This window comes from Dietzia sp. CH92 (assembly GCF_032248695.1).
Lineage (GTDB): Bacteria > Actinomycetota > Actinomycetes > Mycobacteriales > Mycobacteriaceae > Dietzia.
In genome coordinates this window covers 626985-684655 of the sequence record NZ_JAVHXC010000001.1, presented here as the reverse complement: position 1 = coordinate 684655, position 57671 = coordinate 626985, and the positions used below count along the sequence as shown (strand labels likewise).

The following is a 57671-nucleotide window of genomic DNA, read 5'->3' as shown; positions in this document are numbered from 1 at the left end:
CCTCGAGGACCGTCACCTCGACGCGCTGCCCGTGGCGGGCGAGGGCGTCGCGGGTGGCGGAGGTGAGTCGGTCGGCGAGCATCCGCGTGCTGGAGGGCACGGAGGTGCCGGCGGCGACGACGACGAGGTTGAGCGGCCGCTCGCCGGGGATGGTGTGGTCGGTCAGGTGCTCGGAGGTCACTTGGACTCCTTTCCGGCCGGCGCCTCGGCGAGGCGGGCCTGGGTGCGACGGCTGCGGGCGAGCGACTCCTGCTGTGCCCGCTGCCCGCCCTCGGCGGTGAGGCCCGTCCAGTTGTCGCCGGTGCCGAAGCGGTAGGCGTCGGAGTAGGCGGGCTCGCCGGCTGCGGCCAGCTCGGCGTCACGGGCGGCGACCCGCGCGGCGTGGGTCGGCCCGTCCGGCACGTGGGCCGGGCGCAGCGCGTCGAGCTCGCGGCGCAGGACCGGGACGATCTCGGTGCCGAGGATCTCGATCTGCTCGAGGACCGTCGTGCGCGGCAGGCCTGCGTGGTCGATGAGGAACAGCTGGCGCTGGTAGTCGCCCACGTGCTCCCGCATCGTCATGTAGCGGTCGATGACCTGCTGCGGCGATCCCACCGTGAGCGGGGTCTGGGCGGTGAAGTCCTCGAGCGAGGGGCCGTGGCCGTAGACGGGCGCGTTGTCGAAGTAGGGGCGGAACTCGTTCACCGCGTCCTGGCTGTTCTTGCGGGCGAAGAACTGCCCGCCGAGTCCGACGATCGCCTGGTCCGCGGAGCCGTGGCCGTAGTGCTCGTAGCGGCGGCGGTACAGCTCGACCATCTGCTTGGTGTGGTGGATGGGCCAGAAGATGTTGTTGTGGAAGAACCCGTCGCCGTAGAAGGCGGCCTGCTCGGCGATCTGCGGCGAGCGGATCGAGCCGTGCCAGACGAACGGGGCCACGCCGTCGAGCGGCCGCGGGGTGGAGGTGAACTGCTGGAGGGGCGTGCGGAACTTGCCCTCCCAGTCCACGACGTCCTCGTGCCACAGGCGGTGCAGGAGTTCGTAGTTCTCGATCGCCAGCGGCAGGCCCTGGCGGATGTCCTGGCCGAACCACGGGTAGACCGGGCCGGTGTTGCCCCGGCCCATGGTCAGGTCCACGCGGCCGCCGGACAGGTGCTGCAGCATGGCGTAGTCCTCGGCGATCTTCACCGGGTCGTTGGTCGTGATGAGCGTGGTGGCCGTGGAGAGGATGATCTCGTTCGTGCGGCCCGCCACGTAGCCCAGCGTCGTGGTGGGGGAGGACGTCACGAACGGCGGGTTGTGGTGCTCGCCCAGCGCGAAGACGTCCAGGCCCACCTGCTCGGCCAGGGTGGCGTACTCGACTATCGCCTCGAGCCGCTCGTGCTCGGTGGGTATGCGCCCGGTGGTGGGGTCCGGGGTGATGTCGGCGATGCTGAAGATTCCGAACTGCATGGTGATGCCTCTCTCGTGGTGGCCTGGCCCATCTCGTTTGTTGACATGGCCCATCCTACTTTGCTGATACGTCAAACAAAAGGGGGCCGGCCGGTATTCCCCTCACCCGGCGGTGGGCGAGAAGTTCCCCCGCGGAGGCTCGGCAGTCCGCGGGATTCCCCCGCGCACGCCCGACGACGCGGCTTGACCCGGGCCCGCCGCCTCCCGAGGAGGTTTCCCGCGTCAGCCGTCGCTTGTGTACGTTCCGCCGGGAGGCGTCCTGGGCGAATGCGGGCCGAAGTGACGGCTGGCGGAGGCGTGCCGCGCAGGCGCGAGCGCACGCCGGACCGGGGCGGCCGATTCCGGGGGCGGGCCGGCCGTCTGCTACTGTGTCTGCCATGTCGATCGCTCGCGCATATTGGCGCTTTATGTGGGCTCCGGGTGGAGCCCGCGCCGCGAGCGCACGCGTCCGCTAGACGGATCGTCGACACCCGGAGCCCAGAGGCGGTGACCACCATGGTCGCCGCCTCCCGCCTTTTCAGTAGCGGCGGATCCGGGTGCGACATGGGCACCTCGAAGGATCACGGCACCCGGGCCCGCCACCACCGCGACACCAGGAGCGACCGCCGTGACCATCACCGCCGAGAACCCCACCCAGACCGCCGACAGGCGCGTCCTGTCCTACTCGCCGCTGCCGACGCCGACCGAGATCCTCGGCGAGCTCCCGCTGGGGGAGGCCCGCGAGGCGCTGGTCGAGCGCAGCCGCTCAGAGGTCGCCGACGTCCTGGCCGGCCGCGACGACCGCCTGCTCGTGGTGGTGGGCCCCTGCTCGGTCCACGACACCGACGCCGCGCTGGACTACGCCGGGCGTCTGGCCGCGCTCGCCGAGGAGACGGCCGAGGACCTGCTCGTCGTGATGCGGGTGTACTTCGAGAAGCCCCGCACCACGGTCGGGTGGAAGGGTCTCATCAACGACCCCGCGCTCGACGGGAGCTACGACATCCCGCGCGGTCTGCGCACCGCCCGCAAGCTCCTGCTCGACGTGCTGGACCTGGGGCTGCCGGTGGGGACGGAGTTCCTCGAGCCGACCAGCCCGCAGTACATCGCCGACGCCGTCTCCTGGGGTGCGATCGGCGCCCGCACCACGGAGAGCCAGGTGCACCGTCAGCTCGTGTCGGGCCTGTCCATGCCGGTCGGCTTCAAGAACGGTACTGACGGCGAGGTGCAGGTGGCGGTCGACGGGTGCCGCTCCTCGGCGGCGCGTCACGTGTTCTTCGGCACCGACGCCGAGGGGCGCGCGGCCGTGGTCGAGACGGCGGGCAACACCGATTGCCACGTGATCCTGCGCGGCGGCACCCGCGGGCCGAACCACGACGCGGAGTCCGTCGCGGCGGCGGTCGCGGCCGTGGGCAAGGTCGGACTCCCGGGCCTGGTGATGGTGGACGCGAGCCACGCCAACTCGGGCAAGTCCCACGAGCGGCAGGCCGAGGTCGTGGCCGAGCTGTCCGAGCGGATCGGCGGGGGAGAGCAGGGCATCTCCGGACTGATGATCGAGAGCTTCATCGAGCCCGGCGCCCAGTCCGTCGACGCCGACGAGCTCGTCTACGGGCAGTCCGTCACCGACGCGTGCATGGGGTGGGAGACCACCGCGGACGGGCTGCGTGCCCTCGCCGCGGCGGTGCGCGCCGGCCGCCGGGACTGACCCCCGCCGGCCGCTGGGACTGACCCCCGCCGGCCGCCGGGACTGACCCCCGCGGGCCGGCGCGGCTGACCGCGCGGCGCGTCAGGGGCTCCACGGGGCGGGGGTGGCCGCGCGGTACTCTTTCCGGCGTGGCCACCTCCCCCTTGTACCGGTTCTACGAGTCCCGACTGCGGTCGTCGCTCGACGGGAAGAGGCTGCCGCGTCACGTGGCGGTGATGTGCGACGGCAATCGCCGCTGGGCCAAGGAGGCCGGCTTCACGGACGTCGCCCACGGGCACCGGGCCGGCGCGGTGAAGATCGCCGAGATGCTGGGGTGGTGCGACGAGCTCGGGATCGACGTGGCCACCATCTACCTGCTGTCCACCGAGAACCTCGGCCGCGACGCCGACGAACTGGGCGAGCTGCTGGAGATCATCGCCGACGTGGTGGACGAGATCACCCGGCCCGAGCGGAACTGGGAGGTCCGGATCGTCGGGCGCCTGGAGCTGCTGCCCGAGTGGCTGGCCCGGCGCCTGCGGCACGCGGCCCAGGCGAGCACCGGCCGCCCGGGGGTCAAGGTCAACGTCGCGGTGGGCTACGGCGGGCGACAGGAGATCGCCGACGCCGCCCGCGAGCTGGTGGCCCAGCTGATCGACGAGGGCAGGTCGGGCGCGGACCTCGTCGAGGGGATCACCGTCGAGGGGATCGGCGAGCACCTCTACACCTCGGGCCAGCCCGACCCCGATCTCGTCATCCGGACCTCCGGCGAGCAGCGGCTCTCCGGCTTCCTGCTGTGGCAGAGCGCCTACTCGGAGATCTGGTTCACGGAGGCCTACTGGCCCGCGTTCCGGCGCGTGGACTTCCTGCGTGCGCTGCGCGAGTACTCGGCCCGCAACCGGAGGTTCGGGCAGTGAGCACGCCGTCGGCATCCTCGGTGCCCGCCTCGTTCACGGTCCGCGCCGTCTGCGTGGTCGACCAACTGATCGACGTGCCGGGTCGGGTGGGGGTGAGCGCGATCGACAAGCGCCCCGTCGACGGCCCGGTCCAGGTGCGGGAGTACGGGCTGCACGGCGACGTCCAGGCCGACCGCAAGCACCACGGCGGCATCTGGAAGGCCGTGTACCTGCTCTCCGATTGCGATGTCGCGCAGTGGGAGTCCGAGTTCGGCGGCCCGATCCCGCCGGGCTTCTTCGGTGAGAACCTCCGCGTCACGGGTGTCGACACCTCGCGGCTGCAGATCGGGACGGTGCTGGAGGTGCCCGGCGACGGCGCGGCCGGTGGCGCGGCGGGCCTGCGCATGGAGATCACCACGCCGCGCGTGCCGTGCCAGACCTTCGCGCACCGGGTCGGGAAGCCGCGCTGGGTGCGGCGGTTCACCGAGGGCGGGCGGCCGGGCGCGTACGCGCGGGTCCTGACGCCGGGGCCGGTCGGGGCGGGCGACGAGATCCGGGTGGTCAGCGTGCCCTCGCACGGGGTCACCATCGCGAGGGTGCTGTCCGGGGTCGACGACGACGAGGTCGGGCGCCTGCTGTCCGAGTTCGAGCTCTCGGAACTCGCGCCGAGCCTGGTGCGGAAACTGGATCCGAGGACCGACGTCCGGCCCGTCGACGCCGACTGAGTCCGCGGTGGGTGTCACCGGGCGCCGACACCGGGGCGACGGTCAGGCCCCGGGCGTGAGGTGGTCCCAGACGTCCCCGGCGGTCGACCACAAGTCGCGCGCGGCCCGCTCGTCGACGTCGGGCAGCCGGAAGGCGCCGCCACCCCCGGCCGACGTGGCGACCAGCGTCACGAGCCCGGCGCGGCGCTGGAACGGGGTGCGCCGCACGTTCCAGCCCAGGATCCCGTCGCGGATGAGGACGTCGGTACGCCGCAGGAACGACCCCTTGCGCAGGACCACGAGCGTCGGGCCGACCGCGTGGCCGAGTCCCCGGTAGTTGTCGACGGCGGCCCACGCGGCGACCGCCCCACTGGTCGCGGCCACCGTGACGGGAACCCACCACAGCCACCGCCACACGAGGACGGGTGCGGCCGCGAGCGCGGTGAGTGCGGCCGTGGCGAGGAGGGCGCGGACGGCTCGTCGTCGTCGCGCCATCCGTGGGTGGGCCCGCAGCGCGGTGACACCGGGCGCCGACGCCCCACCGTGACCCGGCCCGGTCGGCGCCGATGGCCCGCCGTGACCGGACACGGCCGGGACCGCCTCGCCCAGCACCGCCTCGGCGACCCGCACGGGGACCCCGCGCGGTGAGCCCGGGACCAACGCCGGGCTCTGCGTGGACGCGCCCTCCTCGTCGGTGCCCGCGCCCACCCCCACGGCGATGACGTCCAGGCGCGCGGCGCCCACCGACCGCAGGCCCGGCGGCTCGTAGAGCGTCACCCCGCGGACCCGGCGGCCGTCGAAGGACGTGTGCCGCCCCACCACCAGCCCGCGGCGGAGCTCGAGCGAACCGTCGCGGTGCCGCTCCAACCGCATGCCCCACCAGGTCTCCACGAACACGGCCACCGCCGCCACCGCGCCCAGCGCGAGCGCGGCCACCACCACCCCCACCACGACGAGGGGCACCGGCAGCGAACCGATCCGGCCCCAGACCCACTCCAGCATGGCGGGCACCGCGTCGAACCAGTCCGCCACCTGAAACACCAGGCCGAACGCGACGAGCCCGGACACCGGCGTGACGACCCCGACCGGCGCGTAGCGCACCCACCTCGGGTCGAGCCGCGCGATCTCCTCGGTGTCCGCGGAGGCCCGCTCGGCCAACAGATCGCGACGGAGCCGCTCGGCCACACGGCGGTCCAGCGCCGACAGGGTCAGACGGGAGCCGTCGGTCTCACCGCTGGCGAGCCTGAGCGTGGCGATACCCAACCGGCGCTCGACGACATCGGCGGTGAGTTCGATGGTGCGCACACGCTGGGCGGAGAGGGTCGTGGTGGAGCTCGACAGGAAGCGCACGCGCTTCTCGATCCGGTGGGTGTCGACCCGGTAGTCGGTCACCGCGAGTCGGACCACCTCCGAGATCGCGGTGCCCGCCGCGCCGAGAACCGTGGCGAAGATCGTCCAGAACGCGACCCGGCCCGGGCCGACCCCGTTGAGGAGCAGACCGATCGCGACGGGTACCGCCACCGCGGCCAGTGCGCCGGCGGCCACGATGCTCGACGCGCCGATCGTGCGGCGGTCGAGGCGTTGCCATTCCGGTCGCGGCGCGGGCGGCAGGGGCCCGGGCGGCTCGGGCGTGGTCACGTGGCGTCCCGCTGGTCGTCCTCGGCGAGGAGGGTGAGGCGATCGACCATCTCCTCGGCCAGGTCGGCGTCGAGCGCGCTGATGCGCACCGCGCCCTTCGAGGAGGCCGTGGTCACCACGATCGTGGCCAGGCCGAACCGCCGCTGTAGCGGACCGCGGGTCCTGTCCACCGTCTGCACCCGCGACAGGGGAGCGGCCCGCCACTCCTCCCAGAACAACCCGCTACGGCTGTAGATGGCCACGTCCGTGGCCTCCCACCGGTGGATCGCCCACCGCACCCGCGGCACCCCGATCAGCGCGACCACCGTGAGCGCCGCCCACGCCACCGCGGCGAGGACCAGCCACGGTCCCAGGAACACCGCCGCGACGGCCAGCGCGATCAGCGGGCCGGCCATCCACAGCGCCACCTGCGCCGCCCACCACCGGCGACACCGCGGATCGACGTGCTCGCGGGGCGGCCGCAGGGCCAACTGCGTCTCGTACACGCCTTCACCCTAGATTCCCGACTCCCCGCCGGTCCCGGTATGGGACGCTGGCAGCATGGGACCCCTCCGGCGATACCGGGCGACCGGTGCAGACCTGCCCTTCGGAGATCCGCGCCGCGCACACGGCGTCGCCATGGAGGGGTACTTCCTCCGGATCACCGACCGCGAACGCGGGCGCGTCGCGATCGCCCTCATCGGGGTCAACCGCGGACCCGACGGCCACTGGGCGACGCTCGGCCTGGCCTCCGACGAGGTGATCATCCCCCTCGAGGCCGGTGGCGCGCGCCGACCCGGCGACGGGGACACCTCGTCGTCGTCGCCCTCGGGCCCGGTCTCCACGCTCCGCCTCGCCGCGGCGCCGCACGGCTGGGCCGACCCCGAGCGCATCGGCGCACGCTCCGGCGGGCGGTTCGAGTACCTGCCCGAGGGCATCCGCGTGGACATGGGGGACGGTGCCCGTCTGCACGTGGACATCGCCGATCCCGTGGAGTGGCCGCGCCGCGCCGTCGGCGGGTCGAGCATCTTCCAGTCGGTCCCCGCGCTCAACCAGTACTGGCACCCCTGGCTGCTCGGCGGGCGCGCCAGCGGCTGGGCCGAGCTCGACGGCCGCCGCTGGGACTTCGACGACGCCGAGGTGTACGGCGAGAAGAACTGGGGCGCCGAGGGCTTCCCCGACTCGTGGTGGTGGGGCCAGGCCCAGGCATTCTCCGAGCCCGACACCTGCGTCGCGTTCGCCGGCGGCCAGATCCACTCGGGGCCGCTGCGCACCGAGGTCACCGCCCTGGTGGTGCGGCTCCCCGGCGGGCGTGTGATCCGGCTCGGCAACCCCGTGGTCTCGCCCGTGCGCGCCGACGTCACCGACGAGAGCTGGGAGCTCGAGGGCCGCGGCTACGGCTGGGAGATCCGCGTCAGCGGGCGCTCCCCGCTCGACCGCGCGCACGTCCTGCCCGTGCCGCTGCCGTCGCAGGAGCGCAACTCCGCCGGGTCGATCGAGCACCTCACCGGCGAACTCGCGGTGGAGGTCAGACGGCGAGGTCGGCTGGTGTGGTCGGACCACAGCTGGCTCGCCGCGCTCGAACACGGTGGCCTGGTCCGGGCCGAAGCCGAATTGCGGCGCCGCGGTGTCCCCGAGGGGGAGACGGGCGCGCCGCCGGTGCAAGAAGGACGATAGTGAACAGGGTATCCGTGGGCTTACCGAGTTCCTGAGGATCGCCGGTCTGCCAGCGAACCGACTGGCGCCTGAGCGTGATCTGCCAGCCTCCGGGGCGTAGTTTCCCTGAGCCTTCCTCAAGCTCGCTGGCGCACTCTGCAATCGCCGTCGCGCCGATCGTTAGAGGCTACCCGCTGCTCTCCGTCGCTGCGCCCGGTGCGGACATCGACGTACCTTGCCGCCACGCGTAATCATCGAGGTTGTACTTATAGCGCGAGTTCAGGACGAGGACTCCCGTCCAACCGGTTGGGGGGAGCCGAGACTTGATCGATCAACTTTAGGTCCCATCTCGTCATTGGTGGTGCGATCAGCAAAAGACTCATTAGCCGTTGACAGTGTGTTGTGGCTCACATAGCGTCGCTGAAGAGAGTTCAATTCAGCCGAAAGGGAGCGGTATGGCGGACAGCAGCAACGAAGTGCGGGCCACCTCGGAGATGAAGCTCCACGACGACGTCACGGTCGACCAACTCAGATCCATCCTCGCTGAGGTGAGCGCCGGTTCTTCGGCGGAGGGCGAGCACATTCGCGGGCACAACTTCTATCTGGACGAGGGCGCCCGGATCCTCTTCGCGCACGAGCACTACGCGGACGCCGGGGCGATGGTGCGGCATCTGAAGGAGATGGACCACGAGACCATCGGCCGGCTCATGTCGATGGTCGACGTTCTGGATCTGCGGATATACGGGCCGATGAACGAGGAGCTCCACGGACTGCTCGAGGGCTTCGGGAGCGTACGGTCTTTCAAGTTCGTCAGTGGGTTCACTCACCTTGGAGGTGTTAAGTGACCACCGGCTATGACTACGAGAAGTTCTTCGGTCTCGACCCCGAGCAGCTCAAGTGCCCGCACACCGCCTTCGACGAGGTGCGTTCCGAGTGTCCGGTCTCCCGTAGTGACGCGCTGGGGTTTTGGGTGGTGGCCGACCACGAGCACGCCCAGGAGGTCTTCAAAGACGCCTCGGTGTTCTCCACCAAGAAGATGCTCGGCGAACAGGTGTCCGACGAGTGGCAGCGCCTGGTCGAGCTCGCGGCCCGGCGCCCGGGCGCCAAGGAGGAACTCGGTGACGACTACGGGACGAGCGACCGGAAGGTTCTGCTCTTTGCCGACCCGCCGGAGCACGGTCGGCACCGACGGCTCATCATGGGCGCGCTCACTCCGAAAGCGCTGACGTCGTGGGCGCCGCGGATCGAGGAGACGGCGGACATCTTCGTGGGCGGAATCGAACCCGGCGAGGAGGTCGAGTTCGTGGACGACTTCGCCAACAAGTACACGATGACCGTCATCGCTGACATCCTCGGATTCCCGCGGGATATGGTCCCGCAGATGCTCGACTGGACCGAGGGGTTCAATTCGATGGTCGGCAACCCCGACCAGACCGACGAGCAGATCGAGGCGCTTGTCGACACCAGGTACGGCTTCGATGCCTACTGCAACAAGCAGATCGACGACCGTGTGGCCAACCCGACCGAGGACCTCATCTCTCGGATCGTGAGGCTCAATTCCGCCAGCGAGACCCCGCTCGGTCGGGACGATCTCTACCAGGTGCTCCAGCTGACGATGGTCGGCGGGAGCGAGACCTCGGCCACCGCGCTGTCGAAGATGATCGAGTATCTCGGCCGTTATCCGGAGATGTGGGCGGAGCTGAAGGCAGACACCGCGCTGATCCCGCATTTCATGGAGGAGATGCTCCGTATGTTCTCGCCCGTGCAGGGCTCATTCCGCGGGGTCACCAAGGACGTCGAGCTCGGCGGTCACCAGCTCCGGGCTGGCGACATGCTGTGGGTGGGAATGGGCACAGCGAACCGCGACCCGAAGGTGTTCGAGGCCCCGGGCCGGATGGACCTCGGTCGTAGGGACCGGTCCGATCACGTCGCCTTCGGGGGCGGGCCACACGTCTGTCCCGGCACCTCTCTGACGCGAATGGAGCTGCGGATGGTGCTGGAGAAAGTTATCTCCCGCTTCTCCGGCGTGGAGTTGGTCGACGAGGATCCGGCCGCGAAGAAGAGCTTCAACTTCTACGGACCCGCTGCGCTGCCTGTTCGCTTCATCTCGTAGGGGACGGGTGGTCGAACCGCCTGCGCCCACAATTAGAAAGGAACCCGGTCATGGTCTCGATCGAGAATCAGCCTGTATATCTGTTCGCCCTCTATCGCTGGGCGGGAACTTCGCCCGAGGAATTCCGCGATCACTACCTGAGCAAGCACGCGGACATCGGCAAGTCGATTCCCGGTGTCGCGTGGTGGCATACCTTCCTCAATGACAACCCGATGACGAACTGGGGGATCCCCGAGGGGGCGCCTAAGCCCGACGCGTTCTCGATCATGGCGTTCGAGTCGGAGGAGGCGCTCAGGAAGGCGCCCGAGAGTGAGGGGTGGGCGGCCGCGAACGGCGACAACACCGGATTCGTCCAACACATCGACGTCTACGAGGTGTCGCGTGTTCAGCTCGTGTCGGAGGGGTCGGCAGACGACTGACAGCGCGTCTGCAATTTGACGGTCGGGCTCGGGGCATCCCCGGGCCCGACCGTCATGAGACTGCGGATCAAACCGGTTCGGCCGAGACGGCGAACGGGCTCGGATTCCGGGGGCTGCCATCAGGCACCTGTCAAACCCGTGGGGGTGGCGAAACGGACGCTAGCCCAGTTTCGTTGCCACGTCATAGTTTAGTGGCCCTACCTGCGGCGACATGATGGCCGGCCGGGAAGCGGTTCTGACCTGCAAGTTTGTTCGGAGTGCGAACAAACAAGGAAATCCAAGTTGTTTGTCAATATGGCTTGCGTCACCGTGTGACCGTGGTTACAGTTCGCCCTAAGTGAATTCAACTCGACCCAATGGAGGGGAAGAAGATGACCGAGGATCTTCGGCGCAGGAACTTGGATCTGGTGCGCGACTACACAGACGCGCTCAATAAGTGGGACATCGAAACGATGCACGATTTGTCCACCGAGGACATCGTCTTCGAGCTCCCGTTCCGCCCGCCGACATTCGAACGCGAGACCGTAGGTCGCGCGGCCTACATGGAGGTGCTCGGCCAGGCCCGAGACCACATGATCGAGGGCTCCGAGAATCTCCACGACATGTCGATGGACACGCTCGCGAACGACCCGAACGTCGTTATCGCCACCTACAAAAGCGACATGACGCTCCGTAGCGGCGTCCGCTACGCCAACGAGTACATCGCCCGCTTCGTTCTTCGTGACGGCAAGGTCGCGCGCTTCGTCGAGTACTACGACTCGATCATCCTCTTCCGCGCCCTCGGGGGATCGCTCGTCGAGGCCGACGAGTCGGAATTGCTGCCCGAGGGACTCAAGTCCTGACACCGGTCGTATCCGACCGGCCCCTCACTCGCCCCTCACACTCCAGGAGAAGCACCATGGGTAAGCAACTGCCCGATCCGAGCACCGTTGATGCGGACAACCCTCAGTGCCCGTTCGTCGACATGTGGTCCGACGAGTACAACGAGAACAACCTCGAGATCCTCAAGCATCTGCGAGAGAACCACGACCTCGCGTTCCACAAGCAGGGCAACACCGCCGTGCCCCTCGTGACCCGCTACAAGGACCTGTGGAAGATCCAGCGCGACTGGCGGACCTTCCAGTCCGGTCGCGCGGCCTCCCATCTCGCCGATCGCCGCTACGACGACCCCAACGACACCCCGGTGTTCATCCCCCTCGACACTGACCCTCCAGTCCACAGCGAGTGGCGCAGGATTATCGAGCCGTTGATGACCCTCAAGAAGATGGAGGCACACTCAGAGCTGATCGAGGGCATCGCCGACGACCTCCTCGCCAGCCTCCAAGGACGTACGAGCTTCAAGGTCATGGACGAGTTCGTCCGACCGATGCAGGCCCGCGCGATCTTCGCAGCGATCCTCGGCATCCCGGCGGACAGTGACCGGATCCTCCAGTTCTCGGAGTGGGCGCAGGACGCACTGATCGTCCCCGAGCGCGCGGTCGATGCGTTCGCAAGCCTCAGCGCAGCCCTCATGGAGATTCTCCGGGATCGCCGCGAGAACCCCCGGGGCGACGACGACATCGTCACCGTCCTGGCCACTTGCAGGCCCGGTGGGGAGGTCCCCGAGGACTCCGACCTCATCAAGATCATGATCGCTTTGACGCTCGGCGGTCTCGAGTCCACCGGCACCGTCCTCAGCGGGACCATCCACCACATGGCCACCCACCCGGATGACCTCAAGGAGTTGCAGGACGACCCGTCCCTCCTCGACGAGGCCATCGAGGAAGCCCTGCGTTTGTTCGTCAACGTCACACTCATGCAACGGACCGTCACCACCGAGACGACCCTCAACGGTTACGACCTCAAGCCCGGCGACAAGATCTGGAACCTGCCGGGTTCGGCGAATCGTGACGAGTCGGTTTTCGCGAACGCGGACTCCTGGGACGTGCACAGGGAGAACAAGCGCCACGTCTCATTCGGTGCCGGCATCCATCGCTGTCTCGGATCCAACCTCGCCCGCATCTTCTTGCGAGTGGCGTTCACGGCGGTGCTCACCCGGATGCCGGGAATCGCCCTCGCTCCCGACCAGACGATCAAGACTCACTCGATGCCAACCCGCGGTCTCACCGAGTTTGTGGTCACCGTCGATGAGATCACCCCTGCCGCGGCCGTCCGCTGAGTTCGGACGACGCACACCCGAGAGGACGCACCATGAAGGTCAAGATCGATCACGAGTTCTGTGTCGGCCACGCTCGTTGTTACACGCTGGAGCCCGGCCACATCGCCGAGGACGACCGGGGACGCGGCGTGGTTCGCGAGGATGCGCCGGAAATGTCGGCCGAGACCGCACGACGGTTGGTGCGGGCGTGCCCGGAATCAGCCATCTCCATCGTGCGGGAATCCTGAGGTAGCAATGACCATGGTTCAGGAACCCGCGCGTACGGACATTGTCGACCTGGGGGAGAAAGCGATCGGTGACCGGGCGATTAGTGCGATCGTGGACCGCCGGCGGGAGATCGCCGAGGGCATCGTCGAGCTAGTGTTCCGCGCCGCTGACGACGGTGACCTGCCGCGGTGGGAGCCGGGCGCCCATGTGGACATCGTTCTAGACGACGGGGAGATCAGGCAGTACTCACTGTGCGGGGATCCGGCTGACCGCACGACTTTCACGGTCGCGGTCCTCCTGGAGAAAGAGGGCAGGGGAGGGTCGCGCCGCATCCACGAGGAACTCCGGGCTGGCACGTCGGTCGAACTGCGGGGGCCGCGGAACCACTTCCCGCTTCACGAGTCGCAGCGGTACTTGTTCATCGCCGGAGGGATCGGCGTGACCCCGCTGATCCCGATGATGCGTGCGGTGGAGGCCGCCGGCGCCGAATGGCGGTTCGTCTACGGTGGCCGCAGCGAGTCCACGATGGGTTACGTGGATGACCTGCGCGAACTGGGTGATCGGGTCACTATCTGGCCCGAGGACGTCAACGGTCTCATTGATCTCGACGGACTGCTGGGCACCGCGACAAAAGAGACCCTAGTTTACAGCTGCGGCCCGGAGCCGCTGCTCGCGGCGGTCGAGGAGCGGTGTCAGTCCTGGCCGCAAGGCACGCTGAACATCGAGCGGTTCACGGCGATCCAGATCGACACGTCCGCCGACACTGGGTTCGAGGTGGAACTGGCGCAGACCGGCATAACGGTTCACGTGCCCGAGGACCGGACGATCCTCGAAGTGGTCAATGAGGCGGGAGTCTACGTGCCGACCTCATGCACCGAGGGCACGTGTGGCTCCTGTGAGACACCGATTCTCGACGGCACCGCGGAACACCGCGACGTCGTGCTGTCCCCTGATGAGCAGGACGCCCAGGAAACCATGATGATCTGCGTTTCCCGCGCCTCGTGCCCGCGCCTCGTTCTGGATCTGTAGTCATCTCGGCGGTCGCTGCCGCAGCACCGACCTTACTCACACCACATCAGGAGGATCGATGCTCCCCAGGAGCTACAACGAGTTCTACATCGACGGGAAGTGGCGGCCGACGGCGTCGACCGAGAAGTTTACCGTCGTGTCCCCGTCGACGGGCGAGCCGATCGGCGAGGTGCCCCGCGCCACCCGCGACGACATTGACGCCGCCGTCGAGGCGGCCCGGCGCGCGTTCTACGAGACTGACTGGGCGAGTCGGCCGGTCGAGGAGCGTGCCGCGTTGTGTGAGGCGCTCGCGACCCGGCTCTACGAGGTCAAGGACGAAATGGCCGAATTGCTGGTCGACGAGCTGGGGTGTACGCGGATGCTCGCCGACGTCTACCAGGCCGTCGCGCCCACCCTGCATTGGAACTACAACGCGGAGGTGGGACGTAACTACCCGTTCCAGGAAGTGCGCAAGGCCGACCTCGGACCGCTCGCCGGAGGATCGGCCGGCGGCATGATCATGCCGTACGAGACTCAGGCCCTCGTTGTCAAGGAGCCGGTCGGAGTAGTGGCGACGATGGTCGCCTACAACTTCACCATGCCTGGGACATCCCAGAAGGTCGCACCGGCCATCGTCGCCGGATGCACCGTTGTGGTGAAGGTTCCGGAGCCCGACCCTCTCGCCGTGTTCGCATTGGGGAATCTGATCGACGAAGTCGGTTTTCCGCCCGGGGTCATCAACATCGTGGCCGCTGGCCCAGAAGAGTCCGCCTACCTGGTCTCCCACCCGGACGTCGATATGGTGAGCTTCACAGGATCCACGAGCGTCGGCTCCCAAATCGGCCGCGAATGCGGTTCGCTCATCCGGCCGGTCGTGCTGGAACTCGGCGGAAAGTCTGCCGCGATCGTCTTGGACGATGCCGATCTCGACACCACTGTCCCGATCCTGCTCGGGGTCAGTGTCATCCCTAGCAGCGGACAGAGTTGCGTGTGTCAGAGTCGGTTCCTCGTCTCGGAGGCCCGCCATGACGAACTGGTGGATCGATTGGTTGCGGCAATGGCCGACATCAAGGTCGGTGATCCTCATTCCGAGGACACGGACATGGGGCCTCTCATCACCGAATCCCACCGCGAGAACGTCCTGGCGATGATCAGGCGCGCCGTCGAACAGGGGGCGAAGGTGGCGTTCGGCGGCGGTATCCCGGAGGGGGCCGACAAGGGCTGGTATGTCGAACCCACCCTTCTCATCGACGTCACTCCCGACATGGAGATCGCCCAGGAGGAGGTGTTCGGCCCCGTCGTGGCGGTGCTCAAGTACACCGACGAGGAGGACGCCATCCGGATCGCCAACGACAGTCGATACGGCCTCGCGGGATCGGTCTACACCTCGGATGTGGAGAGGGGCTTTCGCCTCGCCCGCAAAGTAAGAACTGGAACGTTCTCGGTCAACTCGTTCTCGGCGGATTTCAACTCCCCGTTCGGCGGGTTCAAGGAGTCGGGAATCGGCCGGGAGCACGGGGTGGCCGGTCTCGAGGGTTACCTCATCCCCAAGACTATTTCGGTCGACCCGTCTCTGTCGATTCCGGAGTCCGTGGTGGAACAGGCGGACGTCGTGACCACCGGCGTCCGTAGGGGAGCGTGACCGCCGTGGTATCCGACGAGTTGAGGCAGGCGAGCATCGACAGACTGCTGGCGCTCGAAGAGATCAAGAACCTGCGCCTCGCTTATTCAGCGTACTTCGACAGCCAGGACATCGATAAGCTCGGTTCGATCTTCACTGAGGATGCGGTTTGTGAATTTGACGAGCAGTACGGGGGCGACTGGGTCGGTAGAGAGACCATTCGCGCGAACTACGCTGCGGTCGCCGAACAGGTGGGAGCGCCGTACAACGCGATCCACGCCGTGACGAATCCGTGGATCGAGTTGACGGGGGAAGACTCCGCGAGAGGGCGTTGGTATCTGTTGGACATCCTCACCCGACAGGGAACGCTCACATCGCAGGGCGGGCACGCGAACCCGCTTCTCTACGTCGGACTCTACGAAGACGAATACCGGAAAGTGGACGGGGTCTGGCTGATCTCGCGGGTGCGTCTGTCCTTCCTGTGGCCGGAACGGACTCTACAAGCCTGACAGCCTGAGCCACCGATACGGACCGCTGTGGATTCACCGTCTGCTGCGGTCCGTTCGCCGCTTCCGTAAGAGTCCGTTAGATGGGCCCGCCCCAGAGGCGTCAGATCTTGCGCAGGCGCAGCCGCTGGATCGAGTGATCCGAGTTCTTACGCAGCACCAGCGTCGCGCGCGGCCGGGTCGGCAGGATGTTCTCCACCAGGTTGGGCCGGTTGATGGAGTTCCAGATCTCCCGCGCCGCGATCCGGGCGGCCTGGTCCGACAGGTCCGCGTAGTGCGCGAAGTGGGAGCCGGGGTTGGAGAACGACGTGCTGCGCAGCTCGAGGAAGCGCTCGATGTACCACTTCTCGATGTCCTCAATCCGCGCATCCACGTAGAGGGAGAAGTCGAACAGGTCCGAGACCATGAGGCGCGGGCCGGTCTGCAGAACGTTGAGACCCTCGACGATGAGGATGTCCGGGCGGCGCACCTCGATGTGCTCGCCCGGCACGATGTCGTACCTCGTGTGCGAGTACACCGGGGCGCGCACCACGGGCGCCCCGGACTTGACCTCCGTGACGAAGCGCAGCAGCGCGCGGCGGTCATAGGACTCCGGGTACCCCTTGCGGTGCATGAGCCCGCGGCGTTGTAGCTCCCTGTTGGGGTAGAGGAACCCGTCGGTGGTCACCAGGTCCACCCGGGGGTGGGAGTCCCAGCGGGTGAGCAGCGCGCGCAGCACACGCGCGGAGGTGGACTTGCCCACCGCCACTGAACCGGCGACCCCGATCACGAACGGCATCGGCGCGTCCACGGTCTCGCCGAGGAACAGGTTGGTGGACTGGAACAGGCGCTGACGTGCGGAGACCTGCAGGTGGATGAGCCGGCTCAGCGGCAGGTAGATCTCCGCGATCTCGTCCAGGTCGAGGTGTTCACCCAGACCGCGCAGCCCCTCGAGGTCCTGCTCGGTGAGCACCATGGGCATCGCACGCCGCAGTCGCCGCCAACTCCGGCGGTCGAACTCCACGTACGGCGTGTAGTCCCCGGCTTGTCTGCTCACGACTGTCGATTGTGGCAGGTGGCCACGGGGTAGGGGAGCCCGGGTGGCGTGCCACTAGACTGGTGGGCGACGACACGAGCCGTGGCCCCACACGATTCGTATCCGGTGAGAAGCCCACGCGCGAGGAGCAACGATGACCGACCCGAACACCGACGTGTTCTCCGCATCCCTGTCCGAGTTGGACCCGGAGGTCGCGGAGGCGATGGCCGGCGAGCTGGCCCGCCAGCGTGACACGCTGGAGATGATCGCGTCGGAGAACTTCGTCCCGCGCTCGGTCCTCCAGGCGCAGGGGTCGGTCCTGACCAACAAGTACGCCGAGGGCTACCCGGGCCGCCGCTACTACGGCGGGTGCGAGCACGTCGACGTGGTGGAGAACCTCGCGCGGGACCGCGCCAAGGAGGTCTTCGGCGCCAAGTACGCCAACGTCCAGCCGCACGCCGGTGCCCAGGCCAACGCGGCCGTCCTCATGGCGCTCGCCGCGCCGGGTTCCAAGATCATGGGCCTGTCCCTGGCTCACGGTGGCCACCTCACGCACGGCATGAAGCTCAACTTCTCCGGCCAGCTGTACGAGGTCGCCGCCTACGAGGTGGATCCCGAGACCATGCTGGTCAACATGGACGCCGTGCGCGAGATGGCGCTGGCCGAGAAGCCCGACGTCATCATCGCCGGCTGGTCGGCGTACCCGCGCACCCTCGACTTCGCGAAGTTCCGCGAGATCGCCGACGAGGTCGGCGCCAAGCTCTGGGTGGACATGGCGCACTTCGCCGGCCTGGTCGCCGCGGGCCTGCACCCGAGCCCCGTCCCGCACGCCGACGTGGTCTCCACGACCGTGCACAAGACCCTCGGCGGACCGCGTTCCGGCATGATCCTCACCAACGACCTCGAGCTGTTCAAGAGGCTCAACTCGACGGTGTTCCCGGGTCAGCAGGGCGGGCCGCTCATGCACGCCATCGCCGCCAAGGCCACCGCCATGAAGATCGCCGGAACGGAGCAGTTCCGCGAGCGTCAGCAGCGCACCCTCGAGGGCGCGAGGATCCTCGCCGAGCGACTGACCCAGCAGGACTGCAAAGACGCCGGCGTGTCGGTCCTCACCGGCGGAACCGACGTCCACCTCGTCCTGGTGGACCTGCGTGAGTCCGAGCTCGACGGTCAGCAGGCCGAGGACCTGCTCCACGAGGTCGGCATCACCGTGAACCGCAACGCCGTCCCGTTCGACCCGCGCCCGCCGATGGTCACCTCCGGCCTGCGGATCGGTACGCCCGCCCTGGCGACCCGGGGCTTCACCGCGGACGAGTTCCGCGAGGTCGCCGACATCATCGGGACCGCGCTGGCCGCCGGTAAGGACGCCGACACGGCGGCCCTGCGTGAGCGCGTCACGGCGCTGGCCAAGGCCACGCCGCTGTACGAGGGCCTCGAGGACTGGACGATCCTGGGCTGAGGAGGCCTGCCGGGGAGAACCCCGGACACGGGAGAACCCCCGCAGCTCGGCTGCGGGGGTTCTCCCGTGTCCGGGGCAGGGCGCCCGGGGTGGGCCGCCGCGGGGGTCAGTCCGTGAAGCGGACCTTCGGGGTGCGGCAGATGAGCAGACGTCGCACCTTGTCCCGGTCGTCGAGTTGGGCGGTGGCGTTGAAGCTCGCCTCGAACAGCCCGTCGCGGCGGGTCTCGCCCAGGCACAGCTCGGTGTCGCCGATGCGGGTGCCGCTGAGGATGTGGTGGGTCAGGACGCTCTTCTCGCGTTGTTCGAGGTAGACGACGAGGCCGGCGCGGTCGCCGTCGAACTCGGCGGCGGACTCGCCCTTGGAGAACAGGATGGACAGCCGGAAGTCGTCGGTGATGTGGTCGAGGACCCGGTCGGGATCATCCGAGTCCATGATCTCGAACCAGGCGTGGAGCAGGGGCGTGTCGGCGGACATGGGGGCCTTTCTGGAGGTCAGGACAGGGCGGGGGAGACCAGGCCGAGCTCCGGGTCGAAGGCGACCTGGTAGCCGGCGATGAGTCCGTCGTCGCCGATCCGGGCCGAGGCGAGGAAGTGCCCGGTGATCGTCACGCCGTCCTCCACGACCGCGCCGTAGACGAACTCGAGTTCGCCCTCCCGGGTCGCGTGGGTGGGGACGTGGCGCCTGTCCACAGGGCCGCGGCCCTCGAGGTACTCGCGTACCCCTCGGCGGTTCTCACCCCGAACCGCGGTGCCGGGCAGGATGATGGCGAACGAGACCCCGGGGGCCAGCAGTTCCAGCCCCCCGTCGAGGTCGCCCGCGTCGATCTTCGCGTAGTAGGAGACGAGCGTGGAATCGGTCAGCGACATGAATCGAACTTAGTTCAGACAACGTCGGCTTTCAATAGGGTTGCGTGACGCGGCTCACCGTGTTGTCATGAGTCGAACTGAACCCGGCTCAAATACAGCGCTAGTGGAGGAACCCGTGACCCAGCACCGTCGGACGGCCCAGCCCGAAGCTGATCCCTCGATCATCCTCCCCTCCGAGGAGCGCGAGGAGCTGAGGTCGGTCATCGCCCAGTTCGTCGCCCGCCACGCCACCCACGAGGACGTGCGCGCCTCCACCGAGGCCGACCCCGGGTTCTCGCAGGCCAGGTGGGCCACCCTCAACGAGGAGTTGGAGATCTCGGCACTGGCGGTCCCCGAGGACCTCGGCGGCCACGGATTCGGGTTCGGTGACCTCGGCGTGGTGCTCGAGGAGACCGGCGCCGCACTGCTCCCCGAGCCGATCCTCGCCAGCGCGGTGGTCGGGTGCCGCGCTCTGGTCCGGGCGGACGACACCGAGGCGATTTCCGGGCTGCTCGCGGACGTCATCGCGGGTCGGGTCACGCTCGCGGTGGCGCTCGACGCGTCCGTCGCCCTGGACGAGGACGGCGACCGGGTGGGAGCCGAGCAGAAGACCGAGGGCGTGCTCTGGGGCGCCGCGGCGGATCACCTCGTCGTCGTCGCCACCCACGGCGGGTCCGACGTCCTCGCCGTCATCGACCTCTCGGACGCCGCCCGCCATCCCCGGGAGGTCATGGACCTCACCCGACGGCGCGCGGACCTCGACCTCGCGGGCGCCCCCGCCCGCGTCATCGTCGGCGCGGAGCGGCTCGGTGAGGTCCTCGCCGAGCTCCGTCGCGTCCAGTCGGCCGCACTCGCGGCCGAGCACGCGGGGATCGCCGCGCACCTGGTCGACATCACCGTCGCCTACGTGCAACAGCGCCATCAGTTCGGCCGGGCCATCGGGTCGTTCCAGGCCATCAAGCACCGGCTCGCCGACATGCTGGTCGACCGCGAGCGGGCCCGCGCCGCCGCGATGTACGCGATGGCGATCCTCGACGAGCCCGACGCCGCCGACGCCGAGATCGCGGTGGCCGTGGCCTCCGCCGTGTGCGCCGACGCCGCCACCCGCAGCGCCTATGAGGCCATCCAGCTCCACGGCGGGATCGGGTTCACCTGGGAGCACTCCGCCCACTTCTACCTGCGTCGCGTCCTCGGGGACGAGGGGGCGTTCGGCGGCGGCCGACAGGCCCGCCGCGTCGTCGCCGACCTGGTCGGGGTCTGAGTCGTGGCGACCGGGCCCGCGGACACGAGCGGGAGCGCCCTGGGGCACATCGGGGCGCACGAACTCATCACCACGACCCGGGCCGTCCGCCTGCGGCTCGACCTCGAGCGTGACGTCGACCCCCGGGTACTGGAGGACTGCGTCGCCGACGCGCTCCAGGCGCCCCAGGGGTCCAACCTCATGCGCACCGAGTTCGTGATCGTGCGCGACCCGGAGCGGATCGCGGCCATCGGGGCGATCTACCGCGAGGAGTTCGACGACTTCTACCGCACCAGCGAGACCGGCCTGTTCAACCGCGTCGACGCCGACCCCCGCCACGCGGCCCAGAGCCGTCGCACCCGCGATTCGGCCGAGCACCTCGCCGCCGTGATGTCACGCGTGCCGGCCATCGTGATCCCGTGCCTGACGCCCCGCCTCGCCGAGGGTGACGTCCTGGCGGCCAAGCATCGTCTGGGGACCGTCTACCCGACGGTGTGGAACTTCATGCTCGCCGCCCGACTCCGCGGGCTGGGGACATGCTGGACCGGCATGACGCTGGGCCGCGAGGACGACGTCGCCCGGATCGTCGGCATCGACCCGGCCGCGGTCGAGCAGGTGTGCGTGATCCCCGTCGCCCATCACACGGGCACCTCGTTCAGGCAGGCGTGGCGGCCCCCGGCGGAGGAGTTCATCCACTGGGACACGTGGTGAGTCCCGGGGCCGGGGCGGCGGGCGCCCGCGGGGCCTCGTCCCACGCCGTCGCGCTCTGGCGAGAACGGGCCTTCCGCGCGCTCATGCCCGTCCAACTGGCCAACGCCGTCGCGGTGTGGATCCACGTCGTGTCGGTGCAGTGGGTGCTCACCGAACGCGGGGAGTCGGCGTCGGTGATCTCACTCGCGCCCGCCGCCATGGCGGTGCCGTTCCTCGTTCTGGCCCTCCCGCTCGGGGTGGTCGCGGGTCACGCCTCGAGGACCCGGCTCATGGCCGGTGCCACCGCGTTGTCCACCCTCGCCGCGCTCGCCGCCCTCGTCCTCACCGCGACGGGTGCCGACGGCGCCGCTCCCATGATCGTCACCGTGGTGCTGGTGGGAGTCGCGCTGGTGGCGGTGGGGGTGTCCTGGCAGTCGCTGCTCCCCGAGACGGTGGACCGGCGTCTCATCCCCACCGCAGCGCTCGTCGACGGCGCCGTGTTCAACACCGCCCGATCCGTCGGTCCGCTCCTCGCCGGGCTCGGACTGGGCGTGGTCGGCGCCGTGTGGACCTTCGCCGCGGTCGCCGTCCTGTCCGCGGGCTGTTGCCTCGTCCTCCTGGGGCGGGAGCGCCGAGCCCCGGACCGGACGGCACCCCGGCGGGCGATCCTGCCCGAACTGATCGGGGCCCTGCGGTTCGTCACCTACTCCGCGTGGACCACCCGGCTGCTGTTCCAACTGTTCCTCTTCGGCATCCCGTCGAGTGCTCTGTGGGCGCTGATCTCGCTGGCGGTGCACGAGCGGCTCGGTATGTCCTCGGCGGGGTTCGGCGTGATCATGGCCCTGATCGGGGCCGGCGCCGTCGTCGCGGTGGTGGGGTTCGGCGGGCTCCGACGCCGACTGCGCGTCACGGTGTTCGCCGCGATCGGGGCGCTGACCTACGGCCTCGCCCTGGTGGTCCTCGCGGTGTCGACCTCGACCGCCCTGGTGTCCGTGGCGATGCTCCTCGCCGGCGCGGCGTGGGTGAGTGTGCAGAGCACCTGGATGTCGATGGGCCACCAGTTCTTCCCGGACTGGGTGCGTCCTCGGCTCATCGCGTTCATCCTGCTCGTCTTCCAGGGGACGCAGGCGGCGGGGTCGTTGCTGTGGGGAGTGGTGACCGACGCGATCGGGCTGCAGGGGGCACTGCTCGCCGCCGCCGCGATCATGGCGGTCAGCTGCGTCTCTCTGGCGGTGATCGGCCTGGGCGCGGAATCCGGGATCGAGCCCGTGCTCGCCGGGTCCGATGTCGACACCGCGGTGCCCGGGGTCGGCGCCGCGGTCCCGGCCGGGAGGGCCGGGCCGGCCGGTGTGGTCGCCTCCGGCTCCCGGAACGCGCACCGTCTTCTCGTCAGCTACGACTACCGCGTCCCGCCGGCCGCGGAGAGCGAGTTCCGGGCCGCGATGCGGGACCTGCGGCGATCGAGGTTGCGGCTGGGGGGTCGCCGCTGGCGCCTGGGGCGGGGCCCGGCCGGTTCGTCGCTGTTCGTGGAGTCCTACCTGGTCGCCGGCGAGTCGGAGTTCGCCGAGCAGGAGAGCAGCCGCCTCACCGTTCCGGAGACCCGTCTGCGCCTGCGGGTCGCGTCCCTGGCCGACGAGGTGGCCGGACCGCGGTTCTCCGTGTGGACCCCGGTGGAGCGCGGCACCCGTACGGACCGGTACGGCCTTCACCGAAAAAGTAAGTGAACTGACTTCAGGTTGGTGCTACGGTGGGGTTCGTCACAATCTCGACGCACAGGAGTGCCCATGGATAACGCCGTCGATCTTCTCGTCATCGGAGCCGGCATGGCCGGCCTCACCGCCGCGGCGCGGGCGACGTCCCGCGGCGCCCGGGTGGCCGTGGTCGAGAAGGCCGGGGAGGTCGGCGGATCCGCGCGATTCGCAGGATATGCCTGGACCGCGCCCACCCGGCAGATCATGGCCGAGATCAACCCCCACGGGGAGGTGGACCTGCGCAACGCGGTGGTCGACGACTTCCCGGCCGGACTCGACTGGATCCGCGGCCGCGGAGTGGAGTGCGCTGACGGCGTCCCGGTCTTGCGCTACGGGATCGGGCACGCCTTCGACACCAACCAGTACCTCGACGCCTGCGCCCGCGAGGTCAGGGCCGCCGGGGGAGAGATCCACACCCGGACGACCGTGGAGGGCCTGCTCACCGCCGACGGCGCCGTGGTGGGGGCGACGGTCCGGCCGGCCGACGGCGAGCCACGCGAGATCCGGGCCGGCCACGTCCTGCTCGCCACCGGCGGATTCCAGGCGAACGCGCAGTTGGTCGAGAAGCACCTGCACCCCCTCGCCTCGTCGTTCCCGCTGCGGTCCAACCCCCACAGCGACGGCGGCGGCCTGACGCTCGCCGAGTCGGTCAACGCCGCCATCGGCCTGCCCGACGCCGGCTTCTACGGCCACCTCATCCCGTCGGGGCTGCCGTTCCGCGACTCCGGTGACTTCGTGGGCTTGTCCCTCTACTACTCCGAGCACGCCCTGTTGTTCAATCTCCACGGCGAGCGGTTCGTGGACGAGACCCGGGGCGACCACCTCACCGCGATGGCCCTGATGGAGCAGCCCGAGGCCCGCGGTCTGCTGGTAGCGGACGAGCGCGTTTACCGCGACTGGATCTGCGGGTCCTACGTCGAGGGCGCGGTCGCGGTGGACAAGTACACCGAGGCCGCCAAGCGCGGGGGGCGCTGCGGTCTCGCCGAGTCCCTGGAGGAGTTCGAGTACCTGCCCGAGGAGTGGGGGTACGACGGCGCGAAGATCGCCGAGGAGATCCGCCGGGTCAACGAGGCCGGCCAGAAGGTCCTGCCTCCGCGAGAGTACGACTTCACGCCGCTGGACCGGGGTCCGTACTACATCGTCGAGACGACCCCGGCCGTGACCTTCCCCTTGGTGGGCATCCGGATCGGTGCCGACACCTCCGTCCTGCGTGAGGACGGCACAGCGATCCCGGGGCTGCTCGCCGCCGGCTCGGACACCGGCGGCGTCTATCGCCGCGCCTACGCCGGTGGCCTCGCCACGGCACTGGTGTTCGGGCTCCGTGCGGGCGACGCCGCCGTCACCTCCTGACCCGGTCCGCCCCGACCCCCGCGTATGAAAGGCCCGCCCGTGGACTCCCCGTTCCCCTCCGCGTTCTCCCCGTTCTCGATCGGCCCCCTCACGGTGCGCAACCGCCTGGTCGCGTTGCCGGCCGGCACGAGCATGGCCACCGACGGTGTCCCCACCCACGGGGACCAGGAGCATTTCGAGCGCCTGGCGCAGGGCGGGGTGGGGCTCATCGTGGGTGGGGCGACGGTCGTGCACCCCACCACCACGCTGCGCTCGCGCAAGCTCGTCGAGGCCTACATCGACGAGGTCGTCCCCGCGCTGACCGACAAGGCGGCGGCCGTGCACCGTCACGGTGCCAAGATCATCGGCCAACTCGTCCACCTGGGCCGTGAGTTCATCGGCGGGGAATCCGACTCGCCGCCCAGCGCCCCCTCGGCGCTGAAGACCGTCCGCGACGCCTACCCCCCGCACGAGCTGTCGGCCGAGGAGATCGAGGACATCGTCCGCGGGTGGGGCGTCTCGGCGGCCAATCTGGCCCGGGCGGGCTACGACGGCGCGGAGATCCATGCCGCCCACGGCTACCTGCCCGCGCAGTTCATGTCGGGGGCCACCAACCTGCGCACCGACTCCTACGGGGGCTCGTTCGAGAACCGGATGCGGTTCGTCGACGAGGTCGTGGCCGTCATGCGCGAGGCGATGCCCGGGCACATGGTCCTGGGCGTGCGACTCAGCGCGGAGGAGGAGATTCCCGGGGGCATGGACATCGAGGACTGCGTGCGCATCGCCCGCCACCTCGCGGCCTCGGGGTCGGTGGACTACTTCAGCATCACCCACGGCACCCGCGGCAAGTACGTCAAGGACTCGTCCCACCCGGATGCCGTCGCCGTGGACTCGGCGGCCCGCGTGCGTGCCGAGACCGGGCTGCCCGTGCTGGTGGGTCAGCGGATCCGCGACGTGGCGACCGCCGACCACGTCGTCCGCAGCGGTAAGGCCGATCTCGTGGGCATGGCCCGCGCCCTGTTGGCCGACCCCGAGCTCCCGAACAAGTCGGCCGAGGGGCGACTGGCCGAGATCCGTGGCTGCCTGGGCATCAACCAGGACTGTCGCGCGTTCGACCCCCACCTGCACTGCGCGGTCAACGCGGAGATCGGCCGCGGCCGCCACCCGGGGGTCGGGGTCCGCGCGGCGACGGTGAAGGACGTCTTCGTGATCGGCGGTGGGCCCGCCGGGCTGGAGGCGGCGCGGGTCGCCGCGGGCCGGGGGCACCGGGTGACGGTGTTCGAGGCCGCGGCGGAACTCGGCGGTGCCGTGCGGGTGGCCGCCGCCTCGCCGCACCGCGCCACCATCATCGACGTGGTCGACTACCTCGCCGGGGAGATGCGCCGCCTGAAGGTGGATGTCAACCTGGGAGCCGAGATCGCGCCCGACGATCTGGCCGAACTCGTGGACGCCGCCGACCACGTCGTCGTCGCCACCGGCTCCCGACCCGGCGCCGCGCCGACGGTGGGGTGGGGGCCGGCCGTCGTCACCGTGGACGACGTCCTGGGCGGTCGGATCCCCGCGGCGCCGGGGCGCGCGGTGGTCTACGACGAGAGCGACGGGTTCTGGCCCGCCTACAGCGCCGCCGAGGCCCTGGCGGCGCGGGGGTGGGACACCCGCGTCGTCACGCCGCTCACGGCGCTGGCCTCGAGGGTTCCCGCGGAGAGCGTCGGGCCGTTGTTGGGCCGCCTGGGCGCGGTCGGTGCCCGGTTCCACGTGGCCACGGGGTTGGAGTTACCGGGGGACGACGACGAGGTGGGCCGACTCGTCCCGGTCTTCGGTGGCGAGGCCGTCGCTCTGGACGCCGATCTCGTGGTCTGGCACCGGCCGCGGACCGCGGTCGACGGGCTCGCCCGCCGGCTCGGTCGCCGGGACGACGTCAGCGTGATCGGGGACGCCCTCACGCCGCGGCGGATCAGCCATGCCATCGCCGAGGGCTACCGGGTCGGCGCAGAGATCTGACCGGGCAGCGGTCGACGTGAACGGGACGGGGATGATGATGGTCAACAGCTCTACGCCTGCCGAGATGACGGCCTGGCAGTGGACGGGCACGGGTAATCCACTGACCGAGGCGACGGTCCCGGTGCCGTCCCCGGGGCCGGGTGAGGTGCTCCTGCGGGTGCGTGCCGCCGGCATGTGCCATTCGGACGTCGGGGAGCTCGACGAGCCCTCGTGGGCCGCGAACATCCACCAGTGCCCCATCACGCTCGGCCACGAGATCGCCGGCGACGTGATCGTCGTGGGCCCCGGGGTCACCGGGGTGGCCGTGGGGGACCGGTGCGGCGTCCACCCGCTGGGCGCGACGGTGCCCGGGTACGGCCGCGACGGCGGCTACGCGGCGTACCACCTCGCGCCGGCCACCGACCTCGTCCCGCTACCGGACGGCCTGTCCTACGAGCTCGGGGCCCTGGGCACCGACGCCGGCATGACCTCGCACCACGGGGTGGCCGTGGTGGCGGGAGTGCGGGCGGGCGACCGGGTGGGCATCATCGGGCTCGGCGGCCTCGGGCAGGTCGGCGCCCGCATCGCCGTGCTGTTGGGCGCCGAGGTGCACGCCGCGGACCCCAGCCCGGCCGCGCGCGAGCTGGGGGAGTCCCTCGGCGTGACGAGGGTGGTGGCCGACGCCGCGGAACTCGCCGGCGCGGGCCTGGACTCCGTCATCGACTTCGCCGGGTTCGGCTCCACGGCGCAGGCGGCCGTCCGGGCGATCCGGGTCGGCGGCACCGTCGTGATGATCGGGATGGGGGCGCACACCTCGGAGCTCGTCACCGCCGACGTGATCCACCAGAAGGCGGTGATCCGCGGATCCTCCGGTGGAACCAAGAGCGACATCGAGGCCGTCTACCGCTACCTGGCGGACGGGCGGATCACCCCGGTCGTCGAGCGACTGACGTTCGATCAGGTGCCCGAGGGCATCGACCGGTTGCGCGACGGACGGGTCACCGGACGTCTCGTCGTATCCATGTGAATCGCTCCGGAGCCGGTGACACCACCGACCCGGTGACACGACCGCCCGGCGGGCCGGGCCGACAGAACAGGACGGACATCATGACAGACACACACCAGCAGCGGTTCTCCGGCAAGGTCACCCTCGTCACCGGAGGCGCCTCGGGGATCGGGGCGGCCGTCGCACGGCAGCTCGCCGCCGGCGGCGCCCGGCGGGTCCACGTGGTGGACCTCGACGAGGGCGCGGCCCGGTCGGTCGCCGACGACATCGGGGGTGCCGCCCACGGGGTGGACGTCGCGGATCCCGACGCGGTGCGCCGCCTGGTCGACTCGGTCACGGAGACGGACGGGCGCCTGGACGTGGTGGTCCACGCGGCGGGAATCGACGACCCGATCGCCAAGGGCCACATCTACGAGGCTGCGGACAAGGGCGAGCCCGTCGACGTGCTGTCCCGCCTCGAGGACTCGACCTGGCGCCGGATCCACGCGGTCAACCTCGACGGCACGTTCCACGTGCTGCGCGAGTCGGTGCGCGCGATGCGTGAGACCGGTGGGGGAGCGATCGTCACGGTGGGGTCGTCCGCCGCGTTCGACACCCTGGTCGGTTACCCGCACTACGCCTCCTCCAAGGCGGCCGTGCACGCCCTGTGCCAGTCGGTGGCCAAGGAGGTCATCCACTTCGGCATCCGCGTCAACACCGTGGCGCCGGGTCCCGTCGACACGGCGATGGCGGCACGGACCCCCGAGTCGGTCCGCAGGGCGATGAACGAGGGCAGCGCGTTCGGCTACGCCACCGCCGACCAGCTCGCGGACAACATCACCTACCTCGCCTCCGAGCAGGCCTCGAACGTCGTCGGTGCGGTCCTGCTGAGCAACGGCGGGCGCTTCACCGTCTGACGCTCGCGCCCATGCGCTGAGACGTCCTCCGCCGGGTTCCCGAAACACCGCACGCGAGTGTGACGAGTGCCATATTCTGGCTGAAGTGAGTTCAACTCAGTGGACTCGTCGGATCAGGGAGGGCTCGGATGAGAGTCGACAAGGGTGTGAAGGCGGCGGCCGCTGCTCTCGCCGCAGCGGTGGCGTTGACCGGATGCGGGTCCGCTGGGGGGTCGGGCCCGGAGCTCGCCGGATCGTGGGACGAGATCGTCGAGGCGGCGACGTCCGAGGGGGAGGTCACGCTCTACTCGAACCACGCCCCCGCCAACCTCGAGGCGCTCAAGACGGCGTTCGAGGCCCGGTATCCCGGAATCACCCTGACGTACGTTCGTGGCACCGACTCCGATCTCATCCCCAAGGTGGAGGTGGAGAACCGGACCGGTAACGGGATCGCCGATGTGCACATGACCACCGACGCCGGGTGGATCCATCGCAGCCTGGAGTCGGGTGACTACTCGGTGGAGGTCGCGGCGCCCGCCATCGACCAGCCCGACTACAGGGCGGCTGACGGGGTCCTCGACGACACGTTCTTCGTCACGAGTGCCACGTCGATCGGCCTGGCGTGGAACACCACGCACGTGCCCGAGGGGCTGCGCGCACCGGAGGATCTGCTCGACCAGCGACTCGCCGGGAAGATCGGGGTGGTGACGCCGGCCGGCTATCCGGCCGTCGTCCACATCTACCGCCGGATGGATATCGACTACGGGTCCGGCTTCGTCGACCGACTTGCCGCCTTCGGGCCCCGGGTCTACACCAGTGGGCCCGGTGTCACGCAGGCGCTCGCCTCCGGCGAGGTCTGGGCCGCCCCGGGCGCCTCCATGGATGTCCTGGTGGAGCGGGACAAGGGTGCGCCGGTCGACTTCGCGCTCCCCGAGAACCCCATCGGGATCCCGTTCTACTCGCACGTGCTCTCGGCGGCGCCCAACCCCAACGCGGCACAGCTCCTCGCCGACTTCATGATCACGCCCGCGGGGCAGCAGGCGCTCTCGCGGAGTTATATCGCCGCGCTGCCGGGCGTCCCCGGTACCGGCGTCGAGGGGTCGGACGTCATCGCGCAGGATCTCGAGCTGGCCGACCCCGGTTCGCTCGAGGCCGAGGCGGTCGAGCAGTTCGTCTCCCGGTGGGAGCAGAAGTTCCTCGGGTGAGAGTGCACCCGTAAGTGGGCCTGTCGAAGTTGTCGGCGATCCCCCCTTGCGCCAACGTGACACACGTCATATTCTCCAGTTGAATCTACTTCAATTCGACTCCGTGGGGAGTCGCGGAAGGAGGGAAGCCATGCGCTTCTCCACGATCAGGGCCGCCCTCGCCGGAGGGGCCGCGGTCGCGCTGCTCCTCACCGGGTGCGGGTCCGACGCCGGGTCCGGCTCCGAGCTCGCGGGGTCATGGGACGAGATCGTCGCCGCCGCCACCGAGGAGGGGAGCGTCACCATCTACTCGACGCACTCCCCGGACAACCTGGAGGCGCTCAAGCGGGCCTTCGAGGCGGAGTACCCCGGCATCACCCTGACGTACGTCCGCGGGACGGACGCCGACATCCTCCCGAAGATCGAGGTGGAGAACTCCACCGGCTCCGGGGTGGCCGATGTCCACATGACCACGGACGCCGGATGGATCAACCGCAGCCTCGAGACCGAGTACTCCGCCGAGGTCGTGGCCCCGGGCCTCGAGAACCCCCAGTACAACGCGGCGGAGAGCGTGATCGAGGACAAGTTCTTCCTCACCAGCGCGACCGTCTTCGGCCTGGGCTGGAACACGACCAACGTCCCCGAGGGGCTCTCCACGCCCGACGACGTCCTGGAGCCCCGCCTCCGGGGCAAGGTGGGGATCCAGAACCCCAACGGCATCCCGACGTACGTCGACATGTACCGCACGATCGATGTGGACTACGGGCAGGGCTTCCTGGACCGTCTCGTCGCCACCGAGCCGCGCATCTACCCGAGCGCGGTGGGCATCACCCAGGCACTGGCCTCCGGCGAGGTCTGGGCCGCCCCGATGGCCGCGAGCAACATCCTCACCGAGCAGGCCAAGGGCGCCCCGGTGGACTTCGCCCTTCCGGAGAAGCCGTGGGGCGTGCCGTGGTACTCGCACGTGCTCGCATCCGCGCCGAACCCCAACGCCGCCCAGCTGCTCGCGGACTTCCTCGTCTCCCCCAAGGGGCAGGAGGCCATCTCGGCGGACTACCTGGCCGTGCTGCCGGACGTCCCGGGGACCGGGGTGCCGGGCTCCACGGTGACCGCGCAGGACGTCGAACTCGGCGACCCGGACACCCTCGACCCCGAGTCGGTCGAGGCGTACCAGGCCGAGTGGGAGCAGAAGTTCCTGAAGTGACTCTCCTCGAATCCACGGGGCGGCCGGCTCCCACCGCGGGCCGGCCGCCCACGGCCGTCACCCGCCCGCGCACTACCCGAAGCAGAGGTCGATCCGACATGACAGGTCCAGGTTCGCGAACGATATGGCGACACCGGCTGATGTACGTGCCGCTGGTCCTCGTGCTGGGGTACCTCGTGGTGTGGCCGCTGATCAAGCTGCAGACCCTGGCGTTCGAGAACGGTGCCCGGGGCTACCGGTCACAGTACGGCCGCGCCGACATCCTGGACACCCTGCAGACCACCGCTGCACTGGCGTTCTTCTCCCTGGTGATCGCGATGGTGTGCGGCACCGTCCTTGCCTTCGCCACCTCCCGGCTCCCGCGCCGGATGGGGTTCCTGCGGTTGGTGCCGATCCTGCCGATCGTCATCCCGTCGGTGGCCAACGTCGTGGGCTTCGCCTTCCTCCTCTCGCCCGGGCCCGGGTACATCAACATCCTCCTGCGGATGCTGCCCTGGTGGAGTGACCTCCAGTCCGGGCCGGTGAACGTCTACAGCCCGACGTGGATCATCATCATCACCGGCTTCAGCCTCACCTCCTTCGTGTACCTGTTCGTCAGCGCCGGGATGCAGAACATCAGCGGCGAGCACCTGGAGGCCGCGCAGATCAGCGGATCCACGACCATCGGCACGTTCTTCAAGATCGTCCTGCCCCTGCTGCGGCCGTCCCTCATCTACGGGGCGGGCGTCGCGCTCCTGCTCGGGCTGGGACAGTTCACCGCCCCGCTCCTCCTGGGGCAGAACGAGGGCGTCAAAGTCCTGGCCACCGAGATGTACCTCCGGGCATCGGAGTCGCCCATCAACTTCGCCGCCGCGGCGGCAGCCGGGTCGCCGCTCGTGGTGATGGGGATCCTCGTGGTGTTCGGGCAGAAGCTGCTGCTGGGCAACCAGTCCCGGTTCGTCACCCACGGGGGCAAGTCGTTCGCCCCGGTCGGCGGCTCGTCGCCCTGGGCCGCCGTCATCGTGGGGCTCTACGGGCTCGTGGCGCTGGTACTCCCGCTCGCCGGGGTCATCATCGTCTCGCTGACGCCGTACTGGTCCGGTGAGCTGTCCTGGGACCTGTTCACCCTCGCCAACTACGAGGCCCTCATCACGACGCCCGGCATCGTCGACTCGGTCGTGACCAGTGTGGTGACCTCGATCATCGCGGTCCTCATCTGCGTGCCCATCGGGTTCGGCGTGGCCAACCTCATGGTCCGCCGCCAGGACCTCAGGATCCTGCGCACCCTGGCCGATCTCGTCACCGCCCTGCCGATGGGTATCCCCGCCGTGATCTTCGGCGTGGGTTTCCTGCTCACCTACACCGAGCCGCCGCTGATCCTCTACGGCACCAAGGCCGTGATCGTCCTGGTCTACGTGGTCCTGATGATCCCGTTCGCCACCCGGATGCAGCTCACCGCGCTCATCTCGATGGGGGACAAGTACGAGGAGGCGTCCTCGGTCTCCGGGGCCGGCCCGGTGGCCACGATGCTCCGGGTGACCCTGCCCATGCTCAGGCCGACCATCCTGAGCTCCATCGCGCTCATGTTCATCCTGCTCACCCACGAGTTCGCCGCGTCGCTCATGGTGCGCTCGGCCACCACCCAGGTCATGGGCACCCTGCTCTACGACCACTGGAGCAACGGTTCTTACACGCTGGTCGCCGCCATGGCCATCCTCATGTCGGCCGTGACCGGTGCGGGCGTGGCCGTGGCGATGCTCGTGGGCGGCCGCAACGTCCTGGAGAAGCTGTGAACCCCGACGGCGGGTCGAGGCCCGCCCGGTATCCACATCCCCCCGCCGCGCGTCCCCGCCGGCACGACTGCGAGGAAGTCTGATGACCGCCAGAATCGAGATCTCCGGTCTCACCAAGAAGTACGGAACGAACGTCGTCGTGGACCAACTGGACCTGGAGATCGACGCGGGGGAGTTCCTCGTGTTGCTCGGGCCCAGTGGGTGCGGTAAGACCACGACGCTCCGGTGTCTCGCCGGGCTCGAGACACCGGAGGAGGGGTCGATCACCTTCGACGGCGACCCGATGTTCGACGCCGCGAACCGCGTGAACGTCCCGCCCAACAAGCGCAGCATCGGAATGGTCTTCCAGTCCTACGCGCTGTGGCCCAACATGACGGTGCGCAAGAACATCGCCTACCCGCTCAGAGCACGCAAGATGAAGGACGCGCTCAACTCGGGAAGGGTGGAGGAGGCGGCGGGGATGGTCGACTGCGGCCACCTCCTGGACCGGTACCCGGCCCAGCTCAGCGGCGGCCAGCAGCAGCGAATAGCGGTGGCCCGCGGGATGGCGGCGAGGCCCGACCTGGTCCTCTTCGACGAACCGTTGAGCAATCTCGACGCCCTGCTCCGCGACCAGGTCCGTACCGAGATCCACCGGCTGCACTCGGAGCTCGGGTTCGGGGCGGTGTTCGTCACCCACGACCACTCGGAGGCTTTCGCCCTGGGCGACCGGCTGGCGATCATGAAACACGGCAAGATCGAGCAACTCGCAACGCCCCAGGACGTCTTCGACCACCCGGTGAGCGAATACGTCGCGGACTTCATCGGGATGTCCAACAGGCTCGAGCTGCACCGGACGGGGCTCGAATGGAGCACCGCCGCGGGGACCGAACTGCCGCTTCGGTGCGAGACCGGCGGCCACCAAGCCATCGCGGCCCGGTTGTGGCCCGACGACATCGTCCTGCACCGCAGGGACGAGGACGTCTCGGACCGGGAGATCGTGCTGGAGGCCACCCTGTTGTCCGCCGAGTTCGGTGGCCGACACTACGACGTGGTGGTGGGCGCCGGCCCCGAGAAGTACCGGCTCCGGGCGTCGTCCGCGACGCACGGTGCGTGGCTCAGGAGCGCCCAATCGGGAGAGCCCGTCGTCATCAGCTTCCGCTCCGAGAGCCTCAAGATCTACCCGCTCCAGGAGCTGGCGGCTGCGGCCTGACCTGCTCTTGCATGGCCCGTCGGGCCAAATTGAACCAAGTTCGACAAATGGGTTGACGGGCAGACCGCGACCCTGTAGACATGAACTGAATCCAGTTCAGGAAACTTCGAAAGGAACGATCATGGTGCAGACCGATCACGTGCTGTTGGAGAAGGACGGCGACGTCGCCCGCGTCTGGCTCAACCGCCCGCACAAGAAGAACGCCGTCACGGTGGAGCTGCTCCACCGCCTGGACGAGATCATCAAGGAGGTCGACGCGGACCCCGACCTGAAGGTGCTGGTGCTCCGTGGAGTGCAGAACCAGTTCTGCTCGGGTTTCGATCTCGACGAGCTGCTGGGCGACTTCGTCGGTACCACCAACGCCATGGACGTCGGCGTCCTCTCGGCCCAGGTCTGCGACCGCCTCTACTCGATGAACACGCCGTCCGTCGCCGTGCTGGAGGGCTACGTCACCGCCGGTGGGTTCGAACTCATGATCTCCTGTGACTTCGCGATCGCGGCGGACGACGCCAAGATCGGCGACTTCCACATCCGTCGCGCACTGTTCGGCGGCGCCGGCCCGATCTACCGCCTGCCCCGGATGATCGGTCTGCGCAAGACCAAGGAGCTCATGCTCACGGGCAAGCTGCTCTCCGGCAAGGAGGCCAAGGACTTCGACCTCATCAACGACTCGGCCCCGGCCGACAAGCTCGACGAGTGCGTCCAGGACTTCATCTCGCAGCTCACCGACAAGAGCCCCTTCATGATGAAGCTCACCAAGATGGCCGTGAACCAGGGCCTGGACGCCGACATCAAGTCGCTCATGATCATGGAGCACTTCGCCGTGGGCAACTCGCTGCAGTCGGAGGACGGCAAGGAGGGCATCCAGGCCTTCCTCGAGAAGCGCGAGCCCAAGTGGGTCGGGCGCTGATCTGACAGTCCCATCACGGAGCGGGAAACGTCACACGAGAACCAGGAGCACACCATGACCCAGTACGAGAACGCCTCACCGCAGTTGCGGGGGAGTCGGTGTGACCGCTGCTCGACTGTCGCGTTTCCCGCGTCCGTGAGCTGTCAGCGCTGCGGCGGAGCCGAGACGACCGAGATCGATCTGTCCCGCACGGGGACAGTCTGGACCGCCACGATCCAGCGTTTCGCTCCGAAGTCGCCCCCGTACATCCCGCCTGCCGAGGGGTTCACCCCCTTCGCCGTGGGGTACGTCGAACTGCCCGAGGGCGTGAAGGTCGAGGCGCTCCTCGACGGCACCGACCCGGTCGAGCTCATCGGCAGAGAGGTCCGCCTCGTCGACGCCCATCCCGTGCCGCGCTTCGCCCGGGCGGCCGCTACCACCGAGGAGAACTGATGTCGGACGTGTTCATCGTCGGCGCCGGACTGTCGAAGTTCGGACGCCAGGACGGGATCACCGGCCGGCAGATGGCCGTGACGGCCATCCGCACCGCGCTGGCGGACGCCGGACTGGAGTGGAAGGACGTGCAGATCGCCTTCGGCGGGAGCGACGGCTCGGGCCTGGCGGACACGCTGGTCGCGGACCTCGGGCTCACCGGGATCCCCTTCACCAACGTCAAGAACGGCTGCGCCACCGGCGGGAGCGCCCTCGTCTCCGCCATCAACGCGATCCGCTCCGGCGCCGCGGAGGTGGCCCTGGCCGTGGGGTTCGACAAGCACCCGCGTGGCGCCTTCGACCCGCGCGCCGAGGACTGGGGGCTCACAGAGGGGTACGGCACGCACGGTCTCATGGTCACCACCCAGTTCTTCGCCATGAAGATCACCCGCTACATGGCCCGGCACGGGGTCTCCGAGACCGCTCTCGCGCGGGTCGCCGAGAAGGCCTACCGCAACGGCCAGCTCAACCCCAACGCCTGGCGGCGGGACCCCAAGACCCTGGAGGAGATCGCCGCCTCGCCGATGGTCAACGACCCGCTCACCCAGTTCATGTTCTGCAACCCGGGGGAGGGCGGCGCCGCGATCCTGCTCGCGTCGGAGACCGTGGCCGCGAGGATGGGCGGCCGTGCGGTCGCCGTGCGCGCGGTGGCCACCGGGACGCGGCCGTTCGGGTCCTTCGAGGTCTTCAGTCCCGCCGTGCAGGGTGAGGGCGAGCCGAGCAGCGTGAGCACCGAGGTGGCGCGTCGCGCGTTCGAATCCGCCGGGGTGTCCCCGTCGGACATCGACGTGGCCCAGCTCCAGGACACCGAGTCCGGTGCCGAGATCATGCACATGGCCGAATGCGGGTTCTGCGAGGACGGCGAGCAGGAATCCATGCTCGAGCGCGGCGACACCGAGATCGGCGGCCGCCTGCCGGTCAACACCGACGGTGGCTGCCTGGCCAACGGCGAGCCGATCGGCGCCTCCGGGCTCCGGCAGGTACACGAGATCGTCACCCAGCTGCGTGGCGAGGCCGGCGACCGCCAGGTCCCCGGGACCCCGCGGCTCGGGTTCACCCACGTCTACGGCGCTCCCGGCATCAGCGCCTGCACCGTCCTGGAAGGGGGCCGGCGATGACCGCCGCTACCGAGACCACGCCCGCGGGGCTGTCCGAGTTCATCGACTCCGCCCGGGCGTGGCTGTCCACCGTCGCCTCCCCGCGCCAGGCCCGCCCGTGGGGCGAGGGGTCCGACGCAGTGGTCGTGTTCGAGAACTGGACCCCCGAGCAGGAGCGCGAGGAGACCGACCGCCGGCGGGACTACGAGAAGGCCAAATTCGACGCCGGCTTCGGTGCGCTGACGTGGGGCGCCGAGTACGGCGGCCGGGGCCTGCCGATCGCCTTCGACCTGGCCTTCCGCCGGCTCGAGGCGGAGTACGACCTCCCGCAGCGGACCGAGATGTTCCCGGTCACACAGCAGCTCATCGCGCCGACGATCGCCCAGTGGGGCACCGAGGCCCAGCGCGCCGAGTACGTCCGCGCCCTCCTGCGCACGGACCTCATCGCCTGCCAGCTCTTCTCCGAGACCGAGGCCGGTTCCGATCTCGCCTCGGTCCGGACCCGCGCGGTGGAGCGTGACGGGACGTGGGTGCTCAACGGTGCCAAGGTGTGGACCTCCGGGGCGCCGGTCTCCGACTACGGGGTCGCCGTCACCCGGACCGATCCCGACGTCCCCAAGCACCGGGGCCTGACCGTGTTCATCGTGCCGATGAACGCACCCGGGGTGACGGTGCGGCCCATCCGTCAGATGACCGGCGGCAGCTCGTTCAACGAGGTCCTCCTCGAGGGCGTCGAGCTGGACGACAGCTATCGTCTGGGTCCGGTCGGAGCCGGCTGGAAGGTCGCGCTGACCGTGCTGGCGGCCGAGCGTCTCGACTCGGGCAGCCTCGGACTGGACAACGCCGACCAGGCGGTCGAGCTGGCCCGGAACCTCGGTCGTGACCTCGACGCGCTCGAGCGCGACAAGGTCGCCGACCTGGTCTGCCGCAGCTTCGTGCAGCGGCTGGTGGGCATGCGTGTGGCCGCCGCGGTGGTGGCCGGACGCGAGCCCGGGCCCGAGGCCTCCGTGGGCAAGCTGCTCGCCACCGACACCATGGCCCGCACCTCCGAGACCGTCCGTGAGCTGCTCGGTCCGGAACTGGCCGTTCGTGGCGACAAGTGGGGGACCTGGGCCTGGACCGAGCACGTGCTGGGCGCACCGGGCTACCGCATCGCCGGCGGCACCGACGAGATCCAGCGAAACATCCTCGCCGAGCGTGTGCTCGGCCTACCCCGGGAGCCGAGGCCATGACCGCCGCAGACACCACCGAGACCAGTCACGAGACACAGCTCCGCGACCGTGTGATCGCCGGGCTCGAGGCGGCCGGCGTGGCCGGGCCCTTCGGAGAGCTCGAGCCGATGCTCGGGGGACACTCCGGGCTGACCTACCGGATCTCCGGAGCCGATGAGTCGTTCGTCATCAAGTCCGTCCCCCCGGGGCAGAAGGCGATCGGTCGGCACGACATGCTCCGGCAGGCCCGGATCATGACCGCGCTCGCCGACACCGACGTCCCCGTCCCCGGCATCCGTGCCACCGACGAGACCACCCCGGGCTGGTTCGCCATGGATCTCGTGCGGGGCGAGTCCCTCGAGCCCGTCCTGGACGACCCCGCCGTCGAACCCACGCTGGCCGCGGCACGGATGCGGCGCGCGGCGGAGGTCCTGCCGGCCCTGCACGCGGTCCCGCTGGACTCCCTGCCCGTGGACGGTGACGTGCTCTCGCCGGCTGACGAGCTCAAGCGCTGGTCCCGGACCATGGGCGCGGTGCCCCCGGAGCTCGTGCCCGATGCCGCACGCTTCGAGGAGCTGCTCAGCGCACGCATCCCGGACGCGGTGGACCCGGTCCTCGTCCACGGGGACTACCGCCTGGGCAACATCCTGTCCGACGGCACCGAGCCGGCCGCGCTCATCGACTGGGAGATCTGGAGCCCGGGTGACCCGCGGGTCGAGCTCGGATGGTTCCTCGTCTTTGCCGACGGCACCAACTTCCCCGGCGTCGGCCGGGTGGTCGAGGGACTGCCCTCCGCCGAGGAGCTCATCGACACCTACAGTGCCGCGGCCGGCCCGCTCACCGATTTCACCTGGTTCGACGCGCTCGGTCGGTTCAAGATGGCCGCCATCATGGGCCACAACCTGCGCCGCCACCGCGAGGGACGCCACCACGACCCCGCCCAGGAACTCCTCCCCGACACGATCAATCGCCTCATCGTCACCGGCATCGAACGCCTGGCCTGACGCGACACCCCAGAAACGAGACAGACGATGGATTTCGCGTATTCCCCGCGGACGGCGGAACTCGCCGAGAAGCTGCACGTGTTCATGGACGAACACGTGTACCCGGCCGAGGCGGTGTACGACCGCCAGATCGCCGAGAACGAGAATCCGCACGAGCAGCCACAGATCATGCGCGATCTGCAGCGCATCGCCCGCGAGCAGGGCCTGTGGAACCTCTTCATGGCCCACGGTGACCTCGGTGCCGGTCTGACGAACCTCGAGTACGCCCCGCTGGCGGAGATCGTCGGCCGCTCGCTCATCGGCAACGAGGCGATCAACTGCTCGGCCCCGGACACCGGGAACATGGAGATCCTCGCGCTGTACGGCACGCCAGAGCAGAAGAAGCAGTGGCTCGAGCCCCTGCTGAACTGCGAGATCCGGTCGGCTTTCGCGATGACCGAGCCCGCGGTGGCGAGCTCGGACGCCACCAACGTCTCGACGAGCATCGTGCGCGACGGTGACGAGTACGTCATCAACGGCCGGAAGTGGTACGCCTCCGGCGTCATCGACCCGGACTGCAAGCTCATGATCGTCATGGGCAAGTCGGACCCCGGGGCACCGACCTACCGTCAGCAGTCGATGATCCTCGTCCCGAAGGACACCGAGGGCGTCACCGTCGTGCGCGACCTGCCGATGCTCGGCTACCACGATCGGCTCGGCCACGGCGAGGTCCTCTTCGAGAACGTCCGCGTCCCCGCCTCCAACATGCTCGGTGAGGAGGGCGGCGGGTTCGCGATCGCCCAGGGCCGGCTCGGGCCGGGACGCATGCACTACGCGATGCGCGGGATCGGGATCGCCGAGCGGGCGCTGCAGATGATGTGCCAACGCGCCCAGGACAGGGTCGCCTTCGGTGAGCCCCTGGCCGAGCGCGGCGTCGTCCGCGAGTGGATCGCCCGCAGCCGGATCGAGATCGACCAGATCCGCCTGCTCACCTTCCAGGCCGCCTGGATCATGGACACCCAGGGCAACGCCGCCGCGCGCTCGCAGGTCGCCGCGATCAAGATCAGTGCCATGGAGACCGCCCACCGGGTCGTCGACCGGGCGATCCAGACCTACGGCGCCGCGGGCGTGAGCGACGACAACGTCCTCGGCCGGTTCTACGCGCTCACCAGGGCGCTGCAGATCGCCGACGGGCCCACCGAGGTCCACCTGCGCACGATGGCGCGTCTGGAACTGAAGAAGTACACCCCGTCCACCACGTCGGAGGTCACGGCATGAGCACCACCACCCCTCTCCTCGCCGGCAAGGTCGCCCTCGTGACCGGGGCGACCCGCGGGCTCGGCCGGGCCATGGCACAGGCCCTGTCGGAGGCCGGGGCGACCGTGATCGTCTCCAGCCGGAAGGCCGACCAGTGCGAGGCCGTCGCCCGCGAGATCACCGAGGCGACCGGCACAGCGGCGCACCCTCTCGCCCTGCACGTGGGGGACTGGGACGCCATCGAGCCGGCCGTGGACGCGATCATCGCCGAGCACGGGTCGCTGGACGTCGTGGTCAACAACGCCGGCATCGCCCCGCTCGCGCCGACCTCCCTCGACGTGACCCAGGGGCTCTTCGCCAAGACGATCGAGGTCAACCTCCAGGGACCGTTCCGTCTCATGGCGGTGGCCGGTGACCGGATGGTGAAGGCCGGGGGCGGCTCGATCATCAACATCTCCAGCATCGGGGCCGAGCGGCCCAGTCCGCAGGAGGCGACCTACGCCGCGGCCAAGAACGGGCTCAACGCCCTCACCCGGGCGTTCGCCCAGGAGTACGCGCCCACCGTCCGGGTCAACTGCATCATGCCGGGGGCCTTCGCCTCCGACATGGCGGCCGACTGGGACTCCGAGTTCCTCGGGCTGGTGACGAACCGGCTGCCCGCCGGCCGGCTCGGCGATCCCCGCGAGCTCGCCGGGATGGTCGTCCACCTCGCATCCGACCAGGCCGGCTACACCACCGGCGCGCTGATCCCGGTCGACGGTGGACGGACGGCGGTGTACTGAGATGGTCACACCCGCAGAGATGTTCGACCTCACCGGCCGGGTGGCCGTGGTGACCGGCGCCTCCTCGGGGCTGGGTGACGGGTTCGCCCGGACCCTCGCCGCCGCCGGGGCGACGGTCGTGGCGGCGGCACGCCGCGCGGACCGCCTCGCCGCGCTGGCAGCCGACGTGCCCTCCGTCATCCCCGTCGAGTGCGACATCACCGTCGCGGACGACCGCGAGCGCCTCATCGCCACCGCGACCGGCATCAACGGTGCCGTGGACGTCCTGGTCAACAACGCCGGCCGGCCAGGACCGCCCGACGCGCTCACGGAATCCGCCGAGGAGTTCGACGACATCCTGCGCGTCAACCTCACCTCGGGATTCCACCTGTCAGTGGCCGCCGTGAGGGCGCTGCCCGAGGACCGGGAGATGTCGATCATCAACGTCTCGTCGGTGGTCGGACTCGTCTCCACCGCGCCCATCGGGGGCGCCGGCTACGCGGCCAGCAAGTCCGCCGTCATCGGCACCACCCGCGAGCTCGCCGGGCAGTGGGGGCGTCGCGGGGTGCGGGTCAACGCCGTGGTCCCGGGATGGTTCGATACGGAGATGACCGACGGGCTCTTCACGAACGACAAGTCCGCCGGCTGGGTCCGCCGGAACTCGATGCTCGGCCGGGGCGGTCGGGCCGGAGAGGTCGACGGCGCGGTGCTCTTCCTCGCCTCGGACGCCTCGAGCTACGTCACCGGCCACGTCCTCACCGTGGACGGTGGGTGGACCGCGCGATGACCGGGACGACGGGGACCGCCGACCTGCCCGAGACGATGCGGGCGGTCCGCCTGCACGAGTGGGGCTCGACCCCCACTCTCGACCGGGTCCCCGTCCCCACTCCAGGCCCCGGTCAGGTGCTGCTGCGGGTGGACGCCGCCGGGTTGTGCCACTCGGACCTGCACATCATGGACTCGCCCGCCGGGGTCCTGCCGTACGAGTTGCCGTTCACCCTCGGTCACGAGGTGGTCGGCACCGTCGTCGCGGTCGGGGACGACCGGGACGGGTCCTGGCTGGGGCGCACGTGCGGTGTCCACGGGGTGTGGTCGTGCGGCGAGTGCCGTAAGTGCCGGAGCGGTCGCGACAACTACTGCGTCGAGCTGACCGGCCCCATCGGGGGAGGGACGGGGTTCGACGGCGGACTCGCCGACTACATGCTCGTCCCGTCGACCCGCCACCTGGTGGAGGTCGACCCGGCCGCCGGCCCGGCCCTCGCGCCGCTGACGGACGCCGGGCTCACCGCCTATCACGCCGTCGTCGCCCAGCCGGTCGACCCGCACGGGGCGATCGTGGTGGTGATCGGCATCGGCGGACTCGGCCACCTCGCGCTCCAGGTACTCGCCGCGCGGTCGCCGGAGGTGGTGATCGCGGTGGATCCGCGCGCCGCCGCCCGCGATCTCGGGCTCCGGCTGGGGGCTCACCACGCGGTCGAGTCGGTCGACGAGGCCCGTGCGCTCGTCGACGAGATATCCGGCGGGACCGGAGCGGACCTCGTCATGGACTTCGTCGGGGCCCCCGAGACCCTCGACGCCGCCCCCAGCCTCATGGCGACCGGAGCCGCGTTGGCCGTGGTGGGATCCGCGGGCGGTCGGTTGGCCGTCGACAAGACCGGCTCCGTACCCCGCGGGTGGCGCGTCGCCGCACCGTTCTGGGGTCCCCACCATCACCTGCAGGAGGTCTTCGACCTGGCCACCGCAGGGAGCCTGAGCGCGGTGGTGGAGGAGAGGGGCCTGGACGGCGTCCTCGAGGCGTATGAGGATCTGCGTCACGGCCGGGCATCCGGTCGCCTCGTCGTCGTCCCCTGATCGCTCACCCGGATCCCCCACTGCACCGGCCCCACAGCACCGGCCCCCACCGCGCCACACCCTCCGACCCGCGTCCCCGCCCGCGGTTCCCACCCACAACCTCCAGGAGAACGTCACCATGAAGCAGTTGGCCCGCGACGTCGTCGAACGCGCCGCCCGCACCCCCGACGCCCTCGCCGTCGTGGACGGCGACGGGGCACACACGATCGACGAGGTCGTGCGCGCCGCCCGTACGCTCGCGGAGCTGCTGGACTCCGCGGCGGACGGCCCGTCGACCGTCCTCATCCGCGCGGACAATTCGTGGCGGACCGTCGCGGCCGCGGTCGCGGTGGGCCTGTCCGGCGGGATGCTCGCCGTGATGAGCGGTCACGCGACGCGATCCGAGTTCGACATCGCCATGGAGGACCTCCAGCCCGACATCGTGGTGGCCGATCCCCACGCCGCAGAGGTGTGGGGGGTGACGGAGCAGGGCTTCGTCACCGCCGGCGAGGCGCTGGACGGGTGGGGCGTCCACGGGCCGGCAGACGGGGTCTCCCGGGGCGTCGCGAGGTGGAACGGCGGAGCCGTCGCGGCCATGACCTCCGGGTCCACCGGGCGACCCAAGTGCGTCATCCAGACCGAGGACGCCCTGCGCTACGCCGGGCGGTCGACCATCGAGGCCGTCGGTCTGGAACCCGGTGACGCCGTGGGTGCCCTGGTGCCGCTCTCCTCGGCCGCCGCGATCTGCTTCGGGATGTACCTGCCCGCGATGCTCGACGGGCCGATGGTCGCGTCCGAGAAGTGGAACCCCGAGGCGGCGGTCGCGCTCCTGCGCGAGCACCGGGTGGCCTGGACGATGCTCGTGCCGACCATGGCGCTGCAGCTCACGCTCGTCGACGGCGCAGACGGGGCGCTGTCGGCCATGAAGGCGATGACGGTCGGTGGCGGTCCGATGAGCCAGAACTCCCTGCGGGGCGCGGAGGTCAAGCTGGGCACGACCCTGCTGCGGGTGTTCGGGATGTCCGAGTGCCTGGGCCACACCACGCCGTCCCCGTCCGACGATGCCGAGACCCGGCTGGGACGCGACGGACGGCCGTTCCCCGGAACCGAGGTGCGCGTGGTGGGCGAGGACGGAGCGGTGCTGGGCGCCGGTGAGATCGGATCCCTGCAGGTGAAGGGGCCGTCGCTGTTCCTCGGATACGCCCGCGGGGGAGTGCCGGTGGCGCCCGACGTCAACGCCGAGGGGTTCCTGGCGACGGGGGACCGCGCCCTCATCCACGACGACGGGAGCGTGAGCATCCGCGGCCGGGAGAAGGACCTCATCATCCGCGGAGGGCGGAACATCGACATCAACGAGGTGGAGGACGCCCTCGCGGCGATCCCCGGCATCCACCAGGTGTGTGTGGTCCCTGTGCCCGACCCCGTCCTCGGGGAGCGCGCGGCGGCCCTGGTGGTGTCCGAGCGTGAGGCGCTGAGCCTGGACGAGATCCGCCACCACCTCGAGGCGGCGGACTTCCCCAAGTTCAAGTGGCCGGAGTACGTCCGGACGGTGAGCGCGCTCCCGCAGTCCCGGGTGGGCAAGCTCGACCGCCGCGGCGCCGCGACGCTCGCCGCCGAGCTCGTCGCCGGCGAGCAGGGATGAGATCGAGCGCCCGGCGCGGTTACCCGAAGACCTTATGAGCTGAACTCACTTTCGCATAACCTGGACCGAATACACCTACCACGGGGGGAACTCGCGATGGCGGTCACGACCAAGGCCAAGACGGACGGACCACGTTCCAAGAGGAAGGTGATCCTCGACGCCGCCGTGGCCAACTTCGGCAGCGTCGGATACGAGCACACCAAGTGGGCGACGGTCGCCAGCGAGGTGGGTATCGGGCAGACGGCGCTGTACCACTACTTCGAGTCCAAGGCCCATTGCCTGCTCACCATCATGAGCACGGAACTCGAGCGGTACCACGAGCGGTTCTCCGTGGCCGTGGACGATGCGTCCGACGCCGAGACGGCGCTGAGGGCGGCCATCGCCAGCGCGTATGACATCACGGAGACCGAGGCGCTGCAGGCGCGCATCCTCCTGCACCACATCGACATGCTCGCCACCCCGCGCTCCTCGGCGCGCGAGGAGGAGGAGCGGGTTCGTGCGCGGGAGCTGGTCCGGGTGGTCGAGCGGGACTGGAGCGGGCTGCTCGGACGCGGTATGGACTCCGGTGAATTCCCCCGGCGCGACGAGGTGGAGCTCGGTCGATTCGTCCTGGGCCTGATCAACTCGGTGTGGAACTGGTACCGACCGGGCGGGGACCGTTCGTTGTCGGAGATCGCCCAGTCCGTCACCGACGCCTGCGTACGGCTGGTGCACTGACCCGATCCGCCTCGGACGGAGGTGGTCGGTGCTACCGTGGCCTATGAATCTGAAGTGAATTCAACTATGGAGGAACGATGTACAACCTCATCGTCATGGCGTCGAAGCCCTCGGAATGGACTCACGAGCAGTTCATCGAGTGGTGGCGTGGCGAGCACGCCGACGTGACCTACCCGCTGCCGGGGCTACGACGCTGGTCCCACACGGCGGTCAAGGAGAACGGCGGCAACAAGCACTCGCTCGGCTGGGACGGCGTGTCGGTGCTCAGCTTCGACTCGAAGGAGGCCTACGACGCCATGCTCGAGAGCCCCGAATGGGCCAGGGCCGCAGAACACGTCGGTTCGATGGGGGGCCGCGCCATCATGGTGATGGGCGAGGAACAGGTCATGGTGTCCTAGCCATGACCACGACGACGGACTGGACGGAGATCGGCTGCCACCCGGTGGCCGAGCGGATCCACCGCATCCCCCTGCCGATGCCGGGGGACGGGCTCCGCGCGATCAACGTCTACGTCGTCGAGGGGCCGGACGGCGTCTCGCTCGTCGACGCCGGGTGGAACGTGCCCGGCAACCTGGAGATCCTCCGGGCGGGCCTGCGCTCGATCGACGTCGGGCTCAGCGAGATCACGGACGTCCACGTCACCCACATCCACCGCGACCACTACACGATGGGACCGGAGCTGCGGCGGGTCGTGGGTGCGCGGATCCACCTGGGTGTCGGAGAGTCCCCGGGGCTGGCCGCGCTGCGGGATCTGGCGAACACCGTGCCGGCCGACTCCCTCCTGCAGCTGCGCAGAGCGGGTGCGCCCGGTATCGCCAGTGCCGCCCGCGAGCAGGCGCTGACGGAGACCTGGCTGGAGCGCGACTGGGAGCTCCCGGACGAGTGGACCGACGAAGGGCCGGTGGTGATCGGCGGCCGCCCGATGACGGCGACCGTGACGGCCGGCCACACCAAGGGGCACCTGGTGTTCGACGACCCCGGCTCGGGCGTCACCTTCACCGGCGACCACGTCCTGCCCCGGATCTCCCCGTCGATCGGCTTCGAGCTGGGCGGGTGGGACAACCCGCTCGGCGCCTACCTGAGTTCTCTCGAGGCGATGTTGGACCGGCCGGATTCGCTCATGCTCCCCGCGCACGGCGCGGTGGGGGGAAGCGTGCACGCCCGGGTCCGCGAACTCCTCGCTCACCACGACGCCCGCCTCGACGCGACCCGCCGGGCCGTGGCGTCGAGTCCCGGCGCGACCGGGCTGCAGGTGGCGCAGGCCCTGCCGTGGACCCGCAGGGAGCGCGCGTTCACCTCGCTCGACGATTTCAACCAGATGATCGCGGTGTGCGAGACGATGGCGCACCTGGACGTGCTGCTCGAGCGCGGCGAGGTCATCGCGGATTCGTCGGAACCCGTGGGCGGTGGCGTCGCGGACGAGGGGATCGAGCGCTACGTGGTGGCGTGATCATCCGGGGTGGCCGGAGCCGTCGGGCCCGCGGGGGGAGTCCCCCGCGGGCCCGCTCCCGTCAGCGGGCGGTCCACCCGCCGTCGGCGTAGACCTCGGTGCCGGTCATGAATCCGGCGTCGTCGCTGGCGAGGAAGGCCACGCAGCCGGCGATCTCCTCCGGGGTGCCCAGCCGCCCCATCGGGGTGTTGGCGAGCATGCCCCGGTGACGCTCCGAGCCCTCGTACCGCTCCAGCAGCTGGGGGGTCTCGATGAAACCCGGGTGCAGGGAGTTCACGCGCACACCGCTGGTCGCCCAGTGGATCGCCGCGTTCTTGGTCATGGTCCGCACCGCGCCCTTGGCGGCGTGGTAGGCGAAGCTGTTGCCGAAGCCGCCGACACTGCCGAGGATCGAGCAGACGTTGACGACCGCACCGCCTCCCGTGCGCTCGATCGCGCCCCCGGCGTGTTTCATGCCGAGCCACACGCCGGTCTGGTCCACGTCGATCACGCGCTGCCAGTGTTCGGGGCTCTCGTCCTCGAGCGTCTTGATACTCCCGATGGCGGCGTTGTTGACCAGGGCGTCGAGCCGGCCGTGCGCCTCGAGGGTGCGCTCCACCGCGGTCTCCCAGTCGGATTCGGCGGCGACGTCCAACTCTGCCGTGAGGTGGGGGCGGGGCGGGAGCGAGGCGACGACGTCGTCGAGGGGGGTGCCGGGGAGATCGGCGACGACGACGACGGCGCCCTCGGCCGCGAGCCGGCGGCAGATCTGTGTGCCGATGCCGCCGGTCGCGCCGGTGACGAGGACGATTCTGTCGGTGAAGCGGTCCATGGGGGCCCTTTCCGGCGTGTGCGCCGTGATGGTGGGTGGTCACCCGGGGTGGGGTGGGTGGGGAAACGTGTGTCGCCGGTCAGGATCAGCCGGGGAAGGCGATCATGAGCGACTCGGCCACGCAGGCCGGCGCGTTCCGGCCCTCGACCTCGATCGTGTAGTGCACGCAGCCGAGCACGCCCCCGTCCGAGGCGTCCCGCGTCCACGCGACCCGGCCGCGGGCGCGAACCCGGTCTCCGGGGCGGACGTAGGACGGGAAGCGCACACGGTCGAGGCCGTAGTTGATCGCCCGGCCGACCCCGTCGAACGTGAAGAGGTCCGAGCTCAGGCGGGGGATCAGGGACAGCGTGAGGTAGCCGTGGGCGACGGTCGTCCCGAGATCGGTGGCGCCCGCCCTGTCGGGATCGATGTGAATCCACTGCCAGTCCTCGGTGACGTCCGCGAAGGCGTCGATGCGGTTCTGGTCGACGGTGAACCAGTCGCCGACGCCGAGGTCGAGTCCGGCGGCGTCGCGGAACTCGTCCACTGTCGTGAAGGTATGGGTCAAGGCATCTCCTGTCGACGGCTCCTTACCGCACTGAATTTAGTTCAGTTGGTGACAGGTTACCTTTAGAGGGTGAATGACCAGAGCGGTTCCGCGGGTGCCCGTCTGTCGATCGGATACGTTCCCGGGGTCCAGCCCGACAAGTGGCTCACCCGGTGGCGGGAACGGAACCCGGACGTGCAGATCACGGCGCGGCGCGCGGCCGACCCGCGGGCAGAGCTGGCCCGGTCCGCCGGGGAAGACGGGTTCGACGTCATCTTCTTCCGCGAACCGGAGGACGCGCCCCGCTCGGCGCCGCCGGGCCTGCTGCGCGTACCGCTGTACACCGAGACCATGGCGGTGCTCGCCGGGAAGGACCACGAGCTCGGGGCCTTCGACGTGCTCGGTGCGGCTGACCTGGACGGCGAGCGCTGGCTGGACGCGTTGGACGCGGTCGCGGCGACGCCGGAGGAGGTGTCCGCCGCGGTCGACCTGGTCGCCGCGGGTGTGGGGCTGCTGGTGCTGCCCCTGCCCTATGCGCGGTCGCTGAGTCGGCGGGACATCGTGGTCCGGCCGTTCGACGGTGTCCCCGCCACGCGGATGGGGATCGCGTGGGCGCCCGAGCGGGAGGGCGATGCGCTCATCGACGAGTTCGTCGGAATCGTGCGGGGCCGCACCGCCGCCACGACCCGGGGCGCGGGGGAGCAGCCGCGTGAGAAGCGCACCGCCCGCGAGAAGACGGCGGCGAAGGCGCGGGCGAGAGCCGAGCGCGGAACGCGGCCGGCGGAACGGGGCACGTCCCCGGTGCGGGGCAAGCGGAGGCGCTGACCAGGCGGGAGTCACGGGGGGTTCCCGGTTCTGGTGGTCGCGACGCCCGGCGGGTCAGTGGGCGGCCGCGCCGACCATCCGGCGGGCGAACTCGACGTGGCGGCACACCACGTCGTCCGCGCTCAGCGGCCCGTCGGGTCGGTACCAGTTCGCGATCGACACGCACAGCGAGGCGATCGCGCGCGCGGCGTCCTCGGGGTACTCGCACGAGAAGTCGCCGGACTCGACACCCGCGCGGATGGCGTCCTCGATCATCGCCTGCTGGGCGTCGCGCTGTGCCACGTGATGGGCGCGTACCTCGGGATCCATGCTGCGCATCTCGGTGGAGGCGACGAAGGCCTGGTCGCGCCGCGCCATGTGGAAGCGGGCCAGGCATTCCACCACGTTCTCGAACCGGGTGACCGGATCGTCGCCCGCATCATCAGCGGCCGCCGCGGTGTTCCCGAGCATCTCGGCCATCGCGGCGTCGACCAGGGCGGCGAGGATCGCCTGCTTCGAACGGTAGTGGTGGTAGAGGCCGGGCACCGACAGTCCGGCGGCCTCGGCGATCATCCGGATCGAGGCCCCGTGATACCCGTGGCGCGCGAACACCCCCAGCGCGGCGCGTAGGGGAGGGGAGAGCGCGTCATCCCCGAACTCGCGCCAGTTCGCCGTGGTCGCGATCTCCTCGCTCATCTCCATCACCCTATAACCGCCCTCCGCTTGACACCGAATGTGGTGTGGGCAACACTATGGCACACCGAGCGATCGCTCGGTCGGCTACGTCGGAACCGGCGCTGACGGGAGGAGCGAGATGAGTCAGAGCGACCCGCGACCATGGCGGGAGCTGTACCGTCCAGGGCTCGACGAGAGCGCGGTGGCGCGACGTTCGACACTGGTCGAGGCGTGGCGCGAGCGCGTCGCCGCCGCGCCGGAGCGGGCGGCGATCGCCTACTTCGACACCGAGCTGTCCGCGCGCGAGGTCGACGCGATGTCCGACGCGCTGGCCACGGCGCTCCAGGTCCGCGGCGTGGCGCCGGGTGACCGAGTGGGCATCCACCTGCAGAACATCCCCCAGTACGCCCTGGCGATGCTCGCGCTGTGGAAGATCGGCGCGGCCGCTGTGGTGCTCAACCCCATGTACTTCGGCCGCGAGCTGCGACTCCCGGTCGCCGACTCCGGAGCGGTGGGGATCATCGCCACCGACCGTGACGTCCCGGCGATCCGGGACGCCGTGACCGGCACGGACGTCGCGTGGGTCGTCAGCACCGACGAGCGCGATCTGCAGACGCGGAACGACTCCCGCGCATTCGGCGACGACCTGCCGGCGGAACCCTCGGCGGACGGCGACCTCGTCGACCTGATCCGTCAGTTCGAGGGCCGCACGCCCGAATCGGTCCCGGTCACGCCCGAGGACCTGGCGCTGCTCACGTACACGTCGGGCACCACCGGGCCGCCCAAGGGTGCCATGAACTCCCACGGCAACGTCGTCGCGGTGGCGCGGAGCTTCGCCGACTTCGTCGACGTGGCGCCGGGGGACGTCGTCCTGGCCATCGCCCCGCTGTTCCACATCACGGGTGCCGTCATCAACGCCACGCTCGCCCTCGTCGGCGACGCGACCCTCGTCTTCGCGGGCCGCTTCCGGCCCGAGGTCGTTCTCGACGCGTTCCGCGAGCACGGCGTGACGTTCACGATCGGTTCGATCACCGCCTACAACGCGCTCATGCGCCTGGACGACGCGGGCCCTGAGCACTTCGCGGCGGTCAAGACCCTCTACAGCGGCGGCGCCCCGATCCCCCCGTCGACGGTCGAGCGGTTCGCCGAGCGGTTCGGGCACTACATCCACAACGGCTACGGCATGACGGAGACGACGTCCGGTGTCATCGCCGTCCCGCCGGGCCTGCGGGCGCCGGTCGACGAGGCGAGCGGCACCCTGTCGATCGGCGTGCCGTTGCCCGGGATCGACGCCGAGGTCGTCGGCCCCGACGACACGCCCGTCGCACCGGGCGAGCAGGGCGAGCTCGTCCTGTCCGGGCCACAGATCGTCTCCGGCTACTGGCGCAACGAGGAGGCCACCGCCGCGACCATGCCCGCCGGGCGGCTGCACACCGGAGACGTCGCCGTCATGGACGCCGCCGGCTGGGTCTACCTCGTCGACCGCCTCAAGGACCAGATCAACGCCTCCGGGTACAAGGTCTGGCCGCGCGAGGTCGAGGACGCCCTCTACGAGCACGACGCGGTGTTCGAGGCCGCCGTCGTGGGACTGCCCGACGAGTACCGCGGGGAGAAGGTCGCCGCGTTCGTCTCGCTCAAGGCCGGCCGCACGGCCACCGAGGACGAGCTCATCGCGTTCGCCGCCGACCGTCTGGCCGCCTACAAGCGGCCGGCCGAGATCCACCTCGTCCCCGAGCTGCCCAAGACCCAGACCGGGAAGATCCGTCGTCGCGAACTCCGCGACGCGCACGCCCCCGACCGTCCGTGACCACCACCCCGATCGACCCCTCAGACCGAAGGACACACGACATGGCCGACGCCACCCTGAACCCCGGCGACGCCGGAGGCACCGCCGCCGGCACCGCCGCTCCCGTGCGGCCCGCCAAGGGCAACCGCGGGAACATCCGGTCGCTCGCGGCGAGCACGACCGGGCAGCTCTTCGAGTGGTACGAGTGGACCGCGTACGCGGTGTTCGCTCCCTACATCGCCGCCGCGATGTTCAACAACGACAACCCGGTCTCGGCGCTGTTGGCAACTCTGGCCGTCTTCGCCGTCGGCTTCCTCATGCGCCCGCTCGGCGGGATCGTGTTCGGCCGGATCGCCGACGTCAAGGGGCGCAAGTTCGTCCTCATCACCACCATGCTCATGATGGCCGGCGCGAGCCTGCTCATCGGCCTGCTGCCGACCTACGGCGCGCTCGGGATCGTCGCCTCCGGCCTGCTGCTCCTGTGCCGCATGGTCCAGGGCTTCGCCCACGGGGGCGAGTCGGCGACCGCCTACAGCTACGTCGCCGAGATCGCGCCCCCGCACCGTCGTGGCATGTGGGGCAGTCTCGTGTTCGTCGCCATCATGGGCGGCACGGTGATCGCCTACGGCATCGGCGGCGGCATCACCGCCGTGCTGTCCGAGAGCGCGGTGGGCGAGTGGGGCTGGCGCGTGCCGTTCCTGCTCGGCGCCGTCTTCGCGCTGTTCGTGCTGTACCTGCGCCGCGGCATGGAGGAGTCCGACGTCTTCGACAAGGCCGCGGCCGTGGCCGAGGCGTCCGGCACCACCGTCACGTTCTCCCGGCGCAAGCTGGCCGGCGCGATCGCCCTGGTCGTGGCCATGGTCTCCGGCATCACGGTCGCGCACTACACGTGGAGCTCGTACGCCTCGACGTTCGCCATCACGCAGCGTGACATGGACTCCGAGTCCGCGTTCTGGATGATCTTCGCCAGCCAGCTCATCGCCCTGTGCACCCTGCCGCTGTGGGGCCTGCTCTCGGACCACATCGGCCGTCGCCCGGTGATCTTCATCTTCGGTGTCGGCACCATCATCACCACTCCCGTGCTGATGGGGATGATCGACGAGCGCCCGTGGACGCTGTTCGTGGCCTCGCTCATCGCGATGACGTTCGTCGCGGCCGCCGGGTCGATCCTGTCCTCGTTCATGTCCGAGGCGTTCCCCACCAAGATGCGCACCGCCGGCATCGGGTTCGCCTACTCCCTGTCGGTCGCCGTGTTCGGCGGCAGCGCCCCGTACCTCAACGCCCAGTTCATCGAGTGGGACCTGTACTGGATGATCAGCGCCTACATCATCGCCCTGTGCGTGTGCACGATGATCGCCACCGCCGTCATGAAGGAGACCCGGGGCCACGACCTGCACCGGGTCGGACAGCACTGACCCGTTCATGACAACGCCCACCCGCCCGCCCACCAAGCGCGAGGATCCCTGTATGACCACATCATCGTCCGAGTCGACGGGCCTGCCCCTCGACCAGTTGCTCCGCCCCGACATCGTGGGCCCGAGGCTCGTCGAGGCCACGGGCGACCGGGCGTGGGCCGACTTCGACGCCGAGCTCATCGCCGGAGGCAAGTCGAACCTCACGTTCACGCTCCGCTCCGACGCGGGCGAGCTGATCCTGCGGCGCCCGCCGACCGGGGAGCTGCTGCCGAGCGCCCACGACATGGGGCGCGAGGCGCGCATCCAGCTCGGTCTCGCGGGCACCGACGTACCGGTGGCGAAGGTGGTGCTCAACGAGACCACCGGTGAGGACCTGGGCGTGCCGTACTACGTGATGGAGAAGGTGGTCGGCCACGTCATCCGTGACGTGTTGCCGCCGGGCTTCGCCGAGTCCGACGACGACAAGGCGGCCATGGCCGACGCCCAGATCGATGCCCTGGTCGCGCTCCACGCCGTGGACCAGGAGGCGGTCGGCCTGGGTGATCTCGGTCGCCCGGAGGGTTATCTGGAGCGGCAGATCCGACGCTGGCTGGGCCAGTCGGAGAAGTCCAGTGAGTCCGTCCGGGCCGAGCGCCTGCCCGACCTGGCGGCCCGTCTGCGCGAGAGCATGCCCACCTCGCCGTCGTCGCGGATCACCCACGGTGACTACCGCCTGGACAACTACGTCGTGGACCCCGACGACCCGGGTCGCATCAAGGCGATCCTCGACTGGGAGCTGTCCACCCTCGGCGATCCCGTCGCCGACCTCGCACAGACGGTCCTGTACTGGGGCGACCCCGAGGGGCCGACGGTGCCGCTGATCCCCACCATCACCACCGAGCCCGGCTGGCCCGGTCCGCAGCGACTCCTCGACCGGTACTGCGACGCGACCGGCACGGACCCGTCCCAGATGCCCTGGTACCTGGCGTTCGCCACCTTCAAGTTCGCGGCGATCGCCCAGGGCGTCGCGACCCGCTCGGAGTCCGGCGCCATGGCCGGACAGGACTTCGGCGACATCGGCCCGCAGATCCGCGAGCTCGTCGACCACGGCCACTCCATCCTCGACTCCCGGAAAGGGGCCCAGTGATGACCGACCCGACCCCCGGCGCCGCAGCCCCCGGTGCGCCGGCCCCCGTCGACCCGCGCACGGGACCGCAGTCGGCGGTGCCCGTCCTGGACCGGTTCCGGCTGGACGGCCGCGTCGCCGTGATCACCGGCGCGTCCTCCGGCCTCGGGGCGGGGTTCGCCCGCGCGCTGTCCTCGGCCGGCGCGACCGTCGTGCTCGCCGCCCGGCGCCGCGACCGGCTCGAGGCCCTCGCTGAGGAGCTCCGCGGGGCCGGCGGCACCGCCTCGACCGTGGCCTGCGACGTGGCCGACCCCGACGCCTGCGCGGCGATGGTCCGTACAGCCGTGGACACCCACGGCCGCATCGACGTCCTGGTCAACAACGCCGGACTCGGCACCGCCGTGCCCGCCCTCAAGGAGACGCCCGAACAGTTCCGCGGTGTGGTCGACGTCAACCTCAACGGCGCGTACTGGGCGGCCAAGGAGTGCGCTGCGGTGATGGAGCCCGGCTCCAGCATCGTCAACGTCGCCAGCGTGCTGGGCCTGACCGCCGGCTTCGCGCCCCAGGCCGCCTACTCGGCGACGAAGGCGGCCGTCCTCGGACTGACCCGCGACCTGGCCCACCAGTGGGGGAGCCGCCGCGGCATCCGCGTCAACGCCCTCGCCCCCGGGTACTTCGCCTCCGAGATGACCGACGAGATCCCCGAGCAGATGCTCGCGGACATCACCGGCAGCACCATCTTCGGGCGGCTCGGGCAGCAGGCCGAACTCGACTCCGCGCTGGTCTTCCTCGCCTCCGACGCCTCGTCCTTCATCACCGGCGCGACCCTCGTGGTCGACGGCGGGATGACACTGCACTGACCGCGTCCGCGTCCACAACCCCTACAGGAGTAGAAACAATGGAATTCGCTCACAGTCAGCGCAGCCTCGAGCTGCAGGAGAACATGTGGGAGTTCATGCGGGAGCACGTCTTCCCGGCCGAACCCGTGTGGTCGGCCTACCTGCGCGAGCACGGCGACAACGCCTACCCGCCGATCATGGAGGACCTCAAGGCCGAGGCCCGGCGCCGCGGCCTGTGGAACCTCTTCCTGCCCGAGTGGTCGGGCATCTCCAACCTCGAGTTCGCCGCCGTCTCCGAGATCACCGGCTGGTCGCCCGTGATAGCCCCCGAGGCGATCAACTCGCAGGCCCCCGACACCGGGAACATGGAGACCTTCCACCTGTTCGGCACCGACGAGCAGAAGGCGAAGTACCTCGAGCCGCTCAAGGAGGGGAAGATCCGCTCGGCGTACGCGATGACCGAGCCCGACGTCGCCTCCTCCGACGCGACCAATATCCAGACCGTCATCCGGCGCGAGGGCGACGAGTACGTCATCAACGGCCGCAAGTGGTGGATCACCGGCATCGCCGACACCCGCTGCGAGATCCTCATCGTGATGGGCAAGACCGACCCGGACGCCGAGACCCACCGACAGCAGTCCATGGTCCTCGTCCCGCGCGACACCCCGGGCCTGCGGATCGAGCGGAACCTCCCGCTGTTCGGCTACCAGGACCAGCACGGGCACTGCGAGTTGGTGTTCGACAACGTCCGGGTGCCCGCCGAGAACCTGCTCGGTGAGGAGGGCGCCGGCTTCGCGATCGCCCAGGCGCGTCTCGGGCCGGGCCGGATCCACCACGCGATGCGCGCCATCGGTATGGCCGAGCGGGCGCTCGCGCTCATGGTCGACCGCGCCAAGTCCCGCCACGCGTTCGGTGGCTCCCTGGCGAGCCAGGGCGTGGTCCAGGAGCACATCGCCAACTCGCGGATCGAGATCGACCAGGCGCGTCTGCAGGTCCAGCACTGCGCGTGGATGATCGACACCGTCGGCGCCAAGGACGCCCGTTTCGAGATCTCGGCGATCAAGGTGATCGCGCCGCAGGTGGCGTGCGCGGTCATCGACCGGGCCATCGAGGTCTTCGGCGGCGCCGGCGTCTCCGACGACACCCCGCTCGCGTACTTCTACGCGTGGGCGCGTGCCCTGCGCATCGTCGACGGGCCGGACGCCGTCCACCGTCGCACGATCGCGCGCGGCGAGCTGAAGAAGACCCCGCCGTACATCGGATAACCCTAGGATGTCCTACCAGTGGCCGGGGCGACCGGCGCCGGGGGACGCACGAGAGAGAAGGAAGAAGCACATGGGTGCAGTGATCGTGGAGGCCGTGCGCAGCGCGGTGGGTAAGCGCAAGGGTGGCCTCGCCGGGGTGCACCCGGCCGACCTGTCCGGCGTGGTGCTGAACGGGCTCGTCGAGCGGGCGGGGATCGACCCGGCGATCGTCGAGGACGTCATCTGGGGTTGTGTCACCCAGGCCGGTGAGCAGGCCGGTGACATCGCCCGGACCGCCGCCCTGTCCGCCGGGTGGCCCGAGACGGTCAACGGCGTGACGATCGACCGGCAGTGCGGGTCGTCCCAGCAGGCGTTGAGCTTCGCCGTCGCGGTGGTCGAGTCCGGGTACCACGACGTCGTCGTGGCCGGCGGCGTGGAGTCGATGACCCGCGTGCCGATGGGCTCGCACGTGTCCTCCGACTCGTTCCCCTACGGGCAGCAGTTCATGGACCGGTACAACGGCATCGCGCCCAATCAGGGTGTGGGCGCCGAGATGATCGCCGAGCGGTGGGGCTTCTCCCGCACCCAGCTCGACGAGTTCGCCGTGGCCTCGCACGAGAAGGCCGCTGCCGCGCAGGACGCAGGGTTCTTCGCCGGGCACATCTTGCCGGTGACCACCCCGGACGGCGTGTTCGACACGGACCAGGGGATCCGCCGCGGCAGCACCGTCGAGGGGCTCGCAGGGCTCAAGACCCCGTTCAAGGAGGACGGTGTCATCCACGCGGGCAACGCCTCGCAGATCTCCGACGGGTCGGCGGCGATCCTGGTGATGAGCGAGGAGGCGGCCGCGAAGTACGGCTGCACGCCGCTCGCTCGCGTGCACACCGCGACCCTCGCGGGTGACGACCCGGTCATCATGCTCACCGCTCCGATCCCGGCGACGGTCAAGGCCCTGCAGAAGTCGGGTCTGACGATCGACGACATCGGGGTCTTCGAGGTCAACGAGGCGTTCGCCTCCGTGCCGATGGCGTGGCTGGCCGACACGGGCGCCGACCCGGCCAAGCTCAACCCGAACGGCGGCGCGATCGCGCTCGGGCACCCGCTCGGCGGCTCCGGCGCGCGCATCTTCGCCGACCTCGTCCACCACATGAAGAACGAGGGCATCAAGTACGGCCTGCAGACGATGTGTGAGGGTGGCGGCCAGGCCAACGCCACCATCATCGAGCTGCTCTGACGGGCCCGACAAGCGAGCCTCGACCCCCGGTCCCCGCCACGATGGCGGTGGGCCGGGGGTCGAGCGCGTGTGCGAGGTCGGCGGCGGCCGCCGCACCGCTCGCCGCGGTTCGCCGGTGCTGGCGCTCAGTCGCCGGTGAGGACGATGGCGCGCCCCAGCACCTCGCCGCGGTCGAGGGCCTCGTAGGTCTGCGGCGCCTCCGTCAGCGGGACGCGGCGGGAGATGACCTGGCCGAGATCCAGCTTCCCCGCGGCCAGTAGTCGGATGAGCGCCGGCACATCCTGCCGGGCGCGGGCGCCGTACGAACCCTTGATCTGGATCTTCCGGCGGACGATGCGCGCCAGGTCGGCGTCCAGCGAGGTCCCGGCCGGCGGGATGCCCACCACGACGACGCGGCCGCCCTCGCGGGCGATCTCGGTGGCCTGGCGGGTCGTGACCGCCGAGCCGAGTGCTTCGAAGGCGGCGTCGACCCCGCGGCCGCCCGTGATCTCCATGACGGCGGCCGTCGCATCGGTCTGCGCCGAATTGATCGTGTGGGTGGCGCCCATACGGCGGGCGAGCGCGAGCTTGTCGTCGTCGACGTCGATCGCGATGACCGATTCCGCGCCGCTCACCGCGGACAGTTGGACGATGTTCTGGCCGACGCCGCCGACCGCCACCACCGCGACCGACTCGCCGGTGCGGACGTCGCCGACGTTGCGGACGGCCCCGTAGGCGGTGAACATCGAGCACCCGAGGATCGCCGAGTCCGTGAGATCGAGGTGATCGGGGAGGGGGAAGACCGCGGTCGCAGGGGTGACGCTGTACTCGGCCAGGCCGCCCATGGAGTACATGGACAGCGGTTCGCCGGAGGCCCGGCGCAGCCGGCTCTCGCCGTCATACAGGGTCCCGCGGAGGCGGTTGTACTCGAAGAACGTGGAGCAGATGTCCTCCATTCCGCGCGCGCAGTTCTCGCAATACCCGCACGGCATGATGAACGACCCCACCACCCGGTCACCGGGTCGGACGGTGGTCACCCCGGGGCCGACCTCGGCGACGATGCCCGAGATCTCGTGGCCGAGGACACCGGGCAGCGGGAAGCCGACCTCGCCCTTCATGACGTGTAGGTCCGTATGGCACACCCCGCAGGCGTGATTGTGGACGAGGACCTCGCCCTCCCGCGGCTCGGGGATCGGGATGTCCTCAATCACCAGCGGCGACCCGGTCTCTACACACACTGCGGCCTTCATGGCGCCGACTGTACGCAGGAGGCGCGGCGCTTCTCAGCAGATCCGGTGGGACTCAGTTGGTCCGGAGGGGCTCGGTCTTTCCCGAGAGGTTCAGTTCTCCGGAGGGCCCAGTATTCTGGAGGGGCTCAGCAGATCCGGGAC

The 57671-nt window shown here is 70.0% G+C and carries 56 protein-coding genes (1 of these 56 only partly in view); 45 read left to right on the top strand and 11 right to left on the bottom strand.

Annotated elements, in window-relative coordinates; all coding sequences use genetic code 11:
- Together RWK90_RS03260 and RWK90_RS03255 are read right to left on the bottom strand one after the other, a co-directional pair.
- On the bottom strand, positions 1-181 hold the beginning of the coding sequence (locus RWK90_RS03260; RefSeq protein WP_314034612.1) for a CE1759 family FMN reductase. It extends 530 nt beyond the left edge of the window; 181 of the gene's 711 nt are visible here — the first part of the coding sequence; the start codon lies at positions 179-181; its stop codon lies beyond the left edge, outside the window.
- Complete coding sequence (locus tag RWK90_RS03255) at positions 178-1428, bottom strand: LLM class flavin-dependent oxidoreductase (protein ID WP_314034610.1); 1251 nt, start codon at positions 1426-1428, stop codon at positions 178-180. The genes RWK90_RS03260 and RWK90_RS03255 overlap by 4 nt, the downstream gene beginning before the upstream one ends.
- A gap of 607 nt (positions 1429-2035) precedes the next feature.
- On the opposite strand from RWK90_RS03255, the gene RWK90_RS03250 reads away from it, so the two are divergent.
- From RWK90_RS03250 to RWK90_RS03240, 3 genes are all read left to right on the top strand, one after another.
- On the top strand, positions 2036-3109 hold the full coding sequence (locus RWK90_RS03250; RefSeq protein WP_314034608.1) for a 3-deoxy-7-phosphoheptulonate synthase: 1074 nt from the start codon (positions 2036-2038) through the stop codon (positions 3107-3109).
- A gap of 128 nt (positions 3110-3237) precedes the next feature.
- Positions 3238-4002, top strand: a complete 765-nt coding sequence (locus tag RWK90_RS03245) for an isoprenyl transferase (protein ID WP_314034606.1) — start codon at positions 3238-3240, stop codon at positions 4000-4002.
- Positions 3999-4706 (top strand): MOSC domain-containing protein, encoded by a 708-nt coding sequence (locus RWK90_RS03240; protein WP_314034604.1) that lies wholly within the window; start codon positions 3999-4001, stop codon positions 4704-4706. The genes RWK90_RS03245 and RWK90_RS03240 overlap by 4 nt, the downstream gene beginning before the upstream one ends.
- 42 nt (positions 4707-4748) lie before the next feature.
- Here the strand turns inward: RWK90_RS03240 and RWK90_RS03235 are convergent, their stop codons facing one another.
- On the bottom strand, positions 4749-6323 hold the full coding sequence (locus tag RWK90_RS03235; RefSeq protein WP_314034602.1) for a PH domain-containing protein: 1575 nt from the start codon (positions 6321-6323) through the stop codon (positions 4749-4751).
- A complete protein-coding gene (locus tag RWK90_RS03230) occupies positions 6320-6808 on the bottom strand; it encodes a PH domain-containing protein (RefSeq protein ID WP_314034600.1) in 489 nt (162 codons plus the stop codon). Before RWK90_RS03230 ends, RWK90_RS03235 begins: the two co-directional genes overlap by 4 nt.
- 55 nt (positions 6809-6863) lie before the next feature.
- Between RWK90_RS03230 and RWK90_RS03225 the strand changes: the two genes are divergently transcribed.
- From RWK90_RS03225 to RWK90_RS03180, 10 genes are all read left to right on the top strand, one after another.
- Positions 6864-7979: a tocopherol cyclase family protein gene (locus RWK90_RS03225; RefSeq protein WP_314034598.1), complete on the top strand. Its 1116-nt coding sequence runs from the start codon at positions 6864-6866 to the stop codon at positions 7977-7979.
- A gap of 434 nt (positions 7980-8413) precedes the next feature.
- Complete coding sequence (locus RWK90_RS03220; protein WP_314034596.1) at positions 8414-8803, top strand: hypothetical protein; 390 nt, start codon at positions 8414-8416, stop codon at positions 8801-8803.
- Positions 8800-10071 carry a cytochrome P450 gene (locus RWK90_RS03215; protein WP_314034594.1) on the top strand — a complete coding sequence of 424 codons (1272 nt, stop codon included), beginning with the start codon at positions 8800-8802 and terminating at the stop codon, positions 10069-10071. The genes RWK90_RS03220 and RWK90_RS03215 overlap by 4 nt, the downstream gene beginning before the upstream one ends.
- A 50-nt stretch (positions 10072-10121) precedes the next feature.
- Positions 10122-10490 carry an EthD family reductase gene (locus tag RWK90_RS03210; protein ID WP_314034592.1) on the top strand — a complete coding sequence of 123 codons (369 nt, stop codon included), beginning with the start codon at positions 10122-10124 and terminating at the stop codon, positions 10488-10490.
- A 407-nt stretch (positions 10491-10897) separates the two neighbouring features.
- The gene (locus tag RWK90_RS03205) at positions 10898-11332 is read left to right on the top strand and encodes a nuclear transport factor 2 family protein (RefSeq protein WP_314034590.1); all 435 of its coding nucleotides are present in this window, start codon (positions 10898-10900) and stop codon (positions 11330-11332) included.
- 56 nt (positions 11333-11388) lie between these two features.
- Complete coding sequence (locus tag RWK90_RS03200) at positions 11389-12648, top strand: cytochrome P450 (RefSeq protein WP_314034588.1); 1260 nt, start codon at positions 11389-11391, stop codon at positions 12646-12648.
- Between the two features lie 32 nt (positions 12649-12680).
- Positions 12681-12875 (top strand): ferredoxin, encoded by a 195-nt coding sequence (locus RWK90_RS03195; RefSeq protein ID WP_314034586.1) that lies wholly within the window; start codon positions 12681-12683, stop codon positions 12873-12875.
- Positions 12876-12882: 7 nt separating this feature from the next.
- A complete protein-coding gene (locus RWK90_RS03190) occupies positions 12883-13884 on the top strand; it encodes a PDR/VanB family oxidoreductase (protein ID WP_314034584.1) in 1002 nt (333 codons plus the stop codon).
- A 58-nt stretch (positions 13885-13942) separates the two neighbouring features.
- Positions 13943-15505: an aldehyde dehydrogenase gene (locus tag RWK90_RS03185; protein ID WP_314034582.1), complete on the top strand. Its 1563-nt coding sequence runs from the start codon at positions 13943-13945 to the stop codon at positions 15503-15505.
- Positions 15502-15993 carry a nuclear transport factor 2 family protein gene (locus tag RWK90_RS03180; RefSeq protein WP_314034580.1) on the top strand — a complete coding sequence of 164 codons (492 nt, stop codon included), beginning with the start codon at positions 15502-15504 and terminating at the stop codon, positions 15991-15993. The genes RWK90_RS03185 and RWK90_RS03180 overlap by 4 nt, the downstream gene beginning before the upstream one ends.
- Positions 15994-16093: 100 nt before the next feature.
- Here RWK90_RS03180 and coaA read toward each other — a convergent pair whose 3' ends face one another.
- On the bottom strand, positions 16094-17026 hold the full coding sequence (gene coaA / locus RWK90_RS03175; protein ID WP_396230256.1) for a type I pantothenate kinase: 933 nt from the start codon (positions 17024-17026) through the stop codon (positions 16094-16096).
- 133 nt (positions 17027-17159) lie between these two features.
- Between coaA and glyA the strand changes: the two genes are divergently transcribed.
- The gene (glyA, locus tag RWK90_RS03170) at positions 17160-18464 is read left to right on the top strand and encodes a serine hydroxymethyltransferase (protein ID WP_314034578.1); all 1305 of its coding nucleotides are present in this window, start codon (positions 17160-17162) and stop codon (positions 18462-18464) included.
- 106 nt (positions 18465-18570) lie between these two features.
- Here the strand turns inward: glyA and RWK90_RS03165 are convergent, their stop codons facing one another.
- Both RWK90_RS03165 and RWK90_RS03160 read right to left on the bottom strand, forming a co-directional pair.
- Entirely contained in the window at positions 18571-18939 is a 369-nt protein-coding gene (locus RWK90_RS03165) for a hypothetical protein (RefSeq protein ID WP_314034576.1), read from the bottom strand.
- A 17-nt stretch (positions 18940-18956) separates the two neighbouring features.
- The gene (locus RWK90_RS03160) at positions 18957-19331 is read right to left on the bottom strand and encodes a nuclear transport factor 2 family protein (RefSeq protein ID WP_314034574.1); all 375 of its coding nucleotides are present in this window, start codon (positions 19329-19331) and stop codon (positions 18957-18959) included.
- Positions 19332-19446: 115 nt separating this feature from the next.
- Here RWK90_RS03160 and RWK90_RS03155 point away from each other — a divergent pair, with 115 nt between their 5' ends.
- From RWK90_RS03155 to RWK90_RS03040, 24 genes are all read left to right on the top strand, one after another.
- A complete protein-coding gene (locus RWK90_RS03155; protein ID WP_314034572.1) occupies positions 19447-20571 on the top strand; it encodes an acyl-CoA dehydrogenase family protein in 1125 nt (374 codons plus the stop codon).
- 3 nt (positions 20572-20574) lie between these two features.
- Positions 20575-21261 carry a nitroreductase family protein gene (locus RWK90_RS03150; protein WP_314034570.1) on the top strand — a complete coding sequence of 229 codons (687 nt, stop codon included), beginning with the start codon at positions 20575-20577 and terminating at the stop codon, positions 21259-21261.
- Positions 21255-22964, top strand: coding sequence for an MFS transporter (locus tag RWK90_RS03145; protein WP_314034568.1), 1710 nt, complete (start codon positions 21255-21257; stop codon positions 22962-22964). The genes RWK90_RS03150 and RWK90_RS03145 overlap by 7 nt, the downstream gene beginning before the upstream one ends.
- Positions 22965-23024: 60 nt before the next feature.
- Positions 23025-24341: an FAD-dependent oxidoreductase gene (locus RWK90_RS03140; protein WP_314034566.1), complete on the top strand. Its 1317-nt coding sequence runs from the start codon at positions 23025-23027 to the stop codon at positions 24339-24341.
- Between the two features lie 39 nt (positions 24342-24380).
- Complete coding sequence (locus tag RWK90_RS03135; protein ID WP_314034564.1) at positions 24381-26321, top strand: FAD-dependent oxidoreductase; 1941 nt, start codon at positions 24381-24383, stop codon at positions 26319-26321.
- A gap of 64 nt (positions 26322-26385) precedes the next feature.
- Positions 26386-27327: a zinc-binding dehydrogenase gene (locus tag RWK90_RS03130; protein ID WP_314034562.1), complete on the top strand. Its 942-nt coding sequence runs from the start codon at positions 26386-26388 to the stop codon at positions 27325-27327.
- A gap of 80 nt (positions 27328-27407) precedes the next feature.
- A complete protein-coding gene (locus RWK90_RS03125) occupies positions 27408-28202 on the top strand; it encodes an SDR family NAD(P)-dependent oxidoreductase (RefSeq protein ID WP_314034560.1) in 795 nt (264 codons plus the stop codon).
- Between the two features lie 128 nt (positions 28203-28330).
- A complete protein-coding gene (locus RWK90_RS03120; RefSeq protein ID WP_314034558.1) occupies positions 28331-29386 on the top strand; it encodes an extracellular solute-binding protein in 1056 nt (351 codons plus the stop codon).
- A 130-nt stretch (positions 29387-29516) separates the two neighbouring features.
- Entirely contained in the window at positions 29517-30569 is a 1053-nt protein-coding gene (locus RWK90_RS03115; protein ID WP_082904159.1) for an extracellular solute-binding protein, read from the top strand.
- A gap of 140 nt (positions 30570-30709) precedes the next feature.
- Positions 30710-32341 carry an iron ABC transporter permease gene (locus tag RWK90_RS03110; protein ID WP_231888797.1) on the top strand — a complete coding sequence of 544 codons (1632 nt, stop codon included), beginning with the start codon at positions 30710-30712 and terminating at the stop codon, positions 32339-32341.
- 82 nt (positions 32342-32423) lie between these two features.
- Positions 32424-33533, top strand: a complete 1110-nt coding sequence (locus RWK90_RS03105; protein ID WP_314034553.1) for an ABC transporter ATP-binding protein — start codon at positions 32424-32426, stop codon at positions 33531-33533.
- 121 nt (positions 33534-33654) lie between these two features.
- On the top strand, positions 33655-34443 hold the full coding sequence (locus tag RWK90_RS03100; RefSeq protein WP_063971977.1) for an enoyl-CoA hydratase/isomerase family protein: 789 nt from the start codon (positions 33655-33657) through the stop codon (positions 34441-34443).
- Positions 34444-34497: 54 nt separating this feature from the next.
- On the top strand, positions 34498-34875 hold the full coding sequence (locus tag RWK90_RS03095) for an OB-fold domain-containing protein (RefSeq protein ID WP_314034550.1): 378 nt from the start codon (positions 34498-34500) through the stop codon (positions 34873-34875).
- Entirely contained in the window at positions 34875-36032 is a 1158-nt protein-coding gene (locus RWK90_RS03090; RefSeq protein WP_314034548.1) for a thiolase family protein, read from the top strand. The genes RWK90_RS03095 and RWK90_RS03090 overlap by 1 nt, the downstream gene beginning before the upstream one ends.
- On the top strand, positions 36029-37243 hold the full coding sequence (locus RWK90_RS03085; RefSeq protein ID WP_314034546.1) for an acyl-CoA dehydrogenase family protein: 1215 nt from the start codon (positions 36029-36031) through the stop codon (positions 37241-37243). Before RWK90_RS03090 ends, RWK90_RS03085 begins: the two co-directional genes overlap by 4 nt.
- Entirely contained in the window at positions 37240-38226 is a 987-nt protein-coding gene (locus RWK90_RS03080) for a phosphotransferase family protein (RefSeq protein ID WP_314034544.1), read from the top strand. Before RWK90_RS03085 ends, RWK90_RS03080 begins: the two co-directional genes overlap by 4 nt.
- A gap of 27 nt (positions 38227-38253) precedes the next feature.
- Entirely contained in the window at positions 38254-39483 is a 1230-nt protein-coding gene (locus RWK90_RS03075; protein ID WP_314034542.1) for an acyl-CoA dehydrogenase family protein, read from the top strand.
- Positions 39480-40244 (top strand): glucose 1-dehydrogenase, encoded by a 765-nt coding sequence (locus RWK90_RS03070; RefSeq protein ID WP_314034540.1) that lies wholly within the window; start codon positions 39480-39482, stop codon positions 40242-40244. Before RWK90_RS03075 ends, RWK90_RS03070 begins: the two co-directional genes overlap by 4 nt.
- Before the next feature lies 1 nt (position 40245).
- Positions 40246-41010 (top strand): SDR family oxidoreductase, encoded by a 765-nt coding sequence (locus RWK90_RS03065; RefSeq protein WP_314034538.1) that lies wholly within the window; start codon positions 40246-40248, stop codon positions 41008-41010.
- Positions 41007-42074 carry an NAD(P)-dependent alcohol dehydrogenase gene (locus RWK90_RS03060; RefSeq protein WP_314034536.1) on the top strand — a complete coding sequence of 356 codons (1068 nt, stop codon included), beginning with the start codon at positions 41007-41009 and terminating at the stop codon, positions 42072-42074. The genes RWK90_RS03065 and RWK90_RS03060 overlap by 4 nt, the downstream gene beginning before the upstream one ends.
- A gap of 118 nt (positions 42075-42192) precedes the next feature.
- A complete protein-coding gene (locus tag RWK90_RS03055; protein ID WP_314034534.1) occupies positions 42193-43695 on the top strand; it encodes a class I adenylate-forming enzyme family protein in 1503 nt (500 codons plus the stop codon).
- A gap of 96 nt (positions 43696-43791) precedes the next feature.
- Positions 43792-44412, top strand: coding sequence for a TetR/AcrR family transcriptional regulator (locus RWK90_RS03050; protein WP_063971985.1), 621 nt, complete (start codon positions 43792-43794; stop codon positions 44410-44412).
- A 77-nt stretch (positions 44413-44489) separates the two neighbouring features.
- Entirely contained in the window at positions 44490-44810 is a 321-nt protein-coding gene (locus tag RWK90_RS03045; RefSeq protein WP_063971986.1) for an EthD domain-containing protein, read from the top strand.
- A 2-nt stretch (positions 44811-44812) separates the two neighbouring features.
- Entirely contained in the window at positions 44813-45862 is a 1050-nt protein-coding gene (locus RWK90_RS03040; RefSeq protein ID WP_314034531.1) for an MBL fold metallo-hydrolase, read from the top strand.
- Between the two features lie 61 nt (positions 45863-45923).
- Here the strand turns inward: RWK90_RS03040 and RWK90_RS03035 are convergent, their stop codons facing one another.
- Both RWK90_RS03035 and RWK90_RS03030 read right to left on the bottom strand, forming a co-directional pair.
- Positions 45924-46673 carry an SDR family oxidoreductase gene (locus tag RWK90_RS03035; RefSeq protein WP_314034529.1) on the bottom strand — a complete coding sequence of 250 codons (750 nt, stop codon included), beginning with the start codon at positions 46671-46673 and terminating at the stop codon, positions 45924-45926.
- 85 nt (positions 46674-46758) lie between these two features.
- Positions 46759-47220, bottom strand: coding sequence for a MaoC family dehydratase (locus RWK90_RS03030; protein WP_314034527.1), 462 nt, complete (start codon positions 47218-47220; stop codon positions 46759-46761).
- 69 nt (positions 47221-47289) lie between these two features.
- Here RWK90_RS03030 and RWK90_RS03025 point away from each other — a divergent pair, with 69 nt between their 5' ends.
- Entirely contained in the window at positions 47290-48024 is a 735-nt protein-coding gene (locus tag RWK90_RS03025; RefSeq protein WP_314034525.1) for a LysR family transcriptional regulator substrate-binding protein, read from the top strand.
- Between the two features lie 54 nt (positions 48025-48078).
- Here the strand turns inward: RWK90_RS03025 and RWK90_RS03020 are convergent, their stop codons facing one another.
- Positions 48079-48705 carry a TetR/AcrR family transcriptional regulator gene (locus RWK90_RS03020; protein ID WP_063971991.1) on the bottom strand — a complete coding sequence of 209 codons (627 nt, stop codon included), beginning with the start codon at positions 48703-48705 and terminating at the stop codon, positions 48079-48081.
- Between the two features lie 112 nt (positions 48706-48817).
- On the opposite strand from RWK90_RS03020, the gene RWK90_RS03015 reads away from it, so the two are divergent.
- The 6 genes from RWK90_RS03015 (at position 48818) to RWK90_RS02990 (ending at position 56301) form a co-directional block, all read left to right on the top strand.
- Positions 48818-50485 (top strand): AMP-binding protein, encoded by a 1668-nt coding sequence (locus RWK90_RS03015; RefSeq protein ID WP_314034522.1) that lies wholly within the window; start codon positions 48818-48820, stop codon positions 50483-50485.
- 41 nt (positions 50486-50526) lie between these two features.
- Complete coding sequence (locus RWK90_RS03010; RefSeq protein ID WP_314034520.1) at positions 50527-51879, top strand: MFS transporter; 1353 nt, start codon at positions 50527-50529, stop codon at positions 51877-51879.
- 52 nt (positions 51880-51931) lie between these two features.
- A complete protein-coding gene (locus RWK90_RS03005) occupies positions 51932-53005 on the top strand; it encodes a phosphotransferase family protein (protein ID WP_314034518.1) in 1074 nt (357 codons plus the stop codon).
- A 77-nt stretch (positions 53006-53082) separates the two neighbouring features.
- Positions 53083-53844, top strand: a complete 762-nt coding sequence (locus tag RWK90_RS03000; RefSeq protein WP_314034772.1) for a glucose 1-dehydrogenase — start codon at positions 53083-53085, stop codon at positions 53842-53844.
- Positions 53845-53882: 38 nt separating this feature from the next.
- Positions 53883-55088 carry an acyl-CoA dehydrogenase family protein gene (locus RWK90_RS02995; protein ID WP_314034516.1) on the top strand — a complete coding sequence of 402 codons (1206 nt, stop codon included), beginning with the start codon at positions 53883-53885 and terminating at the stop codon, positions 55086-55088.
- A 70-nt stretch (positions 55089-55158) separates the two neighbouring features.
- The gene (locus tag RWK90_RS02990; protein WP_314034515.1) at positions 55159-56301 is read left to right on the top strand and encodes an acetyl-CoA C-acyltransferase; all 1143 of its coding nucleotides are present in this window, start codon (positions 55159-55161) and stop codon (positions 56299-56301) included.
- A 125-nt stretch (positions 56302-56426) separates the two neighbouring features.
- Here RWK90_RS02990 and RWK90_RS02985 read toward each other — a convergent pair whose 3' ends face one another.
- On the bottom strand, positions 56427-57530 hold the full coding sequence (locus RWK90_RS02985) for a zinc-binding dehydrogenase (protein WP_314034513.1): 1104 nt from the start codon (positions 57528-57530) through the stop codon (positions 56427-56429).
- Positions 57531-57671: the final 141 nt, after the last annotated feature.

Coding starts and splice junctions, on each gene's coding strand:
- RWK90_RS03050 (WP_063971985.1), top strand. CDS start 43,792: ATGGCGGTCACGACCAAGGCCAAGACGGACGGACCACGTTCCAAGAGG.
- RWK90_RS03040 (WP_314034531.1), top strand. CDS start 44,813: ATGACCACGACGACGGACTGGACGGAGATCGGCTGCCACCCGGTGGCC.
- RWK90_RS03035 (WP_314034529.1), bottom strand. CDS start 46,673: ATGGACCGCTTCACCGACAGAATCGTCCTCGTCACCGGCGCGACCGGC.
- RWK90_RS03005 (WP_314034518.1), top strand. CDS start 51,932: ATGACCACATCATCGTCCGAGTCGACGGGCCTGCCCCTCGACCAGTTG.
- RWK90_RS03190 (WP_314034584.1), top strand. CDS start 12,883: ATGACCATGGTTCAGGAACCCGCGCGTACGGACATTGTCGACCTGGGG.
- RWK90_RS03160 (WP_314034574.1), bottom strand. CDS start 19,331: ATGTCGCTGACCGATTCCACGCTCGTCTCCTACTACGCGAAGATCGAC.
- RWK90_RS03060 (WP_314034536.1), top strand. CDS start 41,007: ATGACCGGGACGACGGGGACCGCCGACCTGCCCGAGACGATGCGGGCG.
- RWK90_RS03255 (WP_314034610.1), bottom strand. CDS start 1,428: ATGCAGTTCGGAATCTTCAGCATCGCCGACATCACCCCGGACCCCACC.
- RWK90_RS03125 (WP_314034560.1), top strand. CDS start 27,408: ATGACAGACACACACCAGCAGCGGTTCTCCGGCAAGGTCACCCTCGTC.
- RWK90_RS03120 (WP_314034558.1), top strand. CDS start 28,331: ATGAGAGTCGACAAGGGTGTGAAGGCGGCGGCCGCTGCTCTCGCCGCA.
- RWK90_RS03070 (WP_314034540.1), top strand. CDS start 39,480: ATGAGCACCACCACCCCTCTCCTCGCCGGCAAGGTCGCCCTCGTGACC.
- RWK90_RS03220 (WP_314034596.1), top strand. CDS start 8,414: ATGGCGGACAGCAGCAACGAAGTGCGGGCCACCTCGGAGATGAAGCTC.
- RWK90_RS03200 (WP_314034588.1), top strand. CDS start 11,389: ATGGGTAAGCAACTGCCCGATCCGAGCACCGTTGATGCGGACAACCCT.
- RWK90_RS03210 (WP_314034592.1), top strand. CDS start 10,122: ATGGTCTCGATCGAGAATCAGCCTGTATATCTGTTCGCCCTCTATCGC.
- RWK90_RS03165 (WP_314034576.1), bottom strand. CDS start 18,939: ATGTCCGCCGACACGCCCCTGCTCCACGCCTGGTTCGAGATCATGGAC.
- RWK90_RS03045 (WP_063971986.1), top strand. CDS start 44,490: ATGTACAACCTCATCGTCATGGCGTCGAAGCCCTCGGAATGGACTCAC.
- RWK90_RS03225 (WP_314034598.1), top strand. CDS start 6,864: ATGGGACCCCTCCGGCGATACCGGGCGACCGGTGCAGACCTGCCCTTC.
- RWK90_RS03090 (WP_314034548.1), top strand. CDS start 34,875: ATGTCGGACGTGTTCATCGTCGGCGCCGGACTGTCGAAGTTCGGACGC.
- RWK90_RS03055 (WP_314034534.1), top strand. CDS start 42,193: ATGAAGCAGTTGGCCCGCGACGTCGTCGAACGCGCCGCCCGCACCCCC.
- RWK90_RS02990 (WP_314034515.1), top strand. CDS start 55,159: ATGGGTGCAGTGATCGTGGAGGCCGTGCGCAGCGCGGTGGGTAAGCGC.
- RWK90_RS03185 (WP_314034582.1), top strand. CDS start 13,943: ATGCTCCCCAGGAGCTACAACGAGTTCTACATCGACGGGAAGTGGCGG.
- RWK90_RS03115 (WP_082904159.1), top strand. CDS start 29,517: ATGCGCTTCTCCACGATCAGGGCCGCCCTCGCCGGAGGGGCCGCGGTC.
- RWK90_RS02995 (WP_314034516.1), top strand. CDS start 53,883: ATGGAATTCGCTCACAGTCAGCGCAGCCTCGAGCTGCAGGAGAACATG.
- RWK90_RS03020 (WP_063971991.1), bottom strand. CDS start 48,705: ATGGAGATGAGCGAGGAGATCGCGACCACGGCGAACTGGCGCGAGTTC.
- RWK90_RS03075 (WP_314034542.1), top strand. CDS start 38,254: ATGGATTTCGCGTATTCCCCGCGGACGGCGGAACTCGCCGAGAAGCTG.
- RWK90_RS03065 (WP_314034538.1), top strand. CDS start 40,246: ATGGTCACACCCGCAGAGATGTTCGACCTCACCGGCCGGGTGGCCGTG.
- RWK90_RS03195 (WP_314034586.1), top strand. CDS start 12,681: ATGAAGGTCAAGATCGATCACGAGTTCTGTGTCGGCCACGCTCGTTGT.
- glyA (WP_314034578.1), top strand. CDS start 17,160: ATGACCGACCCGAACACCGACGTGTTCTCCGCATCCCTGTCCGAGTTG.
- RWK90_RS03015 (WP_314034522.1), top strand. CDS start 48,818: ATGAGTCAGAGCGACCCGCGACCATGGCGGGAGCTGTACCGTCCAGGG.
- RWK90_RS03105 (WP_314034553.1), top strand. CDS start 32,424: ATGACCGCCAGAATCGAGATCTCCGGTCTCACCAAGAAGTACGGAACG.
- RWK90_RS03140 (WP_314034566.1), top strand. CDS start 23,025: ATGGATAACGCCGTCGATCTTCTCGTCATCGGAGCCGGCATGGCCGGC.
- RWK90_RS03100 (WP_063971977.1), top strand. CDS start 33,655: ATGGTGCAGACCGATCACGTGCTGTTGGAGAAGGACGGCGACGTCGCC.
- RWK90_RS03085 (WP_314034546.1), top strand. CDS start 36,029: ATGACCGCCGCTACCGAGACCACGCCCGCGGGGCTGTCCGAGTTCATC.
- RWK90_RS03095 (WP_314034550.1), top strand. CDS start 34,498: ATGACCCAGTACGAGAACGCCTCACCGCAGTTGCGGGGGAGTCGGTGT.
- RWK90_RS02985 (WP_314034513.1), bottom strand. CDS start 57,530: ATGAAGGCCGCAGTGTGTGTAGAGACCGGGTCGCCGCTGGTGATTGAG.
- RWK90_RS03080 (WP_314034544.1), top strand. CDS start 37,240: ATGACCGCCGCAGACACCACCGAGACCAGTCACGAGACACAGCTCCGC.
- RWK90_RS03130 (WP_314034562.1), top strand. CDS start 26,386: ATGACGGCCTGGCAGTGGACGGGCACGGGTAATCCACTGACCGAGGCG.
- RWK90_RS03010 (WP_314034520.1), top strand. CDS start 50,527: ATGGCCGACGCCACCCTGAACCCCGGCGACGCCGGAGGCACCGCCGCC.
- RWK90_RS03110 (WP_231888797.1), top strand. CDS start 30,710: ATGTACGTGCCGCTGGTCCTCGTGCTGGGGTACCTCGTGGTGTGGCCG.